Origin of the sequence: Paenibacillus riograndensis SBR5 (genome assembly GCF_000981585.1) — a bacterium.
GTDB lineage: Bacteria > Bacillota > Bacilli > Paenibacillales > Paenibacillaceae > Paenibacillus_AQ > Paenibacillus_AQ riograndensis.
Genome location: NZ_LN831776.1, coordinates 7,395,817 through 7,453,487, shown reverse-complemented (window position 1 = coordinate 7,453,487; position 57,671 = coordinate 7,395,817). Strand labels below are relative to the sequence as shown.

Genomic DNA, 57,671 nt, shown 5'->3' with positions numbered 1-57,671 from the left:
GTTTGGAGGCGTGTGCCCGAATTGCAGAAGCAAAGGGGCCAAGCAGCTCTGAACGTTGGCAGTCCGGTCCAAAACCAACTGATCCATAACTGAAGACTGCCGGATTTCCAGTTCAGCTATATAGTCCCGAAAAACTATATACAGATATAAGAAAAGACCGTTTTCATTAAACGGTCTTTTTGCTGCAGTTATATGAAAATTCTCCAAAGAAGTATGAGAATACTGAAGAGTTTCCGGGCAAAAGAGGTTTTTCAGGACTGATATATAATTATATATTAGACAGCACACAAGTCGTACTTAAGACTCATAAGAAAGCGAGAGTGAGTAAAGAGGATGAAACCTAAAGCGAATATAACCATCCGTATGAAGCTGATTCTTACATATCTGGTTGTCCTCCTGGTGCCAAGCATCATCATAGGCTGGCAAACTTACGAATCGGCCAGCAGCAAAGTGGAAGGCCAGCTTCTGAATAATGCCGCTGAAAGCGTCGCTGCGGTAAACGAAATCATTAACGTGAATATGCAATCCAAAATCAATGATATTCAGTATTTTGCCCAGCAGTTCTCCTCCTCGGCTGTTCATGGACAAGCGGAAGGCGGCGGTGCTGCGGTACAGGCCAGATTGAAGGAATATGCTGCGCTTCATCCGGATGTTCTGGATATTTATGTGGCAACCAGCCGGGCAGAGATGGTACATGCCTCGGAATCGAAACTTCCGGAAGGCTATGACCCGCGGAAGGAGAACGCTTATGTCAGTGCACTGAAGCACGGGAAGGGGGCTGTGATCTCGCCGGCCTTCCAGACCGTTAATGGCGAAACAGCCGTTGCGGTTTCCGCAGTCCTTGAAGATGGGGGCGGAGTGGTCGCTCTGAACCTCAACCTGGAGGAAATGGCCAATCTGATTAACATAAAGGTCGGGAAGGAAGGATATATTTTTTTGGCTGACAGCAGCAAAAAATTTCTTGTACATCCTATTGAACCCATTGGCCAAGAATCATCGCTTGATTTCATTAAGCAAATGTTTAACGGAGAACACGGTTCGTTTGATTATACCTACAACAACTCTCGCCAAAAGCTGACGTATCTGATGAACGGGCTCACCGGCTGGAGAATCGGGGGCACAATCAGCAAAAGTGAGGTGACAGCGGCCACACAAGGAATCCGTGATACGGCTCTGATTGTCATCGCCGTCTCCGTGCTGCTTGCGCTTGTGCTGGTGTATTTCAACGTGGCTTCGATCCTTAAACCCCTCACCCGTCTGCGCAAAGCTACAGAGGTCATTGCCAGCGGCGACCTGTCAGAGGATATCGGCCGCTTCCGGAGAGATGAAATCGGATTTCTTGCCGACAATTTCCGTTCAATGGTTGCCAATCTGCGCGGCATGATTACAGGTGTGAAGGAGATGACCGGCAATGTGTCCGCTTCTGCGGAAGAGCTCACTGCCGGGGCAGAACAGACCACAAAGGCTATTGAGCATGTAACGATAGCCATTCAGGAGGTAGCGGCAGGCACAAAGCGGCAGGTGCACAGTGTGCAGAGAGGGACGGAGAGCACGGCGGCAACCGCAGGCGAAGTTGAGCATATCTCCGGATTCATGGAGCAGGTGTCGGCAATGATGGAGAAGACCTCGCTGTCCGCTGCCGAGGGCAATGATTCGGTGATCCGCGTGGTGGACAAAATTAACGGCATTCACGAAACAGTGGAGGAACTAAGCAGTGTAATCGGCAAGCTGAATGACCGCACAGGCCAGATTCACGGAATTGCCGGTGTAATTACGGGAATTGCCCGGCAGACCAACCTGCTGGCGCTCAATGCTTCGATTGAGGCGGCCAGAGCCGGTGAGCAGGGCAGGGGCTTCGCGGTTGTTGCTGCTGAAGTCCGCAAGCTGGCTGAGGAATCAGAGGGCTCCGCGCACAGGATCGCGGATCAGATTGCTTCCATTAACACAGAGATGCAGCAGGCAACGGCGACGATGGAGGATGCCCGCAGCAAGGTGTCGGAAGGCATAATGGCGGTGGATACCACCGGGCGCTCCTTCTCCCGCATCCGCAGAGCGGTTAAGGGGGCGGCCGAGAAGATTGAAGCCATGGTGGAAGCCGTTGGCACACTGACGGCTGAAGCTGTCAGCATGGAGGCTGCGATCCATGAGATTCAAGCGATCTCCCAAGAGGCTGCCGGCAATACGGAGACGATATCGGCAGCTGCCCGGGAGCAGCTGGCTTCGGTAGAGGAGATTGCATCCTCCTCAGCGGATCTGAGCCATCTTGCCGAGGAACTGCAGGAGCTTGTGGGACGTTTCAAGCTGTCGGAGAAATAAGTGGGAATTGCTTTTCATCTTTTCTTTTTCGGCTCAATGCAAGTATACTGATAAACAATAAGTTTGTGGGCTGATGAGGGGGAGAAAAAGGATATGGCAGAGCAATTGCAAGGCATTACCGTCGCCCTGGCCGGTCCGCGCAAGGCGGAAGAAATGGCTAAGCTGGTGCAGAACATGGGAGGAACGGCACTGCACCGGCCTGCCCAGGGGACGGTGTTTCTGGATAACCAGGCGCTGCGGGAAGGAATTGCTGCCTGGATAGCCCATCCGCCCGATCTGGCTATACTGACGACAGGGATGGGGCTGGAGGCGCTGTTTGAAATGGCGGCGGAGATGGAACTGGAGGCGCGTTTTCTGGAGGTTCTCTCGGCTTCGCCAATTGCCGCACGCGGCTACAAGACGGTTAATGCGCTGAAGAAGCGGGGACTCCGGCCTGAAGTCCGCGATGATGACGGGAGCACAGCCGGGCTGCTTCGGGGGCTGGAAGACTGGGATCTGCGCGGCAAATCGGTTGTTCTGCAGCTCCATGGCGATCCTGCTCCTGAGCTGGCGGCCTGGCTGAAGGAGGCAGGGGCGTCTGTCCTTCAAGTGGAGCCGTACCGCCATACGCCGCCGGAGCCCGGGGCGCTGGCCCGGCTGTATGAAGAGATTGCAGAAGGCAGAGTCGATGCGGTAGCCTTCACGAGCGCTCCGCAATTCCGTTTTCTGGCTCAGTATGCCAGGGAGCAGGGCAAGCTGAAGGAACTGGTGGAGGCCTTTGAGCACAAGGTGCTGGCGGTTTCTGTAGGACGGATCACCTCGGAATCCCTGAAGGAGGAAGGAATAACGCGGATCGTGATGCCCGAGCATGAACGGATGGGCAGCATGTTCGTGGAGCTTGGGAAATATATCGCGTCCCGCCGCTGACGGTCTGCCAGGCCGAAGTTTCATAGGCACGGACATTTATTGCCGGCCATGGACAACCTCAGCCATTTTACTTAGAATATAGGCAACTAAAAAGACAAATATAGATATAGAAAGAAGGAGGAGGTCCCCTATGGACAAAAGAAAATGTCTGCTTTTGGGTGACTATACCCACCCCCGTTTTCATCCGCTGCAGGGCGTGGACAAACAAATCAGCGAAATCCTGAATGATCTGCTGATTGTGCAGTGTTCGGAGAATAAAAAGCTGCTGCTCAGCGAGCACTTGTCAGGATATGATCTGTGCATCGCATACAATGAGCTATGGAATGAGACGGTGTCCCCCCAGCAGACTGCGGGTCTGCTGAGCTATGTGAGCGGCGGCGGCGGACTGATCGTGCTGCATACCGGAATCTCGCTGGCCAAACGCTATGAGCTGGCCCATCTGATCGGCGGCAGATTTACCGGACATCCGCCGTATACTCCGCTGAACTTCAAGGTCCTGGAGCATGACATTACCGAGGGCATCGAAGATTTCCAGCTGGATGAGGAGCCGTACACGTTCGACTTCGATCCTTTTACAGAGAAGACCATTTTACTGGAGTATGAAGCAGAGGGGGAAATGCGTCCGGCCGCCTGGTGTCACAGCTATGGGCTGGGACGGGTGGTATTTCTGATGCCAGGCCATCATGAACCTTCCTTCACACATCCGGCGATTCGCCAGCTGATCCTGCGGGCGGCTACCTGGGCGGCGCGAATCCCTAGATAATCTATATAGTGCGGCTGCTTTGCACAGGCTTAAATTTTGTGAAATGGCCCGCAAAAGGGTATACTCTATCCATAACCGGAATCATTGGGAGGAAAGTGCCATGAGTGATTTGTTCAAGAAAGCAATCTCTTTAGGAGTCGGCCTCACCATTGTCAGCAAGGAAAAGGTAGAAAAGGTAGTTGAAGAGCTGGTGAAGCGGGGCGAGCTTGCCCCCTCGGAATCCAAGGCACTCGTTGACCGGCTGGTGGAGCGTGGCGAGGAAGAACGCGGAGTGTTCAAATCTGCAGTTCATGAACAGGTGGAGCGCGTGCTGAAGGAGCTTAAAATCCCTGTTCAGAGTGATGTTGCCGAGCTGGAAGCGCGGATTGCTGTCCTGGAGCGCCGTGTGGCGGAGCTGGAGGGAACTCCTTCGACGGAGGAAGCCCTGCCGGAACAGCGTACGGACTAAATGGCTGTACGTATAAGACATGCCGGGCGGTACCGGACTATTGCCATGGCGCTGATGCGTCATGGCTTCGGCTATATGGTGGAGGAACTTGGCCTCTACCATCTGTTGTCCCTTCCGCGCCGGATGATTACCCAGGAGGTTCACGAGAGTCTGACGCTGGGGGAGCGGATCCGCCGGGTGCTTGAGGATTTGGGGCCAACCTTTGTGAAGCTGGGCCAATTGGCCAGTACCCGTTCCGATCTGCTGCCCGATTCTATAATTCAGGAACTGGTGAAGCTTCAGGACAGCGTCCCTCCGTTCTCGGCGGAAACGGCGCGCAATATTTTGGAGCAGGAGCTTGACCAGCCGATTGATGAAATGTTCAGCTATTTTGAGAATGCCCCGCTTGCCGCAGCCTCCATTGGTCAAGTCCACCGGGCTGTACTGCATGGCGGGCAGAGTGTGGCGGTCAAAATCCAGCGTCCCGGTGTGATGCGGACCATGACCCGGGATCTGGAAATTTTACAGGATCTAAGCGCCCTGGCCGAGAGGAAGCTGGACTGGGCGAAGCAATACGGGCTGACCCGGATGGTAGAGGAATTCTCCCGAGCGCTGCTGGCGGAGCTGGATTACGGCCAGGAGGGGCGCAATGCGGAACGGATCGCCGGGCAGCTTACGGAGCACGATCAGGTCTATATCCCGGCAATTTTTTGGGATTACAGCTCCACCCGTGTGCTGACTATGGAATATGTCGAAGGCATCACATTGAACCACCGCGAGGAGCTGCTCCTGAAGGGCGTGAAGCTGAAGACGCTAGCCCAGCAGCTGGTGGAGATGATGCTGAACCAGATTTTTATTCATGGTTTTTTTCATGCTGATCCTCATCCCGGCAATGTTATGCTGCTGGATGACGGGAAACTGGCGTTAATTGATTTCGGCATGGTTGGCCGGCTGAGCGAAGAAATGAAGGATAGCCTGTCTGCGCTTGTCATCGCTCTAATGCGCAAGAATACCGATTCCATGGTGCGGGCTATTTTACGGCTGGGCGTCATTCCCGAGGAAGCTGACCGGATGGCGCTGCATGATGATATGGACAGGCTTCGCGAGGCATACTATGATATCCCCTTCAAGCAGGTCAGCATCGGCAAAGCGCTGAATGATCTGTTTGGCATCGCCCGCAAGCACAGGCTGGTCATTCCCCCGGACCTGGCGATGCTCGGCAAAACCATGCTGACGCTGGAGGGGGTAGTCGGCAACCTTGACCCGTCTTTCAGCATTGTGCAGATGGCCGAACCCTTCGGCAGGCGGCTGGTAAGGCAGCGCTTCAGCGGCAGCCGCCTGCAGCGCAAAATTCTCGGCGGCGTTGCTGATCTCGCCGAAAGTCTGGTAGAGCTTCCGGCACAGGCGCGGCAGCTGTCTGCGCTCGTTGGCAAAGGCAAGCTGAAGGTGGAGGTCGTACTGCCTGAGCTGAAGGGAATTGAACACAAGGTTAGCCGGGTGGGTAACCGCCTCTCGTTCAGCATTGTGCTGCTGGCCTTCAGCATTATTATGGCCGGGCTGATCATTGCCTCTTCGCTGCGGGGAGAGCCTTCCATGCTCTGGGACTTCCCGATTGTCGAAATCGGCTCTGTGATCGCTCTTCTGATGATTTTATGGCTGCTGTACTCCATTTTTAAATCAGGACGGTTTTAGCCGTAATAAATATTCTTGGGGAGTTGCACACAAACGGCACGGGATCAAGTACAATGTAAAGGTTAACTTCTTAATCCTAAATAAGAAGCTTGGATATAGAGTGTAATGGAACGCAAATGGAGTGCCGTCTGAATGTCCGGTGGATCGCTGCTGCCCCTGAAACCGAACTTTGGACCGCGCATCTGCAGGGCTGAAGGGCGGCTAGTGAGACGGAAGGGCTCCGGAGACGGGGTTCTTCCGCTTTTGTTTTGAATATGCGGCAACGGCATCCTGCCTACATTACTCCAGGAACTGGATAACTATAGTGATATGAATTGAACAAATTACAGAAAAATGTGAGGTGGAGACTTTGCCGGGTTTTAAGGAACTGGGAGTATCGGAATTATTGAACGGCCTGCTTCAGGGTCAGGGGATTGCTAAGCCTACACCAGTGCAGGAAGAAGCTATTCCTCCGCTGGTGCAGGGATTGGACGTTATCGCAAGGGCCAAGACGGGAACAGGCAAAACACTGGCCTTCCTGCTGCCGATTATGGACAAGATCCGTGTGGAGCAGGCATATCCGCAGGCGCTTATCATGGCACCGACCCGCGAGCTGGCTTTGCAGATTACCGAGGAGGCCCGCAAGCTGGCGCGCCATACCGGAGTGAAAATTCTGGCCGTATATGGCGGCCAGGATGTGGAAAAGCAGCTGCGCAAGCTGGAAGGCGGCCGGCATCTGATTATCGGGACGCCGGGCAGGCTGCTGGATCATATACGCCGGGGAACGCTGGATCTCGGCGGGGTCAAGATGCTGGTGCTGGATGAAGCGGACCAAATGCTGCATATGGGCTTCCTGGAGGATGTGGAAACCATTATTACGGCTGTGCCTTACCGCCGCCAGACGATGCTGTTCTCCGCGACCATGCCGGACCCGATCAAGCGGCTGGCCAGCAAATACATGAAAGAGCCGCTGGATATCGTTATTAAAAGCGGTTCCCCTATTCCGCTGGAGAATATCCGCCAGCAGGTGGTGGAATGCTCGGACCGCAACAAGGAAGAAGCTTTGATCGCGCTGATCGAGCGGGACCGTCCTTACCTGGCGATGATCTTCTGCCGGACGAAACGCCGTGTGTCCAAGCTGAATGAAGCACTCCAGGCCGCCGGCTATGATTGCGACGAGCTGCACGGCGACTTGTCGCAGAGCAAACGCGAAGCGGTGATGAAACGGTTCCGCGAGGCGAAGCTGCAGCTGCTGGTGGCCACGGATGTGGCTGCCCGCGGTCTGGACGTCGAGGGCATCACGCATGTCTTCAACTATGATCTGCCGCTGGATGCGGACAGCTACATTCACCGGATCGGCCGGACCGGCCGCGCAGGCGGCAAGGGACTGGCGATCACGTTCGCTTCGCCGCGCGAACGCGCCGGGCTCGAGCTGATCGAGCACGGCATCTCCCAGCGGCTGGACCGCCGCCGGTACGAGAAGGATGAATTCGGCGTAGGCGAATTCATCTCCGTGCAGGGCGGACGCCAGAACGCCGTGCCGGAAGGCGCCCGCAATGGACGCGGCGGGCGCGCCCAGGGGCGCAGCGGCGGAGCTCCGCGCGCCGAAGCCGGGGCGCGGCCGGGTGCGGGCGGACGCGGCCGCGGCAAGGAAGCAGGCGGCTGGGGCGCGCCTGCAGAAGGGCGCAGCCGCAGCGCAGCGGCTGGCGGCAAGCGCAGCGGCTGGGGCGACGCTGCGCCAAGAGGCGGCGGGCACGCCGGCAAAAGCGCGGCGAAGCCAAGAACGGGCGGCGGCTACGGCAGCTACGACGCCCGCAGCAGCAGCCCGGCTGCAGGCTATGCAGCCGGAGAAAGCGCCGCCGGCCAGCGCGGCGGCAAAGGGGCCGCCGGTTCCAAAGGCGGCCCGGGCAGCGGCTACAGCGCCAACGTTTCCCGTGGCGCGGAAGCCGGAGGCTTCAGCTACGGAGCCTCCAAAGGAGCGGGCTCCGGCAGCGGATATAATCCGGGCGGCGCACAGGCCAGCCCGAAACATAGAGCGAATGTAGCCCGCAGCAATGACGCCGGGGGCTGGAGTTCGTCAGCGCCTGCCAAGGGGGGCGGCGCACGCAGCGGCTCCAAAGGCGGCAAAGGCGGCTACGGCCCGGGAGGGCGCAGCAGCGGAGGCAAAGCTTCATCGCGCGGCGGCCGGGGCAACGGCTCCGGGGGCACGCGCGGGGGCCGAGGCTCCTCCAGATAGAGGCGCTGGATTTCATTTTATGAAACTTGTTACCATAGGACGGCCAGCCGCTCAGGCTGGCATGCTGTGGTAACATTTTTTTTGCCTTTGTGTATCTTTAAAGTTTTGAAACATTTTGGACGCAAAGCTTGTCTATAATATAACTTGAACTTCAGATGTCATAGAGTATTGCCTATAGCGAATAGGGTGCGGGTGTTTCGGGTTCTAAGCGGGTAAACGAAGCCGGAGCCAAATTTCCGTCTGTGCATTTATCGGCTGCTTGTCTGGAGCATTCATTAACTTTCTGGGAGGAAACACAGGATATGTCTAAGACTGCTAAAATCGTCATTTTACTCATTATTGTAGTTGCTGTAGGCTGGGGGATAGGCAAATATAACTCGCCGTCGCCTTCGGCTTCACAGGAGGAGGGAGCCTCCGCAAGCGCGGGTGGTGAGCTTCAGGGACAGCCAGGCTCCGCACCGGAGCCTTCAGCCGTGGCCAGCGGCGCTCCAGAGGGATCAGACACGGCCACTGGAGATGGGGCTTCTGCCGAGCCGGATAATTCCGGCAATGAGGCGGCCGTGAAGCCTTCGCCAACGCCAGCGGATAAGCCCTCTGATCCGGACAGCTCCGGTTCAGCCGATCCGGCAGCAGAGCTTACCGCTGCCGAACCAGATAGTGTGGCTGCTATGATCAATAAGCAGTACAAGCTGCCGGATGGCTATAAGCCGGCTGATCTGGTCTATCCTGACGTGCCGTTTATTTTCTCGGATAAGATTGAGAAACGGATGCTGCGGAAGACTGCTGCTGATGCACTGGAGAAAATGTTCGCAGGTGCACTGAAAGACGGCGTACATCTGGCCGGGGTTTCCGGCTACCGTTCCGAGGCTACTCAGACCCGGCTGTTTAATAACTATGTCAAAAGAGACGGTGAAGAGAAAGCCCGTACCTATAGCGCCGTGCCTGGACACAGCGAGCATCAGACAGGGCTGGCGATCGACCTGTCCGGGACGGATGGCAAATGCGCGGCAGAAACCTGCTTTGCCGGAACAGAGGAAGCCAACTGGCTGGCAGCTCACGCGGCTGAGTATGGCTTCATTATCCGCTACCCTGAGGGCAAACAGGCGATCACCGGGTATATGTATGAGCCTTGGCATGTCCGCTATGTAGGAAAAGATATTGCTGCCTCCATCGCGGAGCGGGGCATTACGCTGGAAGAGTACTATGATGCTGTTCCGGTATCCAAATAATAAGTCTGCTGAATCATTAAAGCACTGCAAAGCACTGCAATTCCCCGAAAGGTGGAGGGCAGTGCTTTTTTATTGTATTAGGGCGTGCCCAGAAAGCACGTATCTTCTAGCCGGTGAAAGTCCGGTCACGGGAGGGGCCAAGCCCCCGTGTAGCTGGGATGCCTGCGTACGGCGAAATCTGTGCGTAGAAGCGCATCGACAAAAGTCCGGTCAGAGACAGGGCGAGCAACCTGCTAGGCCGTAACATGAAGTGAATCCTGCCGCGTCGTCACAAAGGCCCCGCAAGGGGGGAGAGAGGAAGTCGAGCCTCGCCTATACGGGTGAAGACCACGGAAGCTGCAGAGAACTTGGAACGGCAGTGAAGAATCCTCCGGCGTATGGGGATCGGCATGGAAGGAAAGAAGACGCAGTGAACTGGGGAGACCCTCCCCCACACGGGAGGAATTTTTTTTTTAGAAACCCGTAAAGAGACGCTCTATAAGTCCAAAAGATGAAATGAACCGTCTGTGGGAAGGGAGTCCGAGGGGCTCATAATACCGAAGAACCTAAGGACAACATAACCTTAGGGAGGGAAGGAGCCCTGCTTTGTTTATGCTTTTGGAGGAGGTACGAGTGAGTGAATGCCAAAGGGCTAACGACACCAAAGGAAAAAGTTCAAGAACTCCAAGAAAAGCTAGGTCATGCGGCCAAGGAGAACAAGAAGCGTAAATTTCATGCGCTGTATGACAAGGTCTACCGCCCGGATGTGCTGTGTGAAGCCTGGAAACGGGTGAAAGCGAATAAGGGAGCAGCAGGAGTAGATGCCGTGACGCTCGCAGACATCGAGGAACGAGGAGAAACGAACTTCCTTAAGACCTGTGAGCGAGAATTGAAAGAAGGCAGCTACCATCCGCAGCCTGTGCGGCGGCACTATATCCCAAAGAAAGACGGGAAGCCAAGGCCGCTGGGCATACCCACCGTGCGCGACCGAGTCATACAGATGGCAACCAAACTCGTGATTGAGCCCATCTTCGAAGCAGACTTCGAAGAAGTATCCTTCGGATTTCGCCCGAAGCGAAGTGCGAAAGGAGCGCTGGAACGAATCCGGAAAGCCTGCAACCGCAAAGGAAATTGGGTAGTCGACGTCGATATCCAAGGTTACTTCGACAACATTAATCAAGAGAAGCTCATGAAACTGGTACAGATGCGTATCAATGACAGGAGAATCTTGAAGTTAATACGGAAATGGCTTCAGGCGGGAGTTATGGAAGAAGGAAACGTGAGGCGTTCCGATTTAGGGACACCACAAGGTGGCGTCATCTCACCGCTGTTGGCGAATATCTACTTGAACTACTTTGACCGGCTATGGGAGAAACACGGAAGTGGATTGGGGGAACTGACCAGGTATGCAGACGATTTCGTCGTAGTCTGTAAAACGAAAAAGGACGCCGAACATGCCTATGAGCTCATAAGCAGAATCATGGAACGTCTGGAGTTAACTCTACATCCGACCAAAACCCGCATTGTAGGCCTGTGGACAGGAGACGAAGGATTCGACTTTTTAGGAATGCACCATCGAAAAACGAAAGCAGAAACTTCCCAAGGGAAGGTATATTACACCACACAGCAATGGCTAACGAAAAAGGCAGAGGAGCGCATCCGAGGCGTGGTCAAAGAAAGATTAGCCCCTCCGAGCATGCGCTCAAGAACGTTGGCGGAACAGGTGGAATGGCTCAATCCAAAGATTCAAGGATGGAGAAATTATTACTACACGAACTACAGCCAAAAGAGATTAGCGAAACTGGATTGGTATATTTTGCAAAGATTAACCCGGTGGTACGCGAAGAAGAGACAACGCGGGAGATGGATGAGGTCCAGGTCAGAAGTTAAATATTTGACCATCCAATATGGACTAAAAACGCTATTGTAATCTGCATGCCCATGAATGACGAACATCGGAAAGCCGTATGAGGGAAAACCTCACGTACGGTTTGATGAGGAGGGGCTGGGTTGCACCAGCCCTTTACTCTAGAAATATACAGTGTAAAAAAGTGCGGATATCTTGGCAGCCTCACAGGATATAAGCGATGCAGAAGGATTGGGCTCCATCAGCGAACTGAAGCGGACAGAGGAGCCCTTATTTTGCCCAAAAGCTTACTTTTTCAGCAGTTACGGACTAAGGAGGCGTTATATCGTTCGATCGAGCCTGGAATCAAGGGGAAAGGGATCAAATAAGGGTATCTCAGTCCGTCCCTACTGCGGAATAGCCAAATCTTCTATCCATAACGGCTTTCCTGTCCGTAACGGCTGCGGATCGATCGTGAAGGAGTACAACGATCCGTCTTTAGCATGCCCCCGTTTATTTTGGAGCGGTGGGGAATCCCTGAAATGAGAGGTAAAAGTACCTTTGATTTGGCCAGAAGTGGGCAATTGAGTGAAATGAGAGGTAAAAGTACCTTTGTTTCGGCCAGAAGCGGGCAACTGAGTGAAATGAGAGGTAAAAGTACCTTTGATTCGGCTAGAAATGGGTAACTAAGTGAAATGAAAGGTAAAAATACCTTTGATTTGGCCGAGAAGCGGGCGACTGAGTGAAATGAGAGGTAAAAGTACCTTTGATTCGGCCAGAAGCGGGCGACTGAGTGAAATGAGAGGTAAAAGTACCTTTGATTCGGCCAGAAGCGGGCGACTGAGTGAAATGAGAGGTAAAAGTACCTTTGATTTAGCCAGAAGCGGGCAATTGAGTGAAATGAGAGGTAAAAATACCTTTGATTCTGCCGAGAAGCGGGGCTAGTGCGGTTTGTGGTTCTAACAAGGCCACTGGACCTCTGCTATACATCGCCCAAACCTCTATTGTTCCTTTTTTTCGGTTACCTGAGAATTTTAAGTTGTAAAATCATCTCTAAAAATTACATATAAGTAAAGGCAGGGGGAAACAGTGCTTATTTTGTTCAGTTGCAGTACTTATTTTGTTCAATTATGGAGGAGATAATGAAATGACGAAACAGATTCAGGCAGATGTAATCATTATCGGCGGTGGAACCGGAGGCTGTGCGGCCGCTCTTGGTGCTGCAAGGTCAGGACGGTCGGTGGTGATGACCGAGGCCTATGAATGGATTGGCGGACAGCTCACCAGCCAGGTGGTGCCTCCTGATGAGAACCGCTGGATTGAACAGTTTGGCTGTACGGCAAGCTACCGGACTTACCGGAATGCAGTACGCGACTATTACCGCAGATTCTTCCCGCTCACGGAGCAGGCGCGCGCCCGGGCGGGGTTCAATCCCGGAAATGCCTGGGTCAGCCGTCTCTCACATGAACCGCGCACCGCACTGGCGGTGCTCCGGGATATGCTGGCCCCCTATGTGCACAGCGGGCGGCTGCAGATATGGACCGGATATAAGCCCGTGCAGGCCGAGACAGACGGGGATGAGGTGATTTCAGTAACGGTGTGCGGGCAGGATGGAGATAGGCTGGTGCTGACAGGCAGCTATTTTTTGGATGCAACCGAGGAAGGGGATGTGCTGCCGCTTGCAGGCGTGGAGTACGTAACCGGCGCAGAATCCGTTGCCGAGACCGGGGAGAGACACGCGCTTGCGGGTCCGGCGAATCCCCGGGATATCCAGGCGTTCACGCATTGCCTGGCGCTCGACTATAACGAGGGTGAAGATTATACGATTGCCAAGCCGCGGGAATATGACTTCTGGAAGAACTATCAGGCTGATTTCTGGCCGGCTCCACAGCTGAGCTGGACCGTTCCTTCCCCCTCAACGCTTGCGCCTGTGACCTATGTGCTTTTGCCGGAGGAGGGGGCAAATCCGCTGTTTACTTACCGGAGATTGGCGGACCGCAATAATTTTCAGCCCGGGACCTACAAGACGGACCTCAGCGTGGTCAACTGGCCGCAGAATGACTACTGGCTCGGACCGATTGTTGACGTTGCTCCGGAGGAAAGGCACCGCCATCTGGAGAGAGCGAAGCAGCTCAGTCTTTCCCTGTTGTATTGGATGCAGACAGAGGCTCCCCGCAAAGATGGCGGCATAGGTTACCCTGGCCTTCGTCCGCGGCCGGATGCGACGGGAGCGCCGCATGGACTTGCACAGGCTCCGTATATCCGTGAAGGACGCCGTATCCGCGCGGAATATACGATTCTGGAGCAGCATCTCAGCCCGGCCGGCCGTCCCGGCGGCAAAGCCGAGAAATACCCGGATACTGTTGGCATCGGCAGCTACCGGATTGATCTTCATCCCAGCACGGCGCTGCGGACCTTCATCGACATTCCTTCGCTGCCGTTCCAGATCCCGCTGGGGGCGCTGATCCCGGTTCGGGTGAACAACCTGATCGCTGCTGCCAAAAACATTGGGACCACGCATATCACCAATGGCTGCTACCGGCTTCACCCGGTGGAATGGAACATTGGAGAGGCTGCAGGCATGCTGGCGGCCTATTGTCTGGATAACGGGACTACTCCCCGTGGGGTGCGAAATTCCCCGCAACAGCTGAGCAGCTTCCAGACCCGCCTGCGCAATAACGGGTTTGAGCTGGAATGGCCGTCTATTGGTGCGGTCTAGGCAGGGTCAGGGCGTGCATAATCGGTATGATGAATCAGGATACCGAAGAGATCTTCTGCGGGCAGGCTACGGCAGTCCGTGCAGGTGTGTCTTACAGCTGCAGCCGCCGGTTCTGATGGTTCATCTCCCCGGCCCCTGGTTAAGTAGTGGGAAACCATGAAATTACCAGTGAGAGGGGAGCTTCAGATGTCCGAACATAATCATGTGGTGAACAAGGATGGAAATGTGACGATGGCTAAAGTGAGTGACGCCCTTGACCGGATAGAGCCCGAACAAAAAGACGTTATCCTGAAGAATTTCGAAGATTTCAGATCTTATCTCAGAAAGCGTATCCAATTGGCGCAAAAAATTGGGTTGGGCGAAGAACAGCTGGCCGCAGCGGCGGAGAAAATCGCCGACTATTTGGCCGCGCATGAGGAACCTCGCAACAGCGAGGAGAAGCTGCTGCTGGAGCTGTGGAAGGTCGGCAGCAAGGAAGAGCGCCAACGGCTGGCGCATATGCTGGTTAAGCTGGCCCGGAATTGAATAGAGCTGTTTTGCGCTAGCGCTTATCTAAAGTGCATAGGCTGGACAAAGATCCTTCTTCGGGTGGCTGGGGGAGGATTTTTTGCCGTAAAGAAGGCAGAGCAGGAAATGCCAGGTACCCGAATGTTATAATGGGGAGAAAATTGACTTGGAGATGCGCTGATGATGAAATTAAGCATACTGGATCAATCGCCGGTCTCGGAGGGCAGCACGCCGGCGGAGGCTTTGGCTGAAACCGCAAGTCTAGCCATAGAGGCGGACCGGCTGGGCTATCACCGCTTCTGGGTCTCCGAGCATCATGCGGCACGCGGGCTGGCCGGTTCGAGCCCTGAGGTGCTTATGGCACATCTGGCTGCGGTAACCTCAAGAATCCGCATCGGTTCGGGAGCTGTGCTGCTTCCCCATTACAGCGCGTATAAAGTGGCCGAGAACTTTCGCGTTCTCGAAGCCCTGTACCCCGGCCGGATCGATCTTGGGCTGGGCAGAGCTGCAGGAGGCGGGGCGCTCGCCGCAAGAGCGCTCCAGGAGAACCGGACCGGCGGCAGCGCTGAGCTGTACGAATTGCAGATTCAAGATCTGCTCAGCTATCTGTATGGCGCTCCGGATCAGTCGCACCGTTTTGCCGGGCTGGAGACCAGCCCGCAGATCAGCACTGCGCCGGAGCTCTGGCTGCTCGGGTCCAGCAGGGAAAGTGCTGCCCTTGCCGCCAGACTGGGGACCGGCTATGCATACGCCAGGTTTATTAACAGTGCAGGGGGCAGCATGGCGGTCCGCTCTTTCCGGAGCAGCTTCCGCCCGTCTCCTGCAGCTTCTGCGCCCCAGGCGCTGGTATCGGTGTTTGCCGTATGCGCCGAGACTTCCGCAGAAGCGGACCGGCTGGCTGCCAGTATGGATTTGTCCCTGGTTCAGCTGGAGAAGGGCCATGTCTCGACAGGCACGCCTTCTGTGGAGACGGCACTGGGCTACAAGTATACGCCGTATGACCGGTTCCGGATCGAGGATAACCGCCGGCGAATGGTACTTGGATCACCGGACGAAGTGCGGCGGCAGTTTACAGCGCTCATGGAGGAATACCAGTGTGAGGAAATTATGTTCGCTACGCTTATGCACCGCTATGAGGACAAGCTGAGATCCTTGCGGCTGATAGCCGAAGTCTGCGGATTGCGCGGAGGGGCCGGGGTGAATTAGCCGCAGCCACGGTGCCGTGAATTTTGGATTTCTGCGGCAATGAGTTAAGATGAAGAATGGCTGGACAGCGCATCGCCGTTAGAAAAATCCACGGATGAAGGGGAGAAGCAGGATGTCTATTTACAGTTTTGCAGGCGTGAAGCCTTCGGGTGCAGAGGTGCCTTTCAAGGATTATGAAGGCAAGGTGCTGCTGATTGCCAACACGGCCAGCAAATGCGGACTTACACCACAGTACGGGGATTTGCAGAAGCTGTATGAGCAGTACGGCGACAAGGGACTTGTGGTATTGGGTTTTCCCTGCAACCAGTTTGCCGGACAGGAGCCGGGCACCAGTGAAGAAGCAGAGGAGTTCTGCCAGATTAATTATGGCGTTACGTTCCCCATTTTTGCCAAAGTGGATGTGAACGGGCCGGATGCCAGTCTGCTTTTTCAATACTTGAAGGGCCAGCAGCCGGGAGAAGGCGGGAGCAGTGACATTCAGTGGAACTTCACGAAGTTCCTCGTCGACCGGAGCGGCAACGTGGTAGCCCGTGTGGAACCAAAGGAATCACCTGAAAGCATGAAGGAACAGATAGAAGCATTGCTTTAGAACAATTAAGGAGACGGCGAAGCCGTTTCTGTGTGCCGACTTAACTTGAGTTTTCCTCCCGAATAGCGGCCTTTGCCGGGTTTGGGAGGATTTTTCGTATGGGGATCTATGAAAATTATCCTTGACGCTTTTCAGGGACACTGTATCCTTTGAAGAGGAATGTAGATCTTGGAGAAGTGCATAGAGTGAATGGTGAAGCAGGATAATAACGGCAGGAGGGTTTTAAAACGGCATGAGGTTAATTACAGAGGTGGCATCGGCAGCAGGAATTCATGAGGAGCATCTGGAGCTGTACGGCAAATATAAAAGCAAGCTGTCGCCATCCCTTTGGGATGAGCTTAAGCACAATCAGGACGGAAAGCTGGTGCTGGTCACCGCGATGAATCCGACTCCGGCCGGCGAAGGCAAAACGCTGACGACCATCGGACTGTCCCAGGCGCTGAATGCAGCGGGGGTTAAGACCGTAGCGGCGCTGCGCGAGCCTTCGCTTGGTCCGACCTTAGGAATGAAAGGCGGAGCCACTGGCGGTGGCAAGGCGCAGATTGTTCCGGCGGATGAGATCAACCTGCATTTTACAGGCGATATACATGCGGTAACTTCGGCGCATAATCTGCTGTCGGCCATGATCGACAATCATCTTTTTCAGGGCAACCTTCTCGGATTGGACCCTCAGCGCATTGTTTGGAAACGTGTAATGGATATGAATGACCGCAGCCTGCGCAGCATTGTGACGGGTCTCGGCGATGGCAACGGTACGGTGCGGGAGAGCGGTTTCCAGATTACAACTGCCTCCGAGATTATGGCGGTGCTGTGCCTGTGCGACGGTCTTGCCGATCTCAAAAAACGCCTCAGCCGCATGCTGGTCGGATATGACCAGTCGGGCCAGCCGGTCACGGCAAAGGATATCGGGGCAGTGGAAGCCATGACTGCGCTGCTGAAGGAAGCTGTGAAGCCCAATCTGGTGCAGACACTGGAGGGGACACCGGTAATTGTGCATGGCGGGCCTTTTGCTAATATCGCCCATGGCTGCAGCAGTGTAATCGGTACCCGTTATGCGCTGAAGCTGGGTGATGTGGTGGTGACGGAAGCAGGCTTCGGGGCGGATCTCGGCGCAGAGAAGTTCATGGATATCAAATGCCGTCAAGCCGGGCTTACTCCCGCCGCTGCCGTGCTGGTGGTGACCGTGAAATCGCTGAAATACAACGGCGGTGTGCGCAAAGATGAGTTGCATCAGACGAACCAGGCCGCCCTGCTCTCCGGCATTTCCAACATGGAGCGCCATATTGAGAATTTGGGCAAATTCGGCGTTCCGGTGCTGGTGGCGCTTAATCACTTCGAAGGAGATGCCCCCTCGGAGATTAACGATGTCCTGGAGGCCTGCCGCCGTCTCGGCGTACCCGCAGCCGTTTCCAGGGTATGGGCGGAAGGCGGCGCCGGAGGGCTGGAGCTTGCCATGGAGCTGAAGAAGCTCTTGGAGCAGGGAGAAGGCCAACCCGCGGCATTTGCTCCCTTGTATGAGGACAATCTGGACATCCCGGCCAAAATCAAAAAAATCGTCACCGAAATTTACCGTGGCGCTGAGGTGGCCTTCTCGCCGGCAGCAAAGCGCAGCCTGGGCATGATTGAGAAGCTTGGCCTCCACCAGCTTCAGGTCTGCATGGCTAAGACTCCGTACTCCTTCTCGGACCAGCCAAGACTGCTGGGAGCCCCCGAGGGCTTCACTATGGGTGTCCGCGATATTACGTTGTCGCTGGGCGCAGGCTTCGCTGTAGTCATCACCGGCAATATCGTTACGATGCCTGGACTCCCGGCCCAACCGGCGGCAGAAGGCATTCAGGTAGACCTGGACGGTGTCATTAACGGTTTAGAGTAACTAGGTTATATAAATTCACAGGCTTAAGCCCCCGTATTTCTGCGACTGATGCAGAGGTAAGGGGGCTTTGCTGCGTCTGCGTTGAAGGTTCCCTGCTCCTTCCTGCTGTACAGCAGACATAATGTACCCGTTCCGGGGAAAACTAATGCAGCTGCAGGGTGGACCTGAAGGACTAAAATCCGCAAAAGTTGTGAACGTTGTGAGAAAAATCACAAAAAGGCTTGTAATGTGAGAAAAATCACAATATAATCAACTCATAAAGTGAAATAAATCACAACTATAGAGAAAATAAATGAATGCCCACATTTGGAGGAGGAAGAAACCATGAAAGTAGCAGTCATTGGATGTACCCATGCCGGAACCGCCGCAATTGTTAACACCGCCCAGCTTTATCCTGAAGCCGAGATTACAGTATATGAACGCAATGATAATATTTCTTTCCTGTCGTGCGGGATCGCGCTTTATGTAGGGGGAGTAATCAAGGACCCGCAGGGGCTGTTCTATTCTTCGCCGGAAAAGCTGGCTGAGCTTGGTGTCAAGACGAACATGCGCCATGAAGTTACCCGGATCGATACGGACCGCAAAACCCTGCGTGCCCGCAATCTGGCAACAGGCCAGGAATTCGATGACTCCTATGACAAGCTGATTATGACCACCGGCTCATGGCCAATTGTTCCGAAGCTGGAGGGCATGGAGCTTGACGGTATCCTCCTGTCGAAGAACTACAGCCATTCCAACACCATCATCGAAAGAGCACAGCAGGTGGACAGAATCACTGTTGTCGGCGCCGGATATATCGGAGTCGAGCTGGTAGAAGCTTTTCAAATGAACGGCAAGCAGGTTACGCTGATCGATGGCGAGGATCGTATCCTGAGCAAATACCTGGATGAAGAATTCACTGCACCTATTCAAAAATCACTGGAGGATCACGGAATCACTCTGGCGCTTGGCGAGAAGGTCAGCTCTTTTGCAGGAGAGAACGGTAAAGTAACCAAGGTCATTACCAGCAAAGGCGAGCATGAGACAGACCTGGTGATCCTCTGCATCGGATTCCGTCCGAATACCGAGCTGCTGAAGGGCAAAGTGGATATGCTTCCTAACGGTGCAATTATCGTCAACGACTACATGCAGACCAGCCTTCCGGATATCTATGCTGCGGGCGACAGCTGCGCAATTCACTATAATCCGACCGGCAAAAATGCTTACATCCCCCTGGCAACCAACGCAGTGCGCATGGGAACGCTGGTAGCCCGGAATCTGGTGTCACCAACCATTGCCTACATGGGCACACAGGGCACTTCGGGGATCAAAATTTATGAAGACAATATCGCCGGAACCGGGCTGACGGAAGATGCGGCCAAAGCGGAAGGCATGGATATTGAAAGTGTCCTGCTGACCGACAACTACCGTCCTGAATTTATGCCAACCTTTGAGCAGGTGCAGTTAAAGGTGGTATATGACCGCCTGACCCGCCGCATACTCGGCGCTCAGATTATGTCCAAGATGGATCTGACGCAGTCGATCAATACCGTGTCGGTATGCATACAAAATAAAATGACAGTAGACCAGCTGGCATTTATCGATTTCTTCTTCCAGCCGAATTACAACAAACCATGGAATTTCCTGAATAGCGCAGGCCTTCAGGCCTTACCCGCAACAGTTCCCCATAAAGAAACTGTAACGGTCTAACCCTGCAGCCTGCCCCATAACCGGAGCCGAATGAAGGCTCCGGTTTTTTGATGCGCCCCGGCACAAATGTATCTTTTTGGCGGACTGGCCGCTTCCACTTGAATAAAAACATTCCGCATTGGATACTTTTGTGGTAAATTTGACATGTCAGTGAAAAGTTTCACTTAGTTTTTACATAAGTGATTTTTATCACGTAATTGTCTTAGTCGACACGCTACAATGACATAAAGGAACAAATTTTAAGTATTAAAAGGGGATAGGAATCATGGCTTATAACAAACCGCAGGGGATTGCCGAAGTCACGGTGGAGAACGGAATTAAGAAAGCACATAATCCGCTCAGCACTGTACTTATTCTTGGCTTCTTGGGGGGAGCGTTTATCGCGCTCGGATTTTTGCTGGACATTCGCGTAATTGCAGGCGCACCGAAGGAATGGGGCTCCATTGCGAATTTTATCGGGGCTTCCGTATTCCCGGTAGGTCTGATCATGGTGCTGCTGGCCGGAGGGGAACTGCTGACAGGCAATATGATGGCGGTGCCGCTGGCATTTATGTCCAAGAAGATTTCATTCTGGGAAACGATTAAGAACCTGGTGCTGATTACCATCAGTAACTTCGCAGGCGCCTTGTTCGTCGCATATTTCTTCGGCCACGTTGTCGGCCTCACCGCAGACGGCGTGTATCTGGATAAACTGGTGGATATGGCCGGACACAAGATCGATGCCACCTTTTTGCAGGCGTTTGTTTCCGGTATCGGTTGTAACTGGCTCGTTGCTCTGGCCGTATGGCTCTCTTACGGAGCGGATAACTTCAGCGGTAAAATCCTCGGAATCTGGTTTCCGACCATGGCCTTTGTAGCCATCGGCTTCCAGCACGTTGTAGCCAACATGTTCCTTATCCCTGCTGCCATATTTGAAGGACATTTCACCTGGTCCCAGTACTTCAGCAATTTTGTCCCGGTCTGGCTCGGGAACCTCACAGGCGGTGCAATCTTCGTGGCATTCGCTTACTGGATGGCTTACCTGCGCAAAGCGCCGGCGGCTGTTCAACCGGTGGAAGGCATTTCTGCTGCCGGTGTAAAAAAACACGCATAACCTCCTGGCCTGCCCAGGTCTGGCGGACCATCAGCACTCTCCGGAAATCTCCGGGGGGTGTTTTTTTTGTTATTCCGGCTACAACAAAATTCGCCGTGCATATCCGACTCGGGGGAACGAAATCGGGCTCACGGCGAATTCATAGGGAGTGTTTCATATGCTCTATTACCCAGGCATACTTGGAACGAATCAGTTTGTTCCCGCCTATTTTCTTTACGTGGAGCAAATGCGGTTATAGAATATACATATTCAAGCCGCAAAGGAGGACTGCAGCCCATGAGTTACAGCGGAGATGGGGTTTTCCCGGCGGTATGCCCGCTGGATTGCCCCGACACATGCGGACTTCTAGTGCATAAGCAGAATGGCAAAATCATTAAAGTGGAGGGCAACCCCGAGCATCCGGTGACTAAAGGGGCGATCTGCAACAAGGTGCGGCATATGGCCGAACGGGTGCATCATCCCGAGCGGCTGCTGCAGCCCCTTCGCCGTACAGGGCCGAAGGGAAGCGGTTCTTTCACGCCGATCAGCTGGGAAGAGGCCATAGGCGAAATTACCGGGCGTTTTAAGGAGCTGTCGGCGGATTACGGGCCGGAGAGCATCCTTCCCTACAGTTTCTACGGAAATATGGGGGTGCTCAGCGTTGACGGGATGGACCGGCGGTTTTTTAATGCGCTTGGTGCAAGCCGTTTGGAGCAGAGCATCTGCAACGCTGCCGGCAGCGCAGGCTGGAAATATACAATGGGCTTCAACGGCGGGACCAGCCCTGAGGATACGGTGAACGCCGACCTGATCATCGTCTGGGGCGGCAATATTGTCAGCACGAGCATGCATCAGGTCGTCTATGCCGAGCAGGCCCGCAAACGGGGGGCGAAGGTAGTTGTAATCGATGTGCACCGCAACCGCACGGCCCAGTGGGCGGACTGGTTCCTGCCGCTGTATCCCGGCACGGATACAGCGCTCGCGCTCGGGCTGATGCATATCCTGTTCCGTGACGGAATGACGGATGACGCTTTTCTTGAGCGTTATACAATCGGCCATGAGGAATTACGCAGCCATGTGCTCGCCTACCCGCCCGAGCGGGTCGCGGAGATCACAGGCATTGCGGCAGCGGATATCGAGAAGCTGGCCAAGCTGTATGGGGAAGCCAAGGTCTCGCATATCCACATCGGCAACGGCCTCCAGCATCACGATAACGGCGGCATGAATGTGCGCACGATCGCCTGTCTTCCGGCACTTACCGGTGCCTGGCTGAAGACCGGCGGCGGAGCGATCAAGGGGAACGGCGGCTATAGCTCCACGAATGACCGGGCACTGACCCGCCCTGATCTGCGCCCGAACCGCCGGACACGTACAATTAATATGAACCGGATCGGTGAAGCGCTGGAGCTGAAGGAGCAGCCGGTGATGGGGATGTTCGTCTACTGCAGCAATCCTGTGGTGGTAGCCCCCGATGCGGAGCGGGTACGCAAGGGATTTGCCCGCGAGGATTTGTTCACGGTTGTGCATGATCTGTTCATGACCGACACGGCTCTCTATGCCGACATCGTGCTGCCGGCAACATCCACGTTTGAGAATGTGGATCTGTATACTTCCTATTGGCATCACTATATCCAGCTTCAGGAGCCTGTGCTGGATGCGCCCGGGGAATGCAAGAGCAATGTGGAGGTCTTCTCGCTGCTTGGCAAGGCGATGGGCTTGGATGCGGAGGCGTTCAGCGAGTCCCCATATGATATGATCCGTCAGGCGCTGGATTATCCGCGCAACCCTTATCTGAACGGGGTAACGCTGGAGCGGCTGACAGCCGAGCGGTTCGTGAAGCTGGATATGTCGCCGCAAGCGGATTATCTGGACAACCTGCCGACTCCCTCCGGCAAAATCGAGCTGTATTCAAAAGCTATGGAGCTGGCAGGACTGCCGCCACTGCCGACATACACGCCGCTTAAGGAAGGCTATGACGGTCAGCAGCGGCCGCAGCCTGGAACGGCGTACCCGCTCATGTTCGTTTCACCGCCGAACCATAATTTCCTGAACTCCACCTTCTCCAATGTGGAGAAGCACCAGCGGATGGAGAAGCGGCCGACACTGCAGATTCACCCCGAAGATGCTGCGGTGAGGGGAATCGGGGAAGGCGACGGGCTCACCGTATATAACGGCAGAGGCAGTATCGAGCTGTGGGCGATGGTAACGGACAAGATGCTGCCCGGCACTGTCATCAGCCAAGGTCTGTGGTGGGAAGGCAAAGGACACAAACAGAGAGTCAATGTGTTGACGCCGGACCGGCTCGCCGATATGGGGAACGGGGCGACTTTTTTCTCAACTACTGTAGAAGTGAAGCGTAGGGAAGAAACACAGTCCAACGGAGAATCTGTTGGGTTTAAATGATGTGTTTTATTTGAGTGACGCGATAAAGCGTCAATTCATATGCTTGCCCTTGACCCTGTTTTAGGCTGATACTGGATGAATTAATGACTCATAGTTTACAGGGGATGAAAGACAAGATATGAAGTTTTTGCAAGCCTATCCTAAAGAAATCAAAGTATTTCTGATTGCCAGCTTGATTAACGCAACCGGCAGTGCGCTGATGTGGCCGCTCGTGACCATGTACGTATTCGATGAGCTGGGACGGAGTATGAAGGATGCCGGCCTCGTCCTGTTAATTCAGGCTCTCGGGGGGATTGCCGGCCAGCTGCTGGGCGGTTCGCTGTATCACAAGGTCGGTGTCAACCGGCTGATTGTAGGGGCCTTGGCCCTAACGGCCTTGTCCTTGTTCTCCATTCCGGCGGCAAGCAGCAACTGGCATTTATTTATCGTTTTGATGGGATTGTTCGGATTGTTCAATTCGCTGTCGCTGCCGGCGATCCAGGCATTTGTCGGATTCCGGTTTGCCGAGCAGCGTGCGGAGCTGTTTAACATCATTTATGTTTGCAATAATATAGGGGTAGCACTGGGAACATCGCTGAGCGGGTTTTTGGGCAATTATATGCTGAGCTTTGTGCTGAACGGTGTGACTTCGGCTGTGTTTGCCGTCTTTTTCTTTTTTTATCTGCGCAAAGTAGGGACAGCCTCACCTCACGAACAGACCCGGAAAAAGCAGCCGCAGCCCGCACAATCCGGCTGGAGGCTTATGGGTCAGATAAGGATCTATCTATTCATGTCTGTCGGTTCCATGTTTCTGCTGATCGGCAATTCAATCTGGAACACCGGCGTGTCGCCGTTTATTATCTCCGAAGGCTGGCCTAAGCAGACTTACGGGTTTCTGTGGACGCTGAACGGGATTCTGATCTTTGCCGCGCAGCCGCTGGTCAGTCTGATCAAACGCTGGTTTGCAGCGACCTCAACGGCGCAAATGACGGCCAGTGCCGTGTTTTATTTGAGCGGTTATGCGGTGATTCTGCTCATGCCGAGCTATGCCGGCCTGTTTCTGGCGATGCTGCTGGCGACGCTGGGGGAGATGCTGATCTCCCCGGCAATGCCGTCATTTATTTCGGACCATGCAGACCGCAATGCGCCGTTCTATCTGGGGCTGAGCGGCGGCATCGGCGCAGTCGGCAGAGTGGTCGGGCCTTATCTGATGGGCGTCCAGTTCGACAATGGAGGTCTTGCGCCGACGGGGTGGCTGGCTTGCGGGATGGCTGTGCTGTCGGTGGGATTCTTTGGATTACATGCATACATGAACCGCACCGCCCGTACACTGGGACGAAATGCGGCATAAAATTGCAGCGGGAGCATGCTGTTAAGGCAGCTGCGGTCTTCCGCGTGATTTGAGTATGGCAAGGAGTGTAGAAGCAATGCCACAACTGAACTGGGATGCCTTAACGATCCGGCCCTCGGAAATCAGGGATGTCCGGGAGCTGATCGTACTTGATAATATGATCTGGACTGAGGATACATCACCCGGTCCGTTAATGTGGCGCTCACGGGAAGATTATCTAATGCATGCCCCTCCCGGTTCTCAGCTGGTCGCTCTGAAGGATGGTGAACTGTGCGGGTATGTCGGCTTTGGCTGTCCCAGCGGGATGGAGAGCAACCGTCATGTATGTGAGGTCAACATCGCGGTTCACCCGAAGTTTCAGCGAATGGGCATCGGCGGACAGCTGATCGAAGCGATCAAAAGCCATGCGGCGGAGAACCGTATCCGCAAACTGCGGCTGCGTGTGCTGTCCTGCAACGAACCTGCGCTTGCATTCTACCGCAAATGCGGCTTTGTGGAAGAGGGCCGTCTGCGTGAGGAGTTTTTTCTTGGCGGGCGCTACGTAGATGAGGTATTTATGAGCTGCATGCTGACAGGAGGGAAAGAGGATGGAAGTCATCTCGCTTAATGTAGGCAAACCCAAAACCGTCGATTACCGGGGCAAGCCGCTGGAGACAGGCATCTACAAAATGCCGGCACCCGGTAAGGTGCAGCTTCATCTGGAAGGGTTCGACGGGGACGGTCAAGCGGACCTTGTGAACCACGGCGGCGCTGACAAGGCAGTGTGTGTATATCCCATTGAGCATTATCCTTTTTGGGAGCAATGGCTGGGCAAAAAACTGGAGTATTCGGCCTTCGGCGAGAATATCACGGCCAACGGCCTGCTGGAGACGGAAGTGTGCATCGGAGATGTGTACGAGGTAGGCACAACACTGCTGCAGGTCAGCCAGCCGCGTTTTCCATGTTTTAAGCTGGCGCAAAAACACGGCCCCGCCGATATGCCGGCCCAGGTGCTGAAAACCGGGTACAGCGGTTTCTATTTCCGTGTACTGCGCGAGGGTCAGATTGCCGCTGGCGACCCAATCATCAAGCAGGAAAGCGGCAAGGGAAGCTTCCCCATCAAGCAGGTGCTCTATCTGATGGAGCACGGACGCAAGGACCAGACGGGCTTGGCGGAGCTGGCCGCGCTTGAGACCTTGTCTGCCGACACCCGGGAGAAGTTTCAGGGCTGGCTGGATACGGCGGGGAGATAAGGGGTTCGGGAGGGCTCGGACCTCCTGAGAGAATGGGGGCCATCAGAAAGGGCCCCCCGGAAGAGTCGGGACCTCCTTGGCTAGCGAGTACTTCCTGAGTTAGCAAGGACCCCTGGGCTAGCAAGGACCTCCCGAAACTTACAGGTAGGTATAACATCCTTTTTATAAGCGGCTTTTGATGCCGAAAATGAACCGGGGCAGTGTTGGCGGTTCGTGGAATCATGGTAAATTGAATGCTGTATGCAGGGAGAGCGCTGTTTGAGTGTATGGGTAGTTGGAATGCTGTATGAGTGCTGTTTGAAGTGTGAGTGCTGCGTGAGTGCTGTTGAGTGTTGTGTGGAATGCTGTGTGAGCGCTGTCTAAATGCTGTATGTATGCTTTGTGAAGTGTGAGTGCTGCTGTGAGATACTGTCTGCCGCCGCTGAAGTTGCTTGCGCCAGGTCCCTTAAGATGGTAAGTGGATTTTCTACCACTAATTTGCCGATATTCGTGCCACAACAGAGATTTAGTGGGAATTTCTCCACTTAATTTCGGCAAATCCAGTGCTGGAAGGCCGATGGGTTCAGATTAGTCATACTTTTTCCACTTAATGTTGGCGGAGGAGCCTAGAATTTTGGATTAGTGGTACTTTTTCCACTTAGTGTCTGGGTTTATCTCGGCGCACGGCCCCGTTCAAGGTAATTTCAAGTCTCCGTGGGGTACCTGCTGTTAAATAGTTCCAACTGCTGCTGTCAACTGCTGCTGGAGCTGCACGACGTACAGAAGGATTCCATCTATATTATAATTTGCAGCGGTCAAAGCCCCGGAGGAATCATTCCTCCGGGGTTTTGACCGCTGCAAATGGTTTGGATAAGCGTGCTGCCTTGCATCTGATGAGCTTGTACATACGGAAAGCGTGCTGCCTTGCATCTGATGAGCTTGTACATACGGAAAGTGTGCTGCCTTGCATCTGATGAGCTTGTACATACGGAAAGCGTGCTGCCTTGCATCTGATGAGCTTGTACATACGGAAAGCGTGCTGCCTTGCATCTGATGAGCTTGTACATACGGAAAGCGTGCTGCCTTGCATCTCGATGAGCTTGTACATACGGAAAGTGTGCTGCCTTGCATCTGATGAGCTTGTACATACGGAAAGTGTGCTGCCTTCCATCTCAATGAGCTTGCACATACGGAAATGTGCTGCCTTCCGCCTTAACGGGCTTGCACATCTATAATGAAATCCGTGATGCTGCCGCGGCAAGCCCGCAGCCTGTACTTTCTCTGTATCAGCCTTCAGGCAGCAGCCTATTCTGCCCTCAAGCTATATAACCAATTAGCCCAGGAGCTTCCACTCACTGCGCAGCAGCCCGTAGACAGCGTGATTCACGTAGCCGGACGGAAGCTTTTCTGCCTGGCGGATCACGCCTTCGAACACGAAGCCCAGGCGCTCAGGTATCGCCCGGCTCGTCCGGTTGCCGGTAGCGCAGCGGATCTCAACACGGTTGAGATCCATTTCAAGCAGTGCGTAGTCCACGAAGACCCGGCAGGCGCTGGTCATGTAGCCTTTACCCTCATAGCCTTCACCGAGCCAGTAACCTATGCCTACTGAGCGGTTGTGCCAGTCAATCTCGTGGTATCCGATGATGCCGGCCAGTTCTTCCCGGACCCATATTCCGGCAGAGAAGCCGCCATTTTCGCTGCCTTGTCTGACCGAATTTTTGATAAAAGTCTCCAAATGAGCCTGCTCCGTAACACCGTCCACCCAAGGCAGCCACTGTCTGAGCCGGGCGCGCGAGCGCTCTACCAGCGCGAACATAGGGCGTGCGTGCTCAGGCATTAACAGCTTCAGCTTAAGCTCTTCGTCAATGACATAATTAAACATGAGGCTGCCCCCCTCTGCGGTTCAAAGATTAACGTTTCTTCCATTCCAATGCGTAAATGTCGTCCTCCAGTGATTGCATCCGTTGGCCTACCAGCGTGCGGCAGTCGCCCAGCGCTCCGTTATAAATCGCCGGTCCGAGCTCCTGCAGGAAAAATTCCAGCAGGTTGTCCGCAGCCAGATGGCCGATGCTCTCTCCCCGTTCGGCTTCGAAGTAGGCCCGGATATTCTCGGTGATAATCTCCCGCTGCTCTTTGGGCAGCTTGATTGGCTTCATGAATAAGTCCCCCTCGTATAGCATTTATACAGATACATACACTATAATCCCCATGCTACTCCATAGCCGGGAAATAAGTCAAAACACCATGAACGAACCAGCCTGTGAAGCTGGATTTTCGCGCCGTTTCTCTTGACTTTTATTGAACATTCCCCGCTTAACGGGTATATTAGTAGGAAACATGTTCATACAAGGAAGTAGTAATATTACAGAATGAAAGGTTGATAACTGTGGAGAACCGTGGAACACCCTCCAATTTCATCAAGAATGTCATTACCGAAGATCTGAGCTCGGGAAAAGTAAAGGAAGTGGTTACCCGCTTTCCACCGGAGCCTAACGGTTATTTACATATCGGTCATGCCAAAGCGATCTGGATTAATTTCACCCTGGCAGATGAATTCGGCGGCAAGACACACCTCAGATTCGACGATACCAATCCGCTCAAAGAGGATACGGAATATGTGAACTCTATACAGGAGGATGTAAAGTGGCTCGGCTATGAATGGGATGAGCTGCGGTTTGCTTCGGATTATTTTGGGGAAATGTACGAACGGGCAGAGCTGCTGATTCAAAAAGGAAAAGCGTACGTCGATGACCTGACGGCTGACCAAATCCGTGAACATCGCGGTACGCTGACCGAGCCGGGGGTGAACAGCCCATACCGGGAGCGCACCATCGAAGAGAATCTGGATCTGTTCCGCCGGATGCGGGCAGGAGAATTCAAGGATGGCGAAAAGGTGCTGCGCGCCAAAATCGACATGTCCTCCCCGAACATCAACCTGCGTGATCCGGTCATTTACCGGATTTCCCATTCCCATCATCATAATACGGGCGATGCTTGGTGCATCTATCCGATGTATGCTTTTGCTCATCCGCTTGAGGATGCCATTGAACACGTGACGCATTCGCTCTGTTCCCTGGAGTTCGAGGATCAGCGTCCGTTCTACGACTGGGTGGTAGCCGAATGTGAAATGCCGGCTTCGCCTCATCAATATGAATTCGGGCGCCTCAATCTCGCCCAGACGGTCACCAGCAAACGCAAGCTGAAGCTGCTCGTGGATGAAGGCCATGTCGACGGCTGGGATGATCCGCGCATGCCGACGATCTCCGGGCTTCGCCGCCGTGGATATACACCGGAGGCGATTCGCAGCTTCGTGCATGAGACGGGCATTTCCAAAAGCCAGGGGCTGGTAGACCTGCAGATGCTGGAGCATTTTATCCGTGAGGACCTTAAGCTGACGGTTCCCCGGACAATGTCGGTGCTGCGGCCGCTGAAGGTGGTCATCACCAACTATCCGGAAGGCCAGACTGAATGGTTCGAAATTGAGAATAATGTGGAGAATGAAGCGATGGGCACCCGCCAGATTCCGTTTTCCCGGGAAATCTATATTGAGCGCGACGACTTCATGGAGAACCCGCCGAACAAATATTTCCGTCTGTTCCCCGGCAATGAGGTGCGCCTGAAGAATGCCTATTTCATCAAGTGTACGGATTTCATCAAGGACGAGAACGGCGAGGTTGTGGAGCTCCATTGCACCTATGATCCGGAGACCAAAAGCGGCAGCGGCTTCACCGGCCGCAAGGTTAAGGGGACACTGCACTGGGTGGATGCCGGCCAGGCCGTACCGGCGGAATTCCGTCTCTATGAGCCGCTGATTTCAGCCGAGGAAGCTGACCAGGAGGCTGAGGTCGAAGGCATGGAGCCTGCCGCCGATAAGCCCGAGCCTAGCTTCCTGGACCAGTTGAATCCGAAATCAATCGATATTCTGCATGGTTTTGTGGAACCGGGACTGAAGGACAGCGTGCCGCAGGACAAGTTCCAGTTCTTCCGCCATGGATACTTCAACGTGGACAGCAGATACTCCACACCGGGACATCCGGTGTTCAATCTCATCGTTTCGCTAAAAAGCTCATTCCAGCCTGCCAAACAAGGCTGAAGCTTCTGAATGCAGCAAGAGGCTGTCCGAGTCATCATATGACGGGGCAGCCTCTTTGCGCGGGACAAATCAAAGGTAAAAATACCTTTGAATGGGCCGCCTGGGCCGGAAGTGGCAGAATCAAAGGTAAAAATACCTTTGAATGGGCCGCAGGGGCCGGAAGCGGCAGAATCAAAGGTAAAAATACCTTTGAATAAGCCGCCTGGGCTGGAAGCGGCAGAATCAAAGGTAAAAATACCTTTGAATGGGCCGCCAGGGCTGGAAGTGGCAAAATCAAAGGTAAAAATACCTTTGAATGGGCCGCCTGGGCCGGAAGTGGCAGAATCAAAGGTAAAAATACCTTTGAATGGGCCGCCAGGGCTGGAAGTGGCAGAATCAAAGGTAAAAATACCTTTGAATAAGCCGCCGGGGCCGCCGGGGCCGAGACTCTTTTTACCAGCGGCACCAGCTGCAGGTGTATCTGCCGGTGCACGCGGCATTGGACCCAAAGCAGCGATTCTCCACTCATGGGAGAATCGCTGCTTTCATTTTACTATAGGCTTTTCTTTATAGGGTGCTTCGAGCATCAACGGTTCAGCTCAATTTCGTTCCAGTCTTCTTCCGGATGCCCGTCCTGAGGGTGATAGCCGCCACGGCTGGCCAGCAGCCGCATGGCGGCGAACCCCAGAGTTCCGATCAGCGATAGAAAGACACCGGACTGGTACATGTTCTGCGCGCCGAGATACTGGTACAGCCAGCCGCCGAGAACGCCGCCCATAATCCCCGAAATCCCGCTCCAGGTCAGGGTATACAGCGCTTGTCCCGAGGAACGGTAAGGCTTTGGAACGAGCAGCATAGTCAGCCGGGTGCCGACATAGAAGAAGCCGCCGAACGTAACGCAATGCAGAATTTGAATAAAAGCCACCTGCAGCGGAGTTGTCGCATCGGCCATCAGCCACCAGCGCAAGACGAATAGTGCGCTGACCAGTGCGAGCCAGCCGAGCAGCACCGGAATGCTGCGTTTCAGGTAACGGTCGCACAGGACAAGAACAGCCACCTCCAGAATCGAGGAGAGAAACACCGCCAGGCCGATCATGGTCTTGCTGCCCCCGAGCTCTGTAATGTACAGGGAGACGAAGGTATTGTTCATTGTATTAGGGATCGAAACCAGAATCCCGAAAAAGATAAAGCTCAGAAAAAACGGGTGATAAAAGATCTGGCGGAAGCCCTTGAATGGCAGCGGCGCAATACCGATGGAATGGTCAAGCCTGGGCAGGGCAATCAGCGAGATCATGGCTGCGCAGAGCAGCGCGGCAAAAAGATAGGAAAGCACCGATACACCGGCCCACTCAATCACAGGTCCGGCCAGGATGGCGGTAAAAGCCCAGCCCAGCGATCCCCACAGCCGGAAAGAGCTGAAGCGGTGCCTGGTACCGTCAATGTAGCTCAGGATCATGGTATTGCTCTCGGCAAACAGCGGACCCTGAAAGAAATAAAAAAACAATATGGAGACATAGATCATTTCATATGTATTTGCCTGGAATACGACCTGGGACAATACCAGCGTGCCTGTGAGCATCAGCAGGACAATCCGCCGGATATTCTGATACCGGTCGGTCCAGATGCCCCAGAAGGGATTGGCAATAATGGACACAAGTGCCCCAACCGACATTAAGCTTCCGATCTCCAGCTTGTTCATTCCCACTTCCTGCAGATATAGGGGAAAGAAGCTGGAGAAGAGAACGACTGTTCCATACAAGAAGAAGTTGAACCACTTCAATGAGGTGAAGGAAAACTGCTTATCAAGGTTCTCCCGCAAAATTGGGCACTCCTTTCCTGCTATATGCCTTGCATGTATTCATGGCAGCATTAAAGCGGCTGCTTCTACCACTGTAACACTTGTTGAAAAGGGATACAAACCAACTTTTGATTACATTTCCAGCTGCTCAATGATTTCTGCTGCGGGCATGGCATTTTCCTGCCTGAATGGGGTCTGTCCGGTAAGCGGGTTATATCCGAAGAAGCTGCCCTTACCTTGCTACTCAATCAGCGCTAAAAGCGAAAAGACAGCAGCGCAGGGATTCCCCTCCATTGGAGAATCGCTGCGCTGCTGCTTATGATGGGCTGCGGCTTAATTCATTATTCCGTTATCTTGCCCAAAACCTCCAATTTGAATTTCCATTATGAAATCGTAAATCTCTCAAAGTCTGCATAGCCCAGATCCTCACCCGGCGTCAGGGACAGGGCAAATAAGCCAACCTTGGCTCCAACCCATTGTCCTTCCTCTAACCTGAAGGGGCTGCCAAACTCGATATAATCCGAACCCTCCCGGCTGAAGCTGAACCGGCAGCCGTTAGCTTCTTCAAAGCTGGCCCTGAGATACAGGGACTCTGCCTGGATGAGAATCCCGGCGGCTTTGACACCCAGGTCCTTCCGGCTGGGATCATCCGCAGCGCCGCTCTCGTATTGGGCCAGCCAGAGATCTCCGGCCGGGTCAAGAGACAGCGCGATGCAGAACGCCCGATGTCCCAAGACGACCAGTCCCGCACGTTCGGCGCAGGAGGAGAAGCGTGGAGTGATTTTGACGGTTGCTGTAAAAACAGGCGCGGCCAGCTTCTGCATAAGCAGCTGCGGCGTGTCATACAGCGTCCGGCAGTCCCCGGGAAGCGGGGCTGAATTCAGCCTCAAGCCGCCGCCGGGAAGCAGGCGGTGCCAATTGGAAGCGGGATTGGCTTGCCATTGCCACTGCAAGCCAAGCGCGGCCCCGCAGAAATCATCCGAAGTCTGCGGAATGCATACTTCTCCCGCTGCGGTGTCCGGCTTCTTCCAGCGCTCTACAGGCTCCCCGGCCTCCCGGTCCGGTGCAAGACGGCCCATCACGGGCCAATCTCCGCGCCATTCCATGGGCTGCAGATGGGTGATCCGCCCGTAAGCGCCTTTATCCTGAAAATGAACGAACCAGGACTCGCCGGAGGCCAGCTCGACCCATCCGCCCTGATGAGGGCCGTTCACCGGAGTCTCTCCTTGCTGGAGGACAATTTTATCCTCATAGGGACCATAAATGGATTTGGAGCGGAAAACCGCCTGCCAGCCTGTAGGAACCCCTCCTGCCGGTGCAAAGATATAATAATAGCCGTTTCTTTTATACATTTTCGGGCCTTCCAGCGTGGGATGCTTTACCGTCCCGTCCACAATGATTGTACCGTCATCAAGCAAGGTTGTGCCGTCAGGGGACATCCTGCACAGGTTCAGAATATGCTTCAGCCCGGAACGGCTGTGGGCGTAGGCATGGACCAGATAGGCTTGCCCGTCTTCATCCCAGAAGGGGCAGGGATCAATCCAGCCTTTGGCCGCCTTCAGCAAATGCGGCGGTTCCCAGGCCCCGAACGGGTCGTCCGTCTTGGTCATGAAGATGCCCTCGTCAGGTGTGGCGTAGAAGATCCAGAACTGGCCCTCATGATACCGCAGGCTGGGAGCCCATACACCTTTGCCATGCTGCACCTTGTCGTAGCCCGGAAGCTCCAGCCGGGGCAGGGCATGATTAACGATGCGCCAGTTCACCAAATCACGGGAGTGCAGAATCGGCAGACCCGGTATATGCGTAAAGCTCGAAGCCGTCATGAAAAAGTCTTCTCCCACACGGATGACATCCGGATCAGAGTAATCGGCGTAGATAATCGGGTTGATGTAGGTTCCGTTCCCCTGATCGGGAATCCAGTGTCCGGAATCTGTAGCAGCAGGTGTATTCATTATGACCTCCATATTTGTGGCTGTAAGTTACTTTTGGGCTTGATCATAAGACTGCTTCTCCGCTTCCAGCAGCTTGGCCCACTCGTTCAGCATTTCGGTTCCGGTCATTTTTTTGGCCATTACCTTCTGAATCATGGATTCGGCCTTCTTCTGAATGTTGCTGTACCCCGGTAAATAATACGGGTTATCGGCAAAATGAGTATCCGCAGAATTCAGCAGATCGGAGGCGGATTTCATATATGGAATATCCTGGACCCAGGCATCGGACGCGGCATCCTTGTTGGCCGGAATTTCACCATACAGCTTCGCATATTGGCTGTTGATATCATGGGATAAATAGAAAGTCATGAATTTCCATACGGCTTCTTTATTCTTCGCCGTTTTACTCATGGTCAGGCCAAGCGGAGCAAGACCAGGATGTTCACGGTAGCCCTTCACACTTTTTGGAAACGGAACAGCCTCGAATTTGGTATAGTCACCGCCGAAGGCTTTTTCATGAGAGCTTGCCGAGCCCAGATTATGGACCACGATGGCTGCTTTATTGGATTGGAAGGTAGCCGCCAGTTCAGTCCAGCCCTTGTTAAGATCATCCTCCGGGGTGTATACGTTATACGCGCCCAAATATTTCTCCAGGAATTCTGCATGCAGCGGATCGTTAATGGTCGACTTTCCTTCCGGCGTAAAATAATCGGTAATCCCGGAGTAGGAATACATCAGCATTTCAAGCGTATTGGCGCTGCCGGCACCGCCGCGGATGCTCAGACCATAGCGGTCTTTGGATTTATCCGTGAGCTTGGCAATATCCTCAAAGAATTGATCCCAGGTATCGGGCAGTTGGAGGCCGGCCTCTTTGAACCAGTCGGGCCGCAGCCAGAGATTCCAGGTCTGCGAGCTGTATGGCAGCGCATACAATTTACCTTCTTTCGTATCCAGCTTGCGGTTGCTGGCAATCAGCTCCGAAGAGATCAGATCCTTATCGGCCCAGCTGTCAAAATACGTATCCAAAGGCTCCAGCACATCTCTGGAGAGCAGATCGGCTTTGAAATCATTCATGATATCCGGCGCCTGCTCAGCGGAGATTGCTACGTTAACCTTTTGCTCGTAGGCGGACAGGTCCCCCGGAACCCCCAGATAGTCCACTTTGATATCCGGGTTCTCCTCTTCGAACTGCTTGATGATTTTTTCGAAAAAAGCATTGCGCTCTGTCGTTACCGCAGCCGCCCAGAAGCTGATCGTTGCGGGTTCGCCTTTGCCGCTGCTGTTCGCGCTCCCGTCCGCTGCAGATGAACTTGAACCGGATGATTTGTTAGACCCGCAGCCGGACAATACCAGCAGCAGTGAAGCGGCCACAAGGGCTGTTCCCCGTAATTTTCTAGTCATGAACGAATAGACCTCCCTGTAATGTTGTTGAGATTGGTACAGTTGTGAACCTCTTGGCCGGAGTTCAGCCTTTGACGGCACCGCCGAGACCTTCCACCAGATAACGCTGGATGTACATGAACAGCAGCACAGGCGGGATAAGGCCGATGATGCTGCCCGCCGCCAATGAAGCGTACTGCACGCTGAACTCCCCAATCATGAACTTAAGCCCGATCGGGATGGTGAAGCGGTCCGGGGTTGTAATGAAGGAGAAGGCGACCAGGAACTCATTCCACACCCCAATGAATGCAAAGGCGCTGGTCGCCACAATGCCCGGAAGCACAATCGGTGCGATAATGGCAAAGATGATGCGGAATCGGCCTGCTCCATCCACCATGCCCGCTTCGTCAATTTCCTTCGGTGTGGAAGAGATGAAGCCCTGCATCAGTATCGTGTTAAACGGTACCTGTAGCACAATATAGAAAAGGACCAGCGAGTAAGGAGTGTTGATCAGCCCGAGATTCTTGAAAATCAGAAACAGCGGAATCACGAACAGGATCACGGGCATCATTTGGGTAGCGAGCAGGATCAGCATAAACGCGCTTTTCCCCTTGAACTTAAACCGGCTCATCGCGTACCCGTTCATCACGGACAGCAGGGTAATCACTACGACCGACATGACCGATACCAGCAGACTGTTCAGAAAATACTGCGAGAAGTTATTTTCGTTCCACACGCTGATATAATTCTCAAAGGTAAAGGGCTGCGGCAGATAATGAATCACCGGGCTCATGATATCCGTTTCTTTTTTTAGAGAAGTGGAAATGGCCCACAGAAACGGCACGAGCACAAGGATCAGCGTCAAGGCCAGCGGAATGTAAAAAAGCAGCTTGCTCCCGATCCGGCGGGCGGTTTTGCTACTCATCCTGCATACCTCCTGCCCGGTTAAGCTTCAGATACAGAATGACAAAGATCATCAGGAACAGGAAGGTCACCACGCCAAGCGCCGATCCGTAACCGTAGTTGCCCTCCAGGATCGAGGTCTTCATCATGTAAATCGGCAGTGTCGTTGTCATATCCATCGGTCCGCCATTAGTCATCGTAAAAATCATGTCAATCGAGTTGAACTCCCAGATCGCCCGGAGCAGCGTGGCGAAGATAATGCTCTCCTTCAGATAAGGGAGCGTAATATGGAACAGCTTCTTCAGCTTTCCGGCCCCGTCCACCTCACAGGATTCATACACCTCATGCGGTATAGTCTGCAAGGCTGCAAGCAGCGTGATGGCAAAGAAGGGAATACCCCGCCACAGCTCAGCGAAGACCACGGAACCGAATACGGTGTCCGGATTGGCGAGCCAGGCAATCTTTTCGTGAATGATGCCAAGCTTCAGCAGGATGTCGTTGATGATCCCGATATGCTGGTTGAACATCAGCGACCACAGCATTGTGGTCAGCACTCCCGACACGGCCCAGGGGACCAGCACCAGCGAACGGACCAGACCGCGCAGCCGGAAAGACTGGTTAAGCAGCAGAGCCACAATCAGTCCGAATACCAGCTGAAGGGCCACCTCGGAAAATACCCATTTCAGCGTAGTGACGAGCGTGGAGTAGAAGAGGTCATCCTCCGTAAAAATATGGCGGAAATTCTCCAGTCCGATATAGCCCGCATCCTGCAGACGGGTGAAATCATAGCTTTGAACACTCAGGTCGAATACCCTGAAAATCGGAAATATGAGGATACCTGCAATCAGCAGCACCGTGGGGGCAATCAGCAGGTAAGGAATCCAGGCCTCCCCTTTCTTTCGTTTTCTTTGTCGCGTAATTTCCATAACCGCACCTCCAGAACAATCGTAATCCAGAAGGCGCATGCACTGAATAAGATATATTTCAAAGGTTGTTTGTTTTCTTTGACAGTTCATCCCGCTGTGATTTCCGGTAATCGGACGGGGACATGCCAAAATGCTTTTTGAACAGCACGCTGAAATATTGGGGATTGCCGTATCCTACCTTTTCACTGATCTCATAGGATTTGCAATCCGTCTGCTTCAGCAGCTCAGCGGCTTTTTCCATCCGGATGCGGATTACGTATTCAATGACGTTGATTTCCCTGTATTTTTTGAACAATGTGCTTACATACGACGGAGAAATGTGAATTTCACCGGCGATGGCTGCAAGGCTGAGGTTCTCGTCGGCATAATTTTTGTGAATATAGCTCTCCATCTGCTTCAGCAGGGTATGGTGGGAATGCTGGGAATGGCTCAGCTCGTCACAGAAAAAAAGTCCGGGTCTGCCCGCGACATCCTTCATATGGGCCGCAGTCAGGGCCTTGTTGTAGGATTGGGGGATTTGCCCGAAGCCTTCGCAGACTGTACCCACACCGATGCTGACAGGGATCTTCAGACAGGTCTCAATCGTATGGCGGATGTCCTCCAAAAGTGTGGCCAGTGAGCAGCCCGATGATGATGCCCCGTCTGTGTCTGCCAGGTTAAAGATAATATTGATCCGGTGGTTATAAGGGACAAAAAAAGGCTTGGGCAGGCGGCTTGTGAACAGCTCTGCACATATGTTCTGAATGGAGAACAGCAGCAGCTCGGTGTTCTCCATTATTCCGGGCCGGGAGAAGCGCTGCAGATCTTCAGGCTGGATCACCGCGACCCGGAAATAGGGGCCTTCCGATTGGATTCCCAGAAGCTCCATCTCCCGGCGGGCCCAATCCACACTGGGAACCCCCGACAGCAGGTCGGCAAAAAATTTATTCTCAATCAGGCTCTGGCTCTTTCTGGCCTTTTCCAGTTCACGCTTCTCCCTCCGCAGATTGTTCCCTGTCCCGGCAACGGATTGCAGGATAACCTCATTGTCCTCGTATTTCAGAATATAACCGGAAGCCTGCAGGTCCAGAGCCTTCTTGGCATAGGAGAAATCGTCGTAGCCGGTCAGGAAAATAATCTTGGTCAAGGCGTAACGCTCATTAACCTTCTCGGCAAGCTGCAGGCCGTCCAGCAGCGGCATTTGAATATCCGTCAGTAGGATGTCCGGCCGGAGCTTCTGCACCAGCTCCCAGCCCTCCTCGCCGTTGGCAGCGGTTGCAACTACTTCAATGCCTTCCCGGCTCCAGTTTACGTTGGCCCGCAGGCCTTCCCGAATCCACTTGTCATCGTCCACAATCAGCAGTTTAAGCATCGGTACTCTCTCCTTTCGCCTCGTTGGCATAGGGAAGGTATACCTTCACCCGTGTGTATACTCCTTCTTCGCTGTCCAGCTGTAATCCGTAGCTGCTCCCGAAATGCAGCACAATGCGCATATGCGCGTTCCATAGCCCGTAAGTGATGGCCTCATATGCGGCCGTATCCGATTGCAGTGACGCCCGAAGCTGCGAGAGCTTGGCCTCACTGATGCCATGTCCATTGTCGTATACTTCAAAAACGGCGTTATCCCCCTCGCGGTAGCCGGTAACGGAAAGATGGCCCTGGCCGTGTTTGTTTTTGATGCCGTGGTAAATGGCATTTTCGACGATGGGCTGGAGCGTCAGCTTGAGAATGGGAAGCTCCAGAAGCTCGTCCGCCACATTGATTTCGTAGTCAAACTCCTGGCTGTAGCGGATGTTCAGAATCATCAGGTAGCTGCGCACATGCTCCATCTCCTCCCGGACGGGAATGATCTCCCGGCCTTTGCTGATGCTGATCCGAAAATAGGAGGTTAGTGCGCTAACCATCGTCGAGGCCCGCTGCCGCTCATTCATATCGATCAGATGCTTAATCGAACTAAGCGTGTTGTAGAGAAAATGCGGCTGAATCTGCGCCTGCATGGCCTGAAGCTCAATCTGGCGCTTTTTCTCCTGCTCGCTGCGCACCTTATCCAGCAGTTGGACAACCGAAGCCAGCAGCCCGGAGAGCCCGCGGGCCAGAACACCCATTTCATTATGCTGGTCCAGAGCGAAGCTGACGGTGAAATCGCCCCGTTCGAAGCGCTTAACCTGCTTGGACAGGTAGCGGAGGGGGTTGCTGAGGTTGCGTGCGACCACTGCGGCCGCCAGACTGACCACGATAAGAATGAAGACCATAATCACCAGAGTGATATACTTGATCCGGTTGGCACCCTCCAGAATGTCCTTCTCGGGAACAACAGCCGCAAGCACCCAATGGTTAAGCGGAAGGGTATTGTAGGCGATAGCCATTTTACGGCCTTCTTTGCTGTCCGTCGAGAAGCTGCCGCTGCTGGCAGTGCTGTTTCTTAGCGCGGTGATCGTGTCTCCGCTCAGCTCATACCCCTTATCCAGCTCTTTGGAGAATAAAGCGCCTTCCGGACTGATCAGCACCAGTGTCCCGCCAGGAGAGATATTCACATTCTCCATAATGTCGAGAAAATAGCTCTCCCGTAAATTAATCAGCACAATGCCGCTGACCGGAGAGCTTTCGGTGCCGATGATTTTGAAGCTGCTCATTACCTTTCGCTGTTCCACGGTTTCGAAGACGGTGTCTTTATGGCTGTTCAGCCAGTAGTACCCCTTCTTCGAAGTGTTATAGCGTTTCAGCCAGTCGCCCAGATCAATATGTACCTTCCGGGGGACGTATTCCTGCTGCAAATTGAAGGACCTCCCGTTATTGAAGGCCACGAAGATGGAATCAATCATTTGAAAATAGGAATGGTATACATCGTCAAGCTGCTTGTGCAGCTCGATCAGATCATCATACCGGTGCTGCTCTGCTGTCTGCCCTTCCCCGGAGAGAATATTGCCCAGGGCATCATTGCGCTCAAGCCTGACTAACTGCTCGAATATGGTCATGAATTTATCGTTCATGAACAGGGCGGTTTGATGGGTGGTGTCAGACAGCGCATAGAAAGCGTTTTCTTTTAATTGCCGGCTTGAGGACAGATATGAGAAGAAGCCGGTTAGAACAACGGATAAAACCAGGATGGGCAGGAAGCAGATCAGCAATTTGGATTGAATAGGCCTGTCGACGAGATAGCGCTTCATGAAATGACTCCTTTGTCAGGGAAGATCTTAAGAAATGTTTACGTTAACATTTTTGCACGGGTGTGATTGGTTTGCCAGCCGTCCCGGCTGCCGGAGAACAGCGTCCCCTCCGAACATAGAGTAGCACAGACCTCTGCAAAATCAACAGTCTGTTTTGTTACATAGGAAATTACGATGACCGTCTTTGTGGATAAAATAGGTACGAAGTTGGGGAGTAGCAGGTGTGAATAAAGCGAATTCACTCGAACGGGTGGAAACCAGCCGGATTCGATAGCCGTTATCCAACGAACGCTTGCGAAGAAGCAGATGAGCAGTACTAGGTGGAAAAAGGGAACTTATTTCTCCCCAAAATCAACAATTAGGAGTTTTAGGTGGAAAAAGGGAACTTAATTGGGCCATATTGCTTAGTCAGGGGTGAAATGAGCTGAATTAGTTACCCTTTTTCCACTTAACCTGCGGACAACAGGGTGCTTGGGCAAATTAGTTACCCTTTTTCCACTTGGAATTGTCCAAGGATTCAAAAAAGGTTCTAACAGGCAACGCTAAACTGAAATCTATCCAGTCAAGGAGGGCACAGCCGGTTGGTTCCTGTTCTGCTGCAAAGGTCTGCCGCTGTTCTCCTGCTGTGAAGTCTGATACGATAACTTCAGAATGCTATAAATATGAGAGCCTGGAGGGGAAAAGATGCCTCAGTTTTCGGGGATTTTGCTGTCGGGGGGATATTCCAGACGTATGGGGCGCGATAAGGCGCTGCTCGGTCTCGGCGGCAGACCGGTCATTGCCCGCCTGGCGGATGAGCTGTCCAAGGTGGCTGCAGGCCCGGTCATAGCCTGCGGGGAGCAGGAGCGGGAGGAATACCGGTTTTTGGGGCTGACCCAGGTGCCGGACCTTTATCCGGGCTGCGGCCCGCTGGCCGGGCTTCATGCGGCGCTGCTCCAATCGCCCACGGAATGGAGCGTAGTGGCTGCCTGTGATCTGCCGTTTGCTTCAGCGGAATTTATGCGGTATATGATGAGTTCGGCTGCGGAGCCCGGCCGGGATCTGATCCGCAATTATAGCGGGGGCAGCCTGCAGATAGACGCTGCGGTTCCAGAGTCCATCACCGGCCGTGTTCAGCCCCTGCTGGGGCTCTACCATAAACGTGTGCTGCCGGTTCTGGAAGAAGCGCTGCACGGGCGGCGGTTCAGAGTCATGGAATGCCTGGACGCTCTGGAGGTGCTCTATATTCCGGAAGCAGGCTTCACGGGCGGTCCGGAGCCTTCACCTTTATACAACATGAACACACCGGAGGATTATGCAGCGGCCCTGGAGCTGGTTTCCACACCGGCGGATGATTCCTCTGTTTAATTCCAGTTTACATTGCCGGGTTACAGTAGATTTAAGGCGGAAGGGGACCACAGACGTCCTTGAAATTGATCCGCTGGAAAAGGGGAACATCCATGAATAATAAACAATCTGACAAGAAGCAGGGGGCGTCCTTGAAGTCTTTTTTGAAGCTCCTGCACAGTACCAAGCCTTCCTATGGGCTATTGGCGTTTGCTGTTGCGCTTAGCATGATATCGACCCTGGTGGGTCTTGTGATTCCCATGTTCACCAAGAATCTGGTCGACGGCTTCTCCCTGGCTTCGGTCAGCAAGCTGCAGATTGCCGGGATTGCCGGTGCTTTTATTGCCCAGACGATTGCCGGAGGAGTCTCGATCTACCTGCTGAATTATGTCGGACAGAAGGCTGTAGCGGGACTGCGGGACCGGTTGTGGCGTAAATTTCTCGTACTGCCGGTAGCTTACTACAACGACAACCGCACCGGAGAGAGTGTCAGCCGGATGACGAACGACACAGGGATTATCAAAACCCTGATCTCAGAACATTTAGCGAGCCTGTTCACCGGGGTGATCTCTATCGTCGGCTCAATTGCCGTGCTGCTCTATCTGAACTGGCAAATGACGCTGGTGCTGTTCACCGTACTCCCGTTGTCCGCGCTGATTCTGGTGCCGCTGGGCCGGCAGATGTACAAAATCTCCAAGGGTACGCAGGACGAAACCGCATCCTTCACCGCTACGCTCAGCGGCGTTTTGTCCGAGATCCGGCTGGTGAAATCCTCCGGTGCAGAACAGAAGGAATATGAAGCCGGACGTACCGGAATCATGAACCTGTTATCCTTCGGCATCCGTGAGGGCAAAATCAGCGCCATGATCAGTCCGCTGGTCTCCTTCGTATTCATGATGCTGCTGGTGGTCGTTATCGGCTACGGCGGAATGCAGGTGTCTTCCGGCGCGCTGACGGCCGGGGAACTGGTCGCGTTCATCCTGTATTTGATTCAGATCGTGATGCCGCTGACCCAGCTGACCCAGTTCTTCACCCAGATTCAAAAGGCCAAAGGCGCTTCCGAACGGATCATAGAGACTCTTGCGGCCGATGAGGAGATTTACGAGGGGGTGGAGGAAGCCAAGAGTGCGGAAGAGCCTATTGTGATCGATGATTTAAGCTTTGGCTACACAACAGGCGACCCGGTGCTCAGCAGAGTAAGCTTCTCCATGCTGCCGGGACAGGTGACGGCAATTGTCGGACCGAGCGGCGGCGGCAAAACGACGCTTTTCTCGCTGCTGGAAAGGTTTTATGAACCGCAGAGCGGGGGGATTAAGCTGGGAGCGAAGCCGATATCGACCTTCTCTCTGCGTTCCTGGCGCAAGCTGATCGGCTATGTTTCCCAGGAAAGCCCGCTGCTCTCCGGCACGATTGCCGACAACCTCGCTTATGGCCTGAACCGTGAGGTTGGCGTGGAGGAACTGCGCCGTGCTGCGGCGATGGCTTATGCCGACGGCTTCATCAGCGAGCTTCCGCACGGCTATGATACCGATGTCGGTGAACGCGGAGTGAAGCTGTCCGGCGGACAGCGCCAGCGGATCGCCATTGCCCGGGCGCTGCTGCGTGATCCGAAGATTCTAATGCTCGACGAAGCGACCGCAAGCCTTGACAGCCAGTCGGAGGCAGTGGTGCAGAAAGCCCTGTCCAACCTGATGAAGGGACGGACGACGATTGTCATTGCGCACCGGCTGGCGACAGTTGTAAATGCGGATCAGATTATCTTTATGGAGAAGGGCCGGATTACCGGCAGGGGAACACATGAAGAACTGCTGCGGGAGCATGAGCTGTACCGGGAGTTTGCCGAACAGCAGCTGCAATTGAATTCACCGGTGCTTTCCGGCGGAGGTGAAGAGAAGGGGGAGGCGAAGAATGGCCAAAATCCTGGTAGTGGACGACGATCCGCACATCCGCGAATTGGTGGAAGTCTTTTTGAGAGCTGAAGGCATGGAGGAGGTATTCGGTGCTTCGGATGGCATCGAGGCGCTGCGGCTGCTTGAGGATAATGGAGTCGACCTTGCAGTCATTGATGTCATGATGCCGAATATGGATGGCTGGGAGCTGTGCAAGGAACTGCGCCGGAGCTATGATATTCCGATTCTGATGCTGACGGCCAAAGGCGAAACCTCGCAGATCGTCAAAGGCTTCGAGCTGGGCACCGACGATTATCTGGTCAAGCCGTTCGAGCCTCCGGTGCTGATCGCCAGGGTCAAAGCCCTGCTGAAGCGGTACCAGATTTCTGCTGCACAGAGCGTCAATGTCGGCGGTTTGCGCATGAACCGCAAAACCTATGAGGTGACTGCAGACCAGGGAAGCATTACGCTGCCGCTGAAGGAGTTTGAGCTGCTGTTCAAACTGGCCAGCTATCCGGGGCAGACGCTGACGCGTGACCGGCTGATTGAAGAGGTCTGGGGATATGATTTTGAAGGAAATGAACGTACGCTGGATGTGCATGTGGGCCGTTTGCGTGACCGTTTTCCCCGGGAGGACTATGGTTTTGCCATCCGTACGGTCCGGGGTCTGGGCTACCGCCTGGAGGTGGGTAAATAGATGGGCAGAAGCAGAGCCGGAGAGATTGTGAAAAGGGTCATGGGGATAACCATAGTCATCGCAGGCTTCTATTTTTCCTGGAACGGCGGGTATTTCGGGCTAAAGCTGCTCGAGAAGCACTTTAACTGGTCCCTTACGCCCTATAAGTCCCAATTGCTGACGATGATGCTGCAGTTTCTCATTCTGTTTCTGCTGGCCGGGATCGCGGGGCTGGTCGGACGCCTGAGAGGAGATGAACGGGCCTTTTATATCCCCATTATTACAGCGATGCGGCAAATCTCCAAGGGGAACTTCAAGGTCGAGCTGGAGAACGACCGGCGCTACGGGCAATTTGGCAGTATCGTCGAAGGCATCAACGAAATGGCCAGCGAGCTGAGCCGGATGGAAACGATGCGCCAGGACTTTATCTCCAACGTCTCACATGAGATTCAGTCCCCGCTCACCTCGATTCGCGGCTTCGCCCGCGCCCTGAGGGATGAAGGGCTGAGTGCGGAGAGCAGGGCTCATTATCTCGATATTATTGAGGCAGAGGGCAGCCGCCTCTCCGGCCTCAGCGACAATCTGCTGAAGCTGTCGGCGCTGGAGGCGGAGAGCTTTCCGTTCGAGCGCACAGCCTACCGGCTGGATAAGCAGCTCCAGGAGATGATTCTGGCTTGTGAGCCGCAGTGGCTGGACAAGAATATCGACGTCGAGGCTGAACTGGAGGAGGTAACTGTCCAAGCGGTAAAAGACCTGCTGAGTCAGGTATGGACCAACCTGCTGCATAACAGCATCAAATTCACTCCCCAGGACGGGATGATTACGGTCCGTCTGCGGACTCTGGATAACCGGGTGGAAGTCGAAATCAAGGATAACGGCATCGGGATTGCCGAGGACGACCTGCCCCGCATCTTCGAGCGTTTCTATAAGGTGGACAAAGCCAGAAGCACCAGCGGAGGCGGCAGCGGGCTTGGCTTGTCGCTGGTCAAAAAAATCGTGGACATCCATGAAGGCAGCATAACCATCACAAGCCGCCCCGGGGAAGGGACGGCTTGTGTAGTGGTTTTGCCTATGCAGCCTTAGATAAATCCGCCATTCACGCGCAGTGTCTGGCCGGTGATCCATCCCGATTGTTCTGCAGCGAGGAAGCTGACCACTCCGGCAATATCCTCCGGCTGGCCCAGCCGTCCGAAGGCATTGGTCTTCTTCAGCCCCTCAAGCTGTGCTTCCGATTTGCCCTCCAGGAACAGGTCGGTAGCAACAGGACCGGGAGCAACCGCGTTGATGGTGATGCCTTTGCTGCCGAACTCCTTGGCGAGCTGGCGGGTGAACTGCTCCACTGCACCTTTGGTACCGGCATAAATACTGTAAGCCGGGAACATCTGCCCATTGACCGAAGTGGAGAAGTTAATGATGCGCCCGCCCTGTTCCAGGTGAAAGAAGGCCTGCTGGCAGGAGAAGTAGGTTCCTTTGACGTTAATCGCGAACTGCTTGTCGAACTGTTCTTCGGTGGCTTCTCCAATCAGGCTGTTGATCATAATTCCCGCGTTGTTGACCACAATATCGATTTTTCCGAACAATGCCTTGGTATCCTTGTACAGCTGCTCAATCTGTGCAGGCTTGCTGATGTCGGCCTGAAGCGCAGCAGCGCTTCCGCCTTGGGCTTGAATGCCCTGGACCACCTCTTCCGCTTGCTTCGGGCTGCTTGAATAGTTAATGACTACCGAAGCTCCCTCTTGCGCTAATCTCTCCGCGACACTCCGACCAATGCCTCTCGATGACCCGGTAACTATGGCAACCTTACCTTGCAGGGATTGACTCATTTGATATTCCTCCTGAAATGTTATGGATTTTTACTAATGAATTGAAGCGGTAAGCCCCTGTTCCAGAAGCTGCCAGAGCTGCTCGAATTCCTGCTCTATGCTGGCACTCCGCCATTCATGGGCATGAACCGGATGGTGAAATCTGGAGGTGGCATGAAAAAGCGAACGGGCAAGCGAGCTAGTCGCTGCGCTTTGTGCAATCCGCTTCTGTTGAATTCCTCTGTCAATCAGAATGCCCATCTGCTCCATAATCCGCTGGATATGCACCTCAATCAACTCAGCGGCTTCCATGGTAACGTCCGTGTACATCTTGAACATTTCACGATCCTGTTCGGCATAGTGACGCTTCAGCTCAATCAGCCGGGCAATATATACCTTTAGCTGCGCCAGCGCATTGTCTGCCGGGGCCTTCACAATCTGTTCCAGCGGGACAACGATCTGCTCTTCCAGCCAGCGCTCCGTTACCGCCTCCCTCAGAGCGGCTTTGCTGGGAAAATGGCGATAAAGCGTGCCATGGCTGACACCCAGGAGCTTGGCCACATCGGTTACCGAGGTCTTGTCAGGCCCGAATCGGCGCAGCGTCTGCTCGGCGGCATCCATAATTTCTGTTTTACTCAAAAAGGAGCTTGATTTGCTCACGGGTTCGACCTCCTCTGTGTACACAGCATATCACTAAGACAATCAAATGACAAATATTATTTTTTGTCATTTGATTATAGAGAGATTACATAATGCTCAAGAACGATGACCAGGAATCCCTGAAGGATATTCTGTTGGATAGCTGCTAGCAGCGCTTGTTGGAATAAGGGAACCTATTTCTCCTCAGAATCAATAATCTTGAGATTTAAATGGAAAAAGGAAACTTAATTGGGGGATATAATAACACATATAGTGAATTTAGCCGGCAGACCGGTTCAGGAACCGGGCCGCTGGAGCTTGCGGATCAGTCCGGCCAATATGGGGAGGCCGGTTTCCAGTTCGGCAGGCGAGGCGTAGACGTAGGACAGCCGCAGATGGCGGCTGTCGCTCCGGTCGTACAGATCGCCTGTGTTCAGCAGCAGCCCGGCCTTATGGGCCGCGCGGAATAGCGTCCGCAGCGGCACCGGCTTGTCCAGGGCCAGCCAGATGTAGAAGCCGCCTGCCGGAACGTTCCATGCAGCCAGTCCGGCAAAATGGCGCTGCAGCAGCGCAAGCGCAGCATCCCGCCGCTGCCGCAGTCTGGCCCGCAGGCGCTGCAGATGCTCTTCATGATACCCGCCCTCCAGCCATCGGGCGGCTGCAAGCTGCGAGAGCGAGCTTGCCCCGTAGTCGGTCTGCATCTTAATGTCGGCCAGCCGCCGCACGACAGGCTCCGGGCCAACGATCCAGCCGATGCGCAGCCCCGGACTGGCGGATTTCGACAGTGTGCCGAGATGCAGCACTCTGCCTTCGCGGTCGAGCGCCTTCAGCGGGAGGGGAGGCGGCGTGTCGAGCCAGAGCTCCTGATAGGCTCCATCCTCCAGGATGGGCAGGCCAAGCCCGCCGGTCACACCCATAAGCTTTTGCCGCCGCTGGGCGTCCATCAGAATTCCCGTCGGATTATGGAACGACGGGATGCTGTACAGCATAGCCGCCTTGGTCCGGCGGGCTTCCCGGGCCAGCCGGTCCGTCAGCAGCCCATGCTCATCCATGGGCAGGCCGTTGAACTTCACTCCGGCGGATTGGAAGGCATGAATGGAATAGAGATAGGAGGGCTTTTCCAGCAGAATGGTAGAGCCGCGCGGCAAAAGGCCAACCGCTATCAGCTGCAGGCCCTGGAGCGCTCCAGAGGTAATCAGAATGGAGTCTGGATCAGCCTGTATGCCATTCTTCGCCAGTTCGGAGCTTACTGCTCTCCGCAGTCCCAGGCTGCCGAGGGGCGCTTCATAGGAGAGCGGTGGCAACGTCTGCCGGGAGAGCTCGGCCAGCACACGGGTCATGGCCTCACCGGGCAGCAGCCCGGGCGACGGCTCTCCTGTGCCTAGACGGATCAGCCCCTGCTCATATTCCAGCCGGTTGATGTCCTGCACCGTAGGCAGATTGGGATAGTGGACGCCCTCTTCGACATAAGAATTCCAGCTTCCGGCAGGCTGGACCGGCAATATATCCGTCCCTGCGCCGTCACCGGATGTAGCCATCCCGTTACCGTATGAAGCCGCTCGGCTACCGGATGTAGCCACCCCGTCACCGTACGAAACCGCCCCGTCTGCTGCGGCGGCCCGTAAATCGGCCACCCGGGTCCCGCCGCCCCGCCTGCCCTCGATGAGTCCCAGCGCCGACAGTTCTCCCAGCGCAGTTACCACTGTGCTGCGGTTCACACCCAGCTGGCGGCACAGCTCGCGCTGAGGGGCCAGCCGCATTCCGGGCGGCCAAGCGCCACTTCTGATTTTGTCCATAAAATAATTGGAGATTTGCCTGTGCAGCGGCAGCGCTGATGCCGGGTCCGGTGCCCATGATCTGCCCGGTGCCTGTTCCTTTTGATGTTGGTTGGTCAAAATGCCAACTCCTTTGTGAAGGTCTTTTGTTAAGAACAGCGAGGCCGGATCTGGCAGGAGTTCTTTTATCTGGAGTATACCACCTTTGGCCTGTGCTCATTAGTTTGGTTGGGTGGCAATTGGAGAATTTGGCTGGTTACGAGCTCTGCCGTTGCGGTGTAAGATCAGTCATGCGGCGAAAAGTGGGAGTGGTTATAGCGTTCAAATCTGGTCCCGCTGTTCACCAAATTCAATCGTCCGCAAGCATACTGAGAGGAGGAGCAGACGAATGCTGGAAGCTATTGTGCATGGAATCTTATTGGCCTTTGGGCTTATTTTGCCGCTGGGCGTACAGAATATATTTGTTTTTAACCAAGGGGCGCTTCAGCCCCGGTTCCGCAGAGTGGTGCCTGTAGTTCTTACGGCGGCTGTATGTGATACGCTGCTGATTGCTGCGGCTGTCGGTGGAATTTCGCTCGTGCTGCTCTCCGTGGAATGGGTAACACCCATCGTGTACGGTGCGGGAATCTTATTTCTGTGCATCATGGGCTGGAAAATATGGAACGCAGCACCGGGAGAGAGGGACAGGGAGGCGCGGGTACTCTCGCTAAAAGGCCAGGTAGGCTATGCCCTTTCTGTGTCTCTGCTGAACCCGCATGCGCTGCTGGATACAGTGGGTGTCATCGGCACCAATTCTCTGCAGTATACCGGTGCTGAACGCTGGGCGTTTGCGGCTGCGGCGGCGGGGATCTCCTGGATGTGGTTTTTGAGCCTTGCAGCAGCCGGCCGGGTGCTGGGCAGACTGGATTCCTCCGGCAGAGTGATCCGGCTGCTGAACACAGTTTCAGCGCTGCTGATTTGGGGCATTGCGGTGTACATGGGAGTACGGCTCTGGCGGTCATTTTGACGTGAATCTCCTTGTTTCATAAGGAAATGGCAACCCTATTGCCTAAATTTTAAAATAATTTGCCGTGTTCACTTTTTAGACTAATCTAGTATATTGACCATTGGAATATTATCACATAGGATTACAGTTATACAGGCAACAACCTATTTTCTGGGATTCAAAAGGAGGTGATTCCTTGGAGTCTACAGCCACGATTCGAGATCAGCTAGCGGATTATTTATCTGAACAGTGCATGTCCATTAATCAGTTCGCAGACAGATGCGGCATTAATTCCGGGACACTCAGCCGGATTGTAAAAGGCAATCAGCCGATAGCCATGAGTCACCTGGAGTTATTGACCAAGGGTATGGGGAAGGGGGAAGATCACTTTTTCAGCTTGTATGTAGATGAGTGCTTCTATTATTCGGCACCCACCTGGCGGCGGCTGCGGCCGTTTATGATCCGCTGCGCTGAGCTTGGGCGCATGGATTGTATCGAACGCATGGTGCAAATTCTGCTTGATAATCTGAACAATGTGCCTACGCTGTTTGAGGTGGCTGAAGGATTATTCAAGCAAGGGCAATGGCAGGCGGCAGCATTGTTATACGAGAATGTGAGCGCCAGCGAGAAATACCAGTATTCCGAACGCCTTGCCATGTGTCAGTACCGCTTGTTCCGTATTGCGCTTGGTGACGACCAGAGCGAGAACCTGCGGGCGGCGACGCTGTTCGAACCTTATGTGCCCCGGTTGGATGAGGCGGATCAGTTGGATGCTTTGAGGCACCTTGCACATGTTTATGGTTCTCTACATAAGTGGTGTAAGGTGGAGGAATTAGCCCAAGAAATGCTTCATCTTGCCAAGATTCGTTATGATTTAAAGGGCCATTCTGCTCAGAAATACGATAACGAGAAAACTTCTGAAAGACCATTATATTTTTATATTCTTTACGCATATTTAATGCGTTCAAATGTGTATAAGGAACGTGGGGATTATAAAACCGCTTTAGAATTGGTACCGTTCTACACGGATGGAAGTTGGATAAAGGAAAATGATGAAGAAGTGCAGCGAACCTTATTACAATTCCGAGAATGGGGAAAAGCAAATACCTATCTATACCGTTTGTTAGAGGGGCAGGCAGAGGTACTGGATGAATATGTGGAATATATCTCTTCACAATCGGGCGAGATATTTATAGCTTTGTACAATATTATCAAATCGGCAAACTGTTTTCATTGGAAGGTTGATCACATACTGGAACGATTCTCTGGATATATACCTCTTATTTCCCATCAAACATATGTTACGGAATTAGGTGATTACAACCAGCAGATTATGTCTGATCAATATGCGAGGTTTCTTACTGAATTGGCTGCCTATTCTTTGCAACATAAGAGAAAGGAAGGCATTCGTTACATACTAGAAAGTTTAGAATCATCTACCAAAATAAATAACGAGAGTAATATCATTAAATGTGTCGATTTATTCGAACAATACCGCTCTATTGCAGAGGATGACGAGAAAAGGAAATACAAAAGTCTAATAAGAGAGGTGCAGGAATCAAATGGGAAAAAAACTACTATTAGCTTTTTGTAGCTTAACGATTTTAATTTTTATTTCGGTCGAAATTTCCAAAGTTAATGGTGTACTTGAGGCTGATAATACGCAGACATTAGTTCAGTCGTTAAGCCATGGTTGGGGTGTTTAAGTTTTGAGGAGACCGCTCGATCATCATAATAAATGTATAAATTATTTTGACGTCTCCGTTAACCGGAGGCGTATTTTTATGTGCATTCCTTTACCACGGTAAATTATTAGGGCGCTGCAACCATGATGACACTTCACAATTTTACATAATTATCTAAAATATTGCATGAGGAGACAAAACTGATATGAATAATGCAGTACTCATTAGAATTCGTATTGATTGGGTAAGACGTAAACTTTATCAAATGCAAATGCAGTATGGTGGTTTCAGCCACCCCAAGGTACTCAGACAATCGGTAGAACTGGACAAGTTGCTGAACAATTACAGTAATATTCATATGAATCAGAGACGCGCACCCGCATAAGTGGAATTTTTCACTATGTAAGAAATAGGCTTTCAAATAAAGGATATAGTGTCCTGATTATAAGTACGAATAAAGGTGGTATGGACTTGGAGCATACAGTCACAATTCGCGATGAGCTATGGGCGTACTTAGCACAAGAGGAGCTGTCAATTAACAGATTTGCTGCACTCAGCGGTATTCATTCCGGAACACTGAGCCGGATCATGAAAGGCCGGCAGGCGATGGCTATGAGCCACTTGGAACGAATCACCCAGACTATGGGACTGGCAGAGGACTATTTTTACAGTAAATATGTAAATGAATGTTTGTATGATTCGGCACCAACTTGGCGGCGACTACGGCCTTTTATTCTGCGTTCTGCACAGCTTGAACGTCTGGATTGCATTGAGCAACTGGTCCATGGTCTGCTGGACAATCTGGTCTATGCGCCGCTGTTGTTTGATCTGGCGGAAGAACTCTTCCAGCAGGATAAGCATCAGGCTGCTGCAATCATATATGAGAATGTGGCTGCCAGCGAGAAGTATCAGCATTCTGAACGTCTGGCGCTTTGTCAGTACCGTTTATTTATGATTTCTTTGGGAGATGACCCTCAACAGAACTTGATAGAGGCTACTCTATTTGAAAACTATGTGAATCGACTCGACGAGGCCCATCAGTTGGATGCCATAAAGAAATTGGTACATGTATATTATTCATTACATCATTGGGAGAAGGCAGAAGAACTGACACAGGAATTGCACCGACTCGCTTCTATTCAATATAATTTACGCAGTCGGGCAAACCACAAGCATAACAACACCACAGCATTAGAAAGGCCGTTATATTTTTATATTCTATACGCACAACTTATGCGTTCATGTACCTACGAGGAACGTGGGGATTACAAGACTGCTCTGGAAATTGTGCCACTCTACACAGATGGAAGCTGGATACAGGAGGAGGGAGAGGAGGTAAATCGAATTGTAGCTCAATTTAAAGAGTGGGGGACGGCCAATACTTATTTAAATCGCTTGATGGATGGACAAAAAGAGGTGTTGGACGAGTATGTCGATTTCGTCTCGAAAAGGGAAAATGAGATTTTCACAGCCTTATATAAAATTGTAGAGACAGCTAACCGCTATCATTGGGATGTGGACCACATATTAAAGCGCTTTTCATCGTACATTCCTTATCGTAGATACTCAGGTATATTTACCAAACGCGATAAACACGTCACCGATGATCACCACGCCCGGTTCCGCAGCGAACTGGCTACCTATTACTTAGCCCGCAGGCGCTTTGGGGCCAAAGAAATCGCCATGCGCAGCGTAGATCTTTCTGCTGAAGTCGATCATGACCGCAATGTGATTAAAGGCACGATATCGGTGGATTTTGAGATCAATATAGCAAGCACCTAGGGGACTTAATGCCAAGTAAGCTGAAGGCAGCTTAATGCGGACAGGAGAAGCGTTATTTTGCAAAAACAGGTCACTTTTATGGCTATGCGGACACAGAATCCGATAAACGGCAGCGCGATCCGATAAGGATGGCCCTGCCGTTTATTTGATGTTTCGTGACCGCCTAACCCCCGATTTGCGACATGCGCCGCACGGTCGGGGTATGACTCTGCGCTTTACGCTCCAGGGCGAGCGCCATTTCGTGGTTATGCGGCTTGTTGCCCAAGGCTTGGCGGAATAAGGCCTGCACGGCTGCGGGATCGCTGGTCAGAGGACGGACATTGTATTCGTCCGCCCAGTAGAGGCAGGCCTTGATGTGCCCGTCTGCCGTTAGGCGCAGCCGGTTGCAATTGTCGCAGAAATGCTCGCTTACGGGATGGATCAGCCCGAAGGTTCCGCGCGCACCGACCACCCGCCGGTTCTGGGAAGGGCCGTTGCCGGACGGCATGTCTGCCTCTTCCGTGGCCCAGCCTGCTTCATGGCAGGCTTCAACTACGGTTTCCAGCGGCAGATACGTCTGGCGCCAGGCATCGCTTGCGCTGCCAATGGGCATATATTCAATGAACCGCACATTCAGCGGGCTGTTCAGGGTCAGCGAGATGAAGTCCTTGATCTCATCATCGTTGATGCCCTTCATGAGCACAACATTGAGCTTGATCGGGGAGAGGCCCGCCGCCTCAGCGGCTTCAATCCCCTTCAGCACTTTGGCGACTTCCCCGCCGCGGGTGATCATGGCAAAACGGTCCTGGCGCAGGGAATCCAGGCTGATGTTCACCCGTGACAGGCCCGCCTGCTTGAGCAGGGCGGCTTTGGCGGGAAGCATCAGGCCGTTGGTAGTAAGGGAGATGTCCTCAATGCCCGGGATGGCGGCAATCATGGAGACAAGCTTGTCCAAATCCTTGCGCACCAGGGGCTCGCCTCCGGTCAGACGGATTTTGCTCAGCCCCAGAGGGGCGAGCGCCTTCACAACAGCGGTAATTTCTTCATAGCTCATAATCTCGTCCTGGGGCTGGAATTGCATTCCTTCCGCAGGCATACAATAAATGCAGCGCAGGTTGCAGCGGTCTGTAACCGATATGCGCATGTAATCATGCAGTCGTCCAAAAGGGTCCGTCAAGGGTTCCATGTTGTGCTCCCTTCAGCATGTATTTATTTTAAATTTTAAAGATTGTTGACAGCCCCGTCAATGCGATAGTTATGGCAGTGTGCACGTAATGAAATGGAAAGGGGGTGAACACAGGCTATAACGGATAGAAACAAGACAACCTAAATAATATGTGATGAAACCGAAATGGCAAAGGCCAATTTTGACAGAAGTGCGACAATTTCGGGGAATGGTCATAGAATGCTCACCGAAAGCGTTTCACTTTTCCGATATAATTTAGGTGCGGAAGTATTATCAGTTTACATTCCACTCACTTTTGCGAAGAGCACAGCTTTGATTAGACCGGATAACGCCCGCCTTGCAAGAGACAAGCGATAAGCGCCCGGCAAACCAATAGGGAGGATTTGCAAAATGACTATACCAACTGTTCCATCGCTCGTCGTGCCGGAGGCATTCAGCCGTTGGTTGGAGAGCCGGGGATTAATATATCAATTATTAGTGGATTTTTATGGGCGCAAGCCTAGTCTGTCACTGGTCGCCCAGTGGATTCGAAACCGCCAGCTTGGTGTCGCAGCGGAGATGACGGAAGGCGGACGTGAACTGAAACGGTACCTTTGCAGCCAGGAGCCTTCAGCGCTCCCACAGATCTGCGAGCGGGAGACCCATGAATATATGCGCCTTATGAATGAGCGTGCAGCCAGCACTATTGTGGCACGTGAAGCAGCCGAGCTGGGCCGTGAGGAAGAATTCTGCAACGTGCTCTCCGATGTATATGCTTCGGCAGGAATTGTCTTCAAGAAATGCGGCGGTGAAGCCGATGATCATATTTCCATAGAGCTGGAATTCATGGCAGTAATGCATGAGCGGATGCTGTACAACAGCTTCTCCATCCGCAGTGCTATGGAGCTGCTGGAGATTCAGGAGCGTTTCCTGGAAGAGCATCTGCTGAGATGGACACCACAGTTCTGCGAGCGGCTGAATGCCGCAACGGATAGTCCGCTCTACCTTGGACTCAGCCATATGCTGGAGGAATTCCTGCCGCAGGATCTGCAGATGCTGCGCGCCTGGAAGACTTCGCTGGAGAGCAGCGCGGCTACAATGGCGTAAACGGAGCTGGGCTGGGAATTATCTAGCGTGAGCGATTGAAATACAGGATCAGCATGTTATCATAGAGCCAGAACAAGCGTAAAAAAAAGAGAACCGTGCGCTAACACGGTTCTCTGGTGCAACAGCCGCTTTTAAGGGCGGTGGCTTTCGGAAAAATAGTCAAGAAATAGACCGTTTCCTTTGGGTAGGGCGGTCTATTTCTTTTGAGGTAGTTTAGCAGTGCTTGTGTGATTATACCACGAATATTCATAGGTAGGATATAACATTTCTCCAAAAATAAGGCACCCTTCCACATAAGGAAGAGCGCCTTGTTTTTTATTATTTCAATTGGTCATCAAGCCTTATTCATACACTTTTTTGCTGCGGAATTTCATCAGGAACTCATACACTACCGGCACAACAACCAAGGTCAGCAGGGTGGAACTGACCAGACCGCCGATTACTGTTACACCGAGGCCCTTGGAGATGATGCCGGCGCTGTTTTCGAGACCGGATACGAGCGGCAGCAATGCGCCGATGGTCGCCAGTGCGGTCATCAGGATCGGACGCAAGCGGGTGGCTCCGGCTTCAAGCAAGGCTTGGCGTGTAGACATCCCTTCTTTTTCCTTGTGGATTACACGGTCGATCAAGACAATCGCATTGGTGACGACGATCCCGATCAGCATCAGTGCGCCCATGAGCGCCGAGACGTTGAGGGTTTCTCCGGCCAGCAGCAGGGCAACCAGTGCACCGATGACGGTGAACGGCAGGGAGAACAGGATAGCGAACGGGGCCAGACCGCCGCCGAAGGTAACCACGAGCACGAAGTACACGATGGCAATGGCAGCCGCCATGGCAACTCCAAGCTGTCCGAACGTATCGTTAATCTGCTCGGTTACACCGCCGAAGGTGACGGTCACGCCATCCGGCAGATCGAGCGCGTCGATTTTTTCCTTGACGCTGTTCGAAGCACTGTTCACGTCACTCGAGATAATCTCAGCGGTGACATCAACCTTCATTTTACCGTCTTCGCGTGTAATGGAGTCCGGCGAAGTGCCATTCTCAATCTTGGCTACCTCGCCAATCGGCACCGTAATGCCCAGCGGGGAGGTCAGCGTAGCCTTTTCCATTTCCTGAATGCTGCTGTACGTATCCTTGTCAGTTTCAATATAGACATTATAATTTTTACCGTCCATCGCTACCTCAGTCAGCACTGGGCGGGTACCGGCAGGACTAAGCTTCATGGCTATTTGTCCGGCGGTAAGGCCGAGAGAACTAAGCTTCGCCTGATCGGCAACGATGGTGTATTGATCGTAGGCTTCGGAGAGGCTGGTCTTTCCATCCTTGAAGTTGCCGGTGTCCGCCTGCACAATGCCGGCAATTTCGTCGGCTACCGGCTTAAGCTGATCCAGACTGTCTCCAAAAATGTTCACGGTCAGCGTATTGCCGCCAAGACCCCCGCCTGACATGCCGGACATATCGCCCCAGACCCCATCCGGCACCTCTTTGGTCAGACCTTCAATCAGGTTTTCTTTGACGGTATCAAAATCCGGAGTATCACTGTCATAGGTTACATAGAACAGCCCGGAATTGCCGGAGCCCATACCGAACGGGCCGCCGCCGCCGATGGAATACTGCATTTTATCCAAATGCTTTTGAGCCAGAATGTATTTCTCGGCTTTCAGGCCTTGCTCCTTCACGTCTTCCAGCGTTTGTCCGGCTTTTGGAGAGAAGGTGAGCATTACGTTTTTCTCTTCCTGGGAAGGCATGAAGCTCACACCGATCGGTTTGATCAGGAACAAGCTGCCCACCAGCAGAAGCACGGCTACCCCGAAGGTAATCAGCTTATGGGAGAGGGACCAGTCCAGAATTTTCTGATAGCCGGCAGCCATTCTGCCCGGCTTTTCGCTGTGGCTGTTCTTGCCTTTCTTCAGGCCGTTGCGGAACAGCGAGTGTGCGAGTGCGGGCACCAGGGTAATCGCCACGATCAGTGAAGCCAGCAGAGCGAATACCATCGTGAGGGCAAAAGGCAGGAACAGCTCGCCCACCATACCGCTGACAAAAGCGAGCGGTAGGAACACAGCGATGGTAACGATCGTGGAGGACATGATCGGCACGAACATTTCACGTGTGGCCGCGCTGATCAGCTCCCGGCCCCGCAGCTTCTCACCGGATAGACTCAGGCGCCGGTAGATGTTCTCAATGACGACAATCGAGTCATCGACGACACGCCCAATGGCGACGGTCATTGCTCCCAGAGTCATCATATTCAGGGTAATGTCCATCTGGCGCAGGCAGAGAACTGCGATCAGCAGGGACAATGGAATAGAGATGATGGAAATAATCGTCGAGCGGATATTCCGCAGGAAGAGCAGAATGATCAGCACGGCGAACAGGGCGCCAAAGGCAGCCTTGGACAGCATGGTGTTTACGGAATCCTCAATCGGCTTTCCTTGGTCCAGCAGAACGGTAAGATCCATCGATTTGTATTGCTTCTTCAGTTCATCCGTCTTGTCCTTGACGCCGTTAACCACATCTACTGTGTTGGCATCATTGGCTTTTACGATCTGAATCCCGATGGATTCCTTGCCGTTGGTGCGGGATATGGACTCCGATTTCCCTGTAACCTCGATATTGGCCAGCTCTCCCAGCTTGACGGTCGGCAGTCCGGTCATAGCTGCTCCGCCGGCTGCATTGCCAGCGGCATTACCGGGTGCGCCCGTTGCTCCGGCTCCACCGGCTGCACCTGTACCT

47 protein-coding genes (2 of these 47 only partly in view) are annotated in these 57,671 nt (G+C 53.5%); 32 read left to right on the top strand and 15 right to left on the bottom strand.

From position 1 onward, the window contains the following. From PRIO_RS31485 to PRIO_RS31385, 22 genes are all read left to right on the top strand, one after another. On the top strand, positions 1–52 hold the 3' portion of the coding sequence (locus PRIO_RS31485) for a Fur family transcriptional regulator (RefSeq protein ID WP_020433173.1). Its footprint begins 350 nt before the window's first position; 52 of the gene's 402 nt are visible here — the last part of the coding sequence; the start codon falls outside the window, past its left edge; it ends in the stop codon at positions 50–52. 311 nt (positions 53–363) lie between these two features. After that, positions 364–2,316, top strand: a complete 1,953-nt coding sequence (locus PRIO_RS31480; RefSeq protein ID WP_231869783.1) for a methyl-accepting chemotaxis protein — start codon at positions 364–366, stop codon at positions 2,314–2,316. A 93-nt stretch (positions 2,317–2,409) separates the two neighbouring features. Then, on the top strand, positions 2,410–3,222 hold the full coding sequence (locus tag PRIO_RS31475; RefSeq protein WP_020433171.1) for a uroporphyrinogen-III synthase: 813 nt from the start codon (positions 2,410–2,412) through the stop codon (positions 3,220–3,222). A gap of 130 nt (positions 3,223–3,352) precedes the next feature. Further along, a complete protein-coding gene (locus PRIO_RS31470; protein ID WP_020433170.1) occupies positions 3,353–3,985 on the top strand; it encodes a ThuA domain-containing protein in 633 nt (210 codons plus the stop codon). A gap of 100 nt (positions 3,986–4,085) precedes the next feature. Next, positions 4,086–4,433 carry a phasin family protein gene (locus PRIO_RS31465; RefSeq protein WP_020433169.1) on the top strand — a complete coding sequence of 116 codons (348 nt, stop codon included), beginning with the start codon at positions 4,086–4,088 and terminating at the stop codon, positions 4,431–4,433. Next, positions 4,434–6,104, top strand: a complete 1,671-nt coding sequence (locus tag PRIO_RS31460) for an ABC1 kinase family protein (RefSeq protein ID WP_020433168.1) — start codon at positions 4,434–4,436, stop codon at positions 6,102–6,104. It begins immediately after the preceding gene. A 349-nt stretch (positions 6,105–6,453) separates the two neighbouring features. Continuing rightward, positions 6,454–8,319, top strand: a complete 1,866-nt coding sequence (locus tag PRIO_RS35245; protein WP_046506024.1) for a DEAD/DEAH box helicase — start codon at positions 6,454–6,456, stop codon at positions 8,317–8,319. A 302-nt stretch (positions 8,320–8,621) separates the two neighbouring features. Continuing rightward, on the top strand, positions 8,622–9,548 hold the full coding sequence (locus PRIO_RS31450) for a M15 family metallopeptidase (protein WP_020426543.1): 927 nt from the start codon (positions 8,622–8,624) through the stop codon (positions 9,546–9,548). A gap of 616 nt (positions 9,549–10,164) precedes the next feature. Beyond that, positions 10,165–11,457 (top strand): group II intron reverse transcriptase/maturase, encoded by a 1,293-nt coding sequence (gene ltrA / locus PRIO_RS31445; protein WP_020425999.1) that lies wholly within the window; start codon positions 10,165–10,167, stop codon positions 11,455–11,457. A 458-nt stretch (positions 11,458–11,915) separates the two neighbouring features. Continuing rightward, positions 11,916–12,059 (top strand): hypothetical protein, encoded by a 144-nt coding sequence (locus PRIO_RS36330; protein WP_167345687.1) that lies wholly within the window; start codon positions 11,916–11,918, stop codon positions 12,057–12,059. Positions 12,060–12,120: 61 nt separating this feature from the next. Next, complete coding sequence (locus PRIO_RS35825) at positions 12,121–12,318, top strand: hypothetical protein (protein ID WP_144412144.1); 198 nt, start codon at positions 12,121–12,123, stop codon at positions 12,316–12,318. Between the two features lie 202 nt (positions 12,319–12,520). After that, entirely contained in the window at positions 12,521–14,092 is a 1,572-nt protein-coding gene (locus PRIO_RS31435) for an FAD-dependent oxidoreductase (RefSeq protein ID WP_020426108.1), read from the top strand. Between the two features lie 186 nt (positions 14,093–14,278). Beyond that, positions 14,279–14,617 (top strand): DUF3243 domain-containing protein, encoded by a 339-nt coding sequence (locus PRIO_RS31430; RefSeq protein ID WP_020426107.1) that lies wholly within the window; start codon positions 14,279–14,281, stop codon positions 14,615–14,617. Between the two features lie 162 nt (positions 14,618–14,779). Further along, a complete protein-coding gene (locus PRIO_RS31425) occupies positions 14,780–15,805 on the top strand; it encodes an LLM class flavin-dependent oxidoreductase (RefSeq protein ID WP_020426106.1) in 1,026 nt (341 codons plus the stop codon). 112 nt (positions 15,806–15,917) lie between these two features. Next, positions 15,918–16,394 carry a glutathione peroxidase gene (locus PRIO_RS31420; RefSeq protein WP_020426105.1) on the top strand — a complete coding sequence of 159 codons (477 nt, stop codon included), beginning with the start codon at positions 15,918–15,920 and terminating at the stop codon, positions 16,392–16,394. A 232-nt stretch (positions 16,395–16,626) separates the two neighbouring features. Then, positions 16,627–18,267 carry a formate--tetrahydrofolate ligase gene (locus PRIO_RS31415; protein WP_020426104.1) on the top strand — a complete coding sequence of 547 codons (1,641 nt, stop codon included), beginning with the start codon at positions 16,627–16,629 and terminating at the stop codon, positions 18,265–18,267. Positions 18,268–18,591: 324 nt separating this feature from the next. Continuing rightward, a complete protein-coding gene (locus PRIO_RS31410) occupies positions 18,592–19,956 on the top strand; it encodes an FAD-dependent oxidoreductase (RefSeq protein WP_020426103.1) in 1,365 nt (454 codons plus the stop codon). A gap of 265 nt (positions 19,957–20,221) precedes the next feature. Next, positions 20,222–21,049, top strand: coding sequence for a formate/nitrite transporter family protein (locus PRIO_RS31405; protein ID WP_020426102.1), 828 nt, complete (start codon positions 20,222–20,224; stop codon positions 21,047–21,049). 276 nt (positions 21,050–21,325) lie between these two features. Further along, positions 21,326–23,431: a molybdopterin-containing oxidoreductase family protein gene (locus tag PRIO_RS31400; protein ID WP_020426101.1), complete on the top strand. Its 2,106-nt coding sequence runs from the start codon at positions 21,326–21,328 to the stop codon at positions 23,429–23,431. 118 nt (positions 23,432–23,549) lie between these two features. After that, positions 23,550–24,761 carry an MFS transporter gene (locus PRIO_RS31395; protein WP_020426100.1) on the top strand — a complete coding sequence of 404 codons (1,212 nt, stop codon included), beginning with the start codon at positions 23,550–23,552 and terminating at the stop codon, positions 24,759–24,761. Positions 24,762–24,837: 76 nt separating this feature from the next. Next, positions 24,838–25,368 (top strand): GNAT family N-acetyltransferase, encoded by a 531-nt coding sequence (locus PRIO_RS31390; protein ID WP_020426099.1) that lies wholly within the window; start codon positions 24,838–24,840, stop codon positions 25,366–25,368. Then, positions 25,349–25,993 (top strand): MOSC domain-containing protein, encoded by a 645-nt coding sequence (locus tag PRIO_RS31385; RefSeq protein ID WP_020426098.1) that lies wholly within the window; start codon positions 25,349–25,351, stop codon positions 25,991–25,993. The genes PRIO_RS31390 and PRIO_RS31385 overlap by 20 nt, the downstream gene beginning before the upstream one ends. A gap of 1,312 nt (positions 25,994–27,305) precedes the next feature. Here the strand turns inward: PRIO_RS31385 and PRIO_RS31375 are convergent. Continuing rightward, a complete protein-coding gene (locus PRIO_RS31375; protein ID WP_020426051.1) occupies positions 27,306–27,854 on the bottom strand; it encodes a GNAT family N-acetyltransferase in 549 nt (182 codons plus the stop codon). A 28-nt stretch (positions 27,855–27,882) separates the two neighbouring features. Then, entirely contained in the window at positions 27,883–28,128 is a 246-nt protein-coding gene (locus tag PRIO_RS31370) for a DUF2164 domain-containing protein (protein WP_020426050.1), read from the bottom strand. 230 nt (positions 28,129–28,358) lie between these two features. Here PRIO_RS31370 and PRIO_RS31365 point away from each other — a divergent pair, with 230 nt between their 5' ends. Beyond that, positions 28,359–30,065 carry a glutamine--tRNA ligase/YqeY domain fusion protein gene (locus PRIO_RS31365; protein ID WP_020426049.1) on the top strand — a complete coding sequence of 569 codons (1,707 nt, stop codon included), beginning with the start codon at positions 28,359–28,361 and terminating at the stop codon, positions 30,063–30,065. Positions 30,066–30,099: 34 nt separating this feature from the next. On the opposite strand, the gene PRIO_RS35820 is transcribed toward PRIO_RS31365, so the two are convergent. The 8 genes from PRIO_RS35820 to PRIO_RS31330 all read right to left on the bottom strand — a co-directional run bounded on the left by PRIO_RS35820 (position 30,100) and on the right by PRIO_RS31330 (position 40,128). Next, a complete protein-coding gene (locus tag PRIO_RS35820) occupies positions 30,100–30,573 on the bottom strand; it encodes a hypothetical protein (protein ID WP_144412143.1) in 474 nt (157 codons plus the stop codon). A 57-nt stretch (positions 30,574–30,630) separates the two neighbouring features. Continuing rightward, positions 30,631–31,863: an MFS transporter gene (locus PRIO_RS31360; RefSeq protein WP_020425555.1), complete on the bottom strand. Its 1,233-nt coding sequence runs from the start codon at positions 31,861–31,863 to the stop codon at positions 30,631–30,633. A 362-nt stretch (positions 31,864–32,225) separates the two neighbouring features. Next, on the bottom strand, positions 32,226–33,794 hold the full coding sequence (locus tag PRIO_RS31355) for a glycoside hydrolase family 43 protein (protein ID WP_020425556.1): 1,569 nt from the start codon (positions 33,792–33,794) through the stop codon (positions 32,226–32,228). 27 nt (positions 33,795–33,821) lie between these two features. Further along, positions 33,822–35,174 carry an ABC transporter substrate-binding protein gene (locus PRIO_RS31350; protein ID WP_020425557.1) on the bottom strand — a complete coding sequence of 451 codons (1,353 nt, stop codon included), beginning with the start codon at positions 35,172–35,174 and terminating at the stop codon, positions 33,822–33,824. Positions 35,175–35,238: 64 nt separating this feature from the next. Then, entirely contained in the window at positions 35,239–36,078 is an 840-nt protein-coding gene (locus tag PRIO_RS31345; RefSeq protein WP_020425558.1) for a carbohydrate ABC transporter permease, read from the bottom strand. Further along, on the bottom strand, positions 36,071–36,982 hold the full coding sequence (locus PRIO_RS31340) for a carbohydrate ABC transporter permease (RefSeq protein WP_020425559.1): 912 nt from the start codon (positions 36,980–36,982) through the stop codon (positions 36,071–36,073). Before PRIO_RS31340 ends, PRIO_RS31345 begins: the two co-directional genes overlap by 8 nt. Before the next feature lie 58 nt (positions 36,983–37,040). Beyond that, entirely contained in the window at positions 37,041–38,333 is a 1,293-nt protein-coding gene (locus PRIO_RS31335) for a response regulator transcription factor (RefSeq protein WP_020425560.1), read from the bottom strand. Next, positions 38,326–40,128, bottom strand: a complete 1,803-nt coding sequence (locus PRIO_RS31330; RefSeq protein WP_020425561.1) for a sensor histidine kinase — start codon at positions 40,126–40,128, stop codon at positions 38,326–38,328. The genes PRIO_RS31335 and PRIO_RS31330 overlap by 8 nt, the downstream gene beginning before the upstream one ends. A 684-nt stretch (positions 40,129–40,812) precedes the next feature. Between PRIO_RS31330 and mobA the strand changes: the two genes are divergently transcribed. The 4 genes from mobA (at position 40,813) to PRIO_RS31310 (ending at position 45,102) form a co-directional block, all read left to right on the top strand. Continuing rightward, on the top strand, positions 40,813–41,475 hold the full coding sequence (mobA, locus tag PRIO_RS31325) for a molybdenum cofactor guanylyltransferase (RefSeq protein ID WP_020425562.1): 663 nt from the start codon (positions 40,813–40,815) through the stop codon (positions 41,473–41,475). 92 nt (positions 41,476–41,567) lie between these two features. Further along, complete coding sequence (locus tag PRIO_RS31320) at positions 41,568–43,433, top strand: ABC transporter ATP-binding protein (RefSeq protein ID WP_020425563.1); 1,866 nt, start codon at positions 41,568–41,570, stop codon at positions 43,431–43,433. Then, positions 43,363–44,040: a response regulator transcription factor gene (locus PRIO_RS31315; RefSeq protein WP_020425564.1), complete on the top strand. Its 678-nt coding sequence runs from the start codon at positions 43,363–43,365 to the stop codon at positions 44,038–44,040. The genes PRIO_RS31320 and PRIO_RS31315 overlap by 71 nt, the downstream gene beginning before the upstream one ends. Further along, positions 44,041–45,102 carry a sensor histidine kinase gene (locus tag PRIO_RS31310; RefSeq protein WP_020425565.1) on the top strand — a complete coding sequence of 354 codons (1,062 nt, stop codon included), beginning with the start codon at positions 44,041–44,043 and terminating at the stop codon, positions 45,100–45,102. Here PRIO_RS31310 and PRIO_RS31305 read toward each other — a convergent pair. The 3 genes from PRIO_RS31305 to PRIO_RS31295 all read right to left on the bottom strand — a co-directional run bounded on the left by PRIO_RS31305 (position 45,099) and on the right by PRIO_RS31295 (position 48,355). After that, a complete protein-coding gene (locus tag PRIO_RS31305) occupies positions 45,099–45,842 on the bottom strand; it encodes an SDR family oxidoreductase (protein WP_020425566.1) in 744 nt (247 codons plus the stop codon). The two genes, PRIO_RS31310 and PRIO_RS31305, sit on opposite strands and share 4 nt — an antisense overlap. Before the next feature lie 33 nt (positions 45,843–45,875). Beyond that, complete coding sequence (locus PRIO_RS31300) at positions 45,876–46,481, bottom strand: TetR/AcrR family transcriptional regulator (protein ID WP_020425567.1); 606 nt, start codon at positions 46,479–46,481, stop codon at positions 45,876–45,878. A 275-nt stretch (positions 46,482–46,756) separates the two neighbouring features. Continuing rightward, positions 46,757–48,355: an aminotransferase-like domain-containing protein gene (locus PRIO_RS31295; RefSeq protein ID WP_046506007.1), complete on the bottom strand. Its 1,599-nt coding sequence runs from the start codon at positions 48,353–48,355 to the stop codon at positions 46,757–46,759. Between the two features lie 268 nt (positions 48,356–48,623). Here PRIO_RS31295 and PRIO_RS31290 point away from each other — a divergent pair, with 268 nt between their 5' ends. From PRIO_RS31290 to PRIO_RS31275, 4 genes are all read left to right on the top strand, one after another. After that, positions 48,624–49,241, top strand: coding sequence for a LysE/ArgO family amino acid transporter (locus PRIO_RS31290; RefSeq protein WP_020425704.1), 618 nt, complete (start codon positions 48,624–48,626; stop codon positions 49,239–49,241). Between the two features lie 175 nt (positions 49,242–49,416). After that, positions 49,417–50,814: a helix-turn-helix domain-containing protein gene (locus tag PRIO_RS31285; RefSeq protein WP_231869782.1), complete on the top strand. Its 1,398-nt coding sequence runs from the start codon at positions 49,417–49,419 to the stop codon at positions 50,812–50,814. A 296-nt stretch (positions 50,815–51,110) separates the two neighbouring features. Further along, positions 51,111–51,290: an aspartyl-phosphate phosphatase Spo0E family protein gene (locus PRIO_RS37370; protein ID WP_020426782.1), complete on the top strand. Its 180-nt coding sequence runs from the start codon at positions 51,111–51,113 to the stop codon at positions 51,288–51,290. Between the two features lie 86 nt (positions 51,291–51,376). Beyond that, positions 51,377–52,687 carry a helix-turn-helix domain-containing protein gene (locus PRIO_RS31275; protein WP_020426783.1) on the top strand — a complete coding sequence of 437 codons (1,311 nt, stop codon included), beginning with the start codon at positions 51,377–51,379 and terminating at the stop codon, positions 52,685–52,687. Between the two features lie 163 nt (positions 52,688–52,850). Here PRIO_RS31275 and moaA read toward each other — a convergent pair whose 3' ends face one another. Next, positions 52,851–53,852 (bottom strand): GTP 3',8-cyclase MoaA, encoded by a 1,002-nt coding sequence (gene moaA / locus PRIO_RS31270; protein ID WP_020426784.1) that lies wholly within the window; start codon positions 53,850–53,852, stop codon positions 52,851–52,853. A 390-nt stretch (positions 53,853–54,242) separates the two neighbouring features. Between moaA and PRIO_RS31265 the strand changes: the two genes are divergently transcribed. Next, on the top strand, positions 54,243–54,938 hold the full coding sequence (locus tag PRIO_RS31265; RefSeq protein ID WP_039786263.1) for a TorD/DmsD family molecular chaperone: 696 nt from the start codon (positions 54,243–54,245) through the stop codon (positions 54,936–54,938). Positions 54,939–55,279: 341 nt separating this feature from the next. On the opposite strand, the gene PRIO_RS31260 is transcribed toward PRIO_RS31265, so the two are convergent. Then, positions 55,280–57,671: the 3' portion of an efflux RND transporter permease subunit gene (locus PRIO_RS31260; RefSeq protein WP_020426786.1), read on the bottom strand. 806 nt of this gene lie beyond the right edge of the window; the window shows 2,392 of its 3,198 coding nt (coding positions 807–3,198); the start codon falls outside the window, past its right edge — the gene reads right to left on this strand; the stop codon is at positions 55,280–55,282.

What these genes read in the sequence shown, in the direction of transcription:
- PRIO_RS31450 (WP_020426543.1), top strand. Translation starts at nt 8,622, where the DNA reads ATGTCTAAGACTGCTAAAATCGTCATTTTACTCATTATTGTAGTTGCT.
- PRIO_RS31465 (WP_020433169.1), top strand. Translation starts at nt 4,086, where the DNA reads ATGAGTGATTTGTTCAAGAAAGCAATCTCTTTAGGAGTCGGCCTCACC.
- PRIO_RS31400 (WP_020426101.1), top strand. Translation starts at nt 21,326, where the DNA reads ATGAGTTACAGCGGAGATGGGGTTTTCCCGGCGGTATGCCCGCTGGAT.
- PRIO_RS31430 (WP_020426107.1), top strand. Translation starts at nt 14,279, where the DNA reads ATGTCCGAACATAATCATGTGGTGAACAAGGATGGAAATGTGACGATG.
- PRIO_RS31265 (WP_039786263.1), top strand. Translation starts at nt 54,243, where the DNA reads ATGACTATACCAACTGTTCCATCGCTCGTCGTGCCGGAGGCATTCAGC.
- PRIO_RS35820 (WP_144412143.1), bottom strand. Translation starts at nt 30,573, where the DNA reads ATGAGTGGAGAATCGCTGCTTTGGGTCCAATGCCGCGTGCACCGGCAG.
- PRIO_RS31340 (WP_020425559.1), bottom strand. Translation starts at nt 36,982, where the DNA reads ATGGAAATTACGCGACAAAGAAAACGAAAGAAAGGGGAGGCCTGGATT.
- PRIO_RS31470 (WP_020433170.1), top strand. Translation starts at nt 3,353, where the DNA reads ATGGACAAAAGAAAATGTCTGCTTTTGGGTGACTATACCCACCCCCGT.
- PRIO_RS31330 (WP_020425561.1), bottom strand. Translation starts at nt 40,128, where the DNA reads ATGAAGCGCTATCTCGTCGACAGGCCTATTCAATCCAAATTGCTGATC.
- PRIO_RS31385 (WP_020426098.1), top strand. Translation starts at nt 25,349, where the DNA reads ATGGAAGTCATCTCGCTTAATGTAGGCAAACCCAAAACCGTCGATTAC.
- PRIO_RS31315 (WP_020425564.1), top strand. Translation starts at nt 43,363, where the DNA reads ATGGCCAAAATCCTGGTAGTGGACGACGATCCGCACATCCGCGAATTG.
- PRIO_RS31395 (WP_020426100.1), top strand. Translation starts at nt 23,550, where the DNA reads ATGAAGTTTTTGCAAGCCTATCCTAAAGAAATCAAAGTATTTCTGATT.
- moaA (WP_020426784.1), bottom strand. Translation starts at nt 53,852, where the DNA reads ATGGAACCCTTGACGGACCCTTTTGGACGACTGCATGATTACATGCGC.
- PRIO_RS31345 (WP_020425558.1), bottom strand. Translation starts at nt 36,078, where the DNA reads ATGAGTAGCAAAACCGCCCGCCGGATCGGGAGCAAGCTGCTTTTTTAC.
- PRIO_RS35825 (WP_144412144.1), top strand. Translation starts at nt 12,121, where the DNA reads ATGAGAGGTAAAAGTACCTTTGATTCGGCCAGAAGCGGGCGACTGAGT.
- PRIO_RS31290 (WP_020425704.1), top strand. Translation starts at nt 48,624, where the DNA reads ATGCTGGAAGCTATTGTGCATGGAATCTTATTGGCCTTTGGGCTTATT.
- PRIO_RS37370 (WP_020426782.1), top strand. Translation starts at nt 51,111, where the DNA reads ATGAATAATGCAGTACTCATTAGAATTCGTATTGATTGGGTAAGACGT.
- PRIO_RS31370 (WP_020426050.1), bottom strand. Translation starts at nt 28,128, where the DNA reads ATGAAGCCAATCAAGCTGCCCAAAGAGCAGCGGGAGATTATCACCGAG.
- PRIO_RS31415 (WP_020426104.1), top strand. Translation starts at nt 16,627, where the DNA reads ATGAGGTTAATTACAGAGGTGGCATCGGCAGCAGGAATTCATGAGGAG.
- PRIO_RS31405 (WP_020426102.1), top strand. Translation starts at nt 20,222, where the DNA reads ATGGCTTATAACAAACCGCAGGGGATTGCCGAAGTCACGGTGGAGAAC.
- PRIO_RS31335 (WP_020425560.1), bottom strand. Translation starts at nt 38,333, where the DNA reads ATGCTTAAACTGCTGATTGTGGACGATGACAAGTGGATTCGGGAAGGC.
- PRIO_RS31435 (WP_020426108.1), top strand. Translation starts at nt 12,521, where the DNA reads ATGACGAAACAGATTCAGGCAGATGTAATCATTATCGGCGGTGGAACC.
- PRIO_RS31310 (WP_020425565.1), top strand. Translation starts at nt 44,041, where the DNA reads ATGGGCAGAAGCAGAGCCGGAGAGATTGTGAAAAGGGTCATGGGGATA.
- PRIO_RS31375 (WP_020426051.1), bottom strand. Translation starts at nt 27,854, where the DNA reads ATGTTTAATTATGTCATTGACGAAGAGCTTAAGCTGAAGCTGTTAATG.
- PRIO_RS31460 (WP_020433168.1), top strand. Translation starts at nt 4,434, where the DNA reads ATGGCTGTACGTATAAGACATGCCGGGCGGTACCGGACTATTGCCATG.
- PRIO_RS31320 (WP_020425563.1), top strand. Translation starts at nt 41,568, where the DNA reads ATGAATAATAAACAATCTGACAAGAAGCAGGGGGCGTCCTTGAAGTCT.
- PRIO_RS31355 (WP_020425556.1), bottom strand. Translation starts at nt 33,794, where the DNA reads ATGAATACACCTGCTGCTACAGATTCCGGACACTGGATTCCCGATCAG.
- PRIO_RS31305 (WP_020425566.1), bottom strand. Translation starts at nt 45,842, where the DNA reads ATGAGTCAATCCCTGCAAGGTAAGGTTGCCATAGTTACCGGGTCATCG.
- PRIO_RS31390 (WP_020426099.1), top strand. Translation starts at nt 24,838, where the DNA reads ATGCCACAACTGAACTGGGATGCCTTAACGATCCGGCCCTCGGAAATC.
- PRIO_RS31350 (WP_020425557.1), bottom strand. Translation starts at nt 35,174, where the DNA reads ATGACTAGAAAATTACGGGGAACAGCCCTTGTGGCCGCTTCACTGCTG.
- PRIO_RS31420 (WP_020426105.1), top strand. Translation starts at nt 15,918, where the DNA reads ATGTCTATTTACAGTTTTGCAGGCGTGAAGCCTTCGGGTGCAGAGGTG.
- PRIO_RS31475 (WP_020433171.1), top strand. Translation starts at nt 2,410, where the DNA reads ATGGCAGAGCAATTGCAAGGCATTACCGTCGCCCTGGCCGGTCCGCGC.
- PRIO_RS31480 (WP_231869783.1), top strand. Translation starts at nt 364, where the DNA reads ATGAAGCTGATTCTTACATATCTGGTTGTCCTCCTGGTGCCAAGCATC.
- mobA (WP_020425562.1), top strand. Translation starts at nt 40,813, where the DNA reads ATGCCTCAGTTTTCGGGGATTTTGCTGTCGGGGGGATATTCCAGACGT.
- PRIO_RS31425 (WP_020426106.1), top strand. Translation starts at nt 14,780, where the DNA reads ATGATGAAATTAAGCATACTGGATCAATCGCCGGTCTCGGAGGGCAGC.
- PRIO_RS36330 (WP_167345687.1), top strand. Translation starts at nt 11,916, where the DNA reads ATGAGAGGTAAAAGTACCTTTGATTTGGCCAGAAGTGGGCAATTGAGT.
- PRIO_RS31410 (WP_020426103.1), top strand. Translation starts at nt 18,592, where the DNA reads ATGAAAGTAGCAGTCATTGGATGTACCCATGCCGGAACCGCCGCAATT.